Source organism: Pseudomonas sp. 43mfcvi1.1 (assembly GCF_900115935.1).
GTDB classification, from domain to species: domain Bacteria; phylum Pseudomonadota; class Gammaproteobacteria; order Pseudomonadales; family Pseudomonadaceae; genus Aquipseudomonas; species Aquipseudomonas bijieensis.
In genome coordinates, this window is record NZ_UETT01000012.1 from 1 (window position 1) to 56,569 (window position 56,569).

Consider the following 56,569-nt stretch of genomic DNA (forward strand, 5'->3'; position numbering starts at 1 on the left):
GCCAAGTCCGGTTTCACCCAGGGCGTGGTCGGTTTTGGCGTGGATGTGCTGGGCACGTACTCGCTCAAGCTCGACGGCGGCCGTGGCACGGCGGGCACCCAGTTGCTGCCGGTGCACGATGACGGCCGTCCTGCCGACGACTTCGGTCGCCTGGGCGTGGCTCTCAAGGCCAAGGTGTCGAAGACCGAACTGAAGGTCGGCGAATGGATGCCAGTGCTGCCAATCCTGCGCTCCGACGACGGCCGCTCCCTGCCGCAAACCTTCCGTGGCGGCCAGGTGACCTCCACCGAAATCAGCGGTTTGACCCTCTACGGCGGCCAGTTCCGCGCCAACAGCCCGCGCAACGACGCGAGCATGGAAGACATGTCGATGAACGGCCGCGGCGCCTTCACGTCCGACCGCTTCAACTTCGGCGGCGGCGAATACGCCTTCAACGAAAAACGCACCCAGGTCGGCGTCTGGTACGCGGAACTGTCCGACATCTACCAGCAGCAATATTTCAACCTGACCCACAGCCAGCCCATCGGCGACTGGACCCTGGGCGCCAACCTCGGCTACTTCACCGGCAAGGAAAACGGCAGCGCCCTGGCCGGCGACCTGGACAACAAGACCGCGTTCGCCATGCTCTCGGCCAAATACGGCGGCAACACCTTCTACGTCGGCCTGCAGAAAGTCGGCGGCGATGACGCCTGGATGCGCGTCAACGGCACCAGCGGCGGCACCCTGGCCAACGACAGCTACAACTCCAGTTACGACAACGCCAAGGAAAAATCCTGGCAGTTGCGCCATGACTTCAACTTCGCCGCCGTCGGCGTGCCGGGCCTGACCCTGATGAACCGCTACATCAGCGGCGACAACGTGCACACCGCTACGGTCGATGACGGTAAGGAATGGGGCCGCGAAACCGAACTGGCCTACACCGTGCAGAGCGGCGCGCTGAAAAGTCTCAACGTGAAATGGCGTAACGCCTCGATTCGTCGGGACTACAGCACCAACGAGTTCGACGAGAACCGGATCTTCATCAGTTACCCGCTTTCGCTTCTGTAATGCCAGGATCCATGCCATGAGCGCATCTCATGGCAACCTGCGGCAGGGACGCCGTTCCAGAGCGGTTCGTCGATCAATCGTTGACAAGGTAGCGGAAGGATAAGGATATTCCCTTCCAGTCGTACGACAACTTATAACAACTGTACCTCTCATTGTTTGCTCAGGTAATGCCATGACCACGACACAGATTCGCCCCCCCTTCAATCGCCTGCTATTGACCGGTGCCGCCGGCGGCCTTGGCAAGGTCTTGCGCGAACGCCTCAAGCCTTACGCCCGCCACATTCGCCTGTCGGACATCGCCAACATGGCCCCGTCCATCGACGAAAGCGAAGAAGTGGTGCCCTGCGACCTGTCGGACAAACAGGCCGTGCACCAGTTGGTGGAAGGCGTCGACGCCATCCTGCATTTCGGTGGTGTCTCGGTGGAGCGCCCGTTCGAAGAGATCCTCGGCGCCAACATCAGTGGCGTGTTCCACATCTATGAAGCCGCGCGTAAACACGGCGTCAAGCGGGTGATCTTCGCCAGCTCCAACCATGTCATCGGCTTCTACAAACAGGACGAGGCCCTGGACGCCCTCTCCCCTCGCCGCCCGGATGGCTACTACGGCCTGTCCAAGTCCTACGGCGAAGACGTCGCCAGTTTCTACTTCGACCGTTACGGCATCGAGACCGTGAGCATTCGCATCGGCTCGTCGTTCCCCGAACCGCAGAACCGCCGAATGATGAGCACCTGGCTGAGCTACGACGACCTCACGCAATTGATCGAGTGCTCGCTCTACACCCCGAACGTGGGACACACCGTGGTCTACGGCATGTCCGCCAACCGCGACGTCTGGTGGGACAACAGCCACGCCGCGCACCTGGGCTACCAGCCCAAGGACACTTCCGAGATTTTCCGCGCCAAGGTCGAAGCGCAGCCAATGCCGGCCGCCGATGACCCGGCCAGGATCTACCAGGGCGGAGCCTTTGTAGCGGCCGGCCCGTTCGACGACTGATTCGCCTGTTTTTCATGGGATACGAACGCACAAGGGAATCACCATGCAAGCCGAATTGATTGTCGATGCACGCAACGCCGTCGGGGAAAGCCCAGTGTGGGTGCCCGAGGAAAACGCCCTGTACTGGGTGGATATTCCCAGTGGCGGCCTGCAGTGCTGGAACGCCGGGACCGGCCAACTCAAGGGCTGGGAAGCCCCGGAAATGCTCGCCTGCCTGGCCCGTCACCAGGACGGTGGCTGGATCGCCGGCATGGAGAGCGGCTTCTTTCGCCTGTACCCCCATGACGACGGCAGCCTGGACAGTGAACTCTGTGCCAACGTCGAACACAGCCGCACCGACATGCGCCTCAACGATGGCCGTTGCGACCGCCAGGGCCGCTTCTGGGCCGGCAGCATGGTGCTGAACATGGGGGCCAACGCCGACGAAGGCCGGATGTACCGTTATGAGGCCGGGCAACGCAGCCCGGTCGAGGCGCAACTGAGCGGCTTCATCGTGCCCAATGGCCTGGGCTTCAGCCCGGATGGTCGGACGATGTACCTCTCCGACTCACACCCGCTGGTGCAACAGATCTGGGCCTTCGACTACGACATCGACAGCGGCACGCCGTCCAACCGGCGGCTGTTCGTCGACATGCTGCCGTTGGCCGGTCGCCCGGACGGCGCGGCAGTGGACGCCGAGGGTTGCTACTGGATCTGCGCCAACGATGCCGGCCTCATCCATCGTTTCACTCCGGATGGCCGGCTGGATCGCTCCCTGTCGGTGCCGGTGAAAAAACCGACGATGTGCGCCTTTGGCGGCAGTCGCCTGGACACCCTGTTCGTCACTTCGATCCGCCCCGGTGACGACACCGACCCGCAATCCCTGGCCGGCGGCGTGTTCGCCCTCAACCCCGGCGTCAAGGGCCTGGCTGAACCTGCGTTTGGAGGACTGAAACACTCCGCGAACTGACCTGCACTACCGCTTCACTGGATGAGCACATAAAAAAAACAACAAGACTGGAGATTGACCATGAACTTCAAACGCACGCTTCTGATCGCAGCCCTGCCCCTGGCCTTCCTGGCCCAGGCGGCGCACGCCCTTGAACTCAAGTTCGCCGACATCCACCCCGCCGGCTACCCCACCGTGGTTGCCGAGGAAAACATGGGCAAGACCCTGACCCAGGAGACCAATGGCGAGCTGAAGTTCAAATACTTCCCGGGCGGTGTCCTGGGTTCTGAAAAGGAAGTCATCGAGCAGATGCAGGTCGGCGCGGTACAGCTCTCGCGCGTAAGCCTGGGTATCGTCGGGCCCGTGGTACCGGACGTGAACGTCTTCAACATGCCGTTCATCTTCCGTGACCATCAGCACATGCGCAACGTCATCGACGGTCCGGTGGGCGATGAGATCCTCGACAAAATCACCAACTCCGAATTCGGCCTGGTGGCCCTGGCCTGGATGGACGGCGGCACGCGCAACATCTACACCAAGAAGCCGGTACGCAAGCTCGAAGACCTCAAGGGCATGAAAATCCGCGTCCAGGGCAACCCGATGTTCATCGACATGATGAACGCCATGGGCGGTAACGGCATCGCGATGGACACCGGCGAAATCTTCAGCGCCCTGCAGACCGGCGTGATCGACGGCGCTGAGAACAACCCGCCGACCCTGCTCGAACACAACCACTTCCAGAACGCCAAGTTCTACAGCCTGACCGGTCACCTGATCCTGCCAGAGCCGATCGTGATGTCGAAAATCACCTGGGAAAAACTGACCCCGGATCAACAGACGTTGGTCAAGAAAGCCGCGAAGGCCGCCCAGGCCGAAGAGCGTGTGTTGTGGGACAAGAAGTCCGCTGCCAGCGAAGAAAAGCTCAAGGCCGCCGGCGTCGAGTTCATCACGGTCGACAAGAAACCCTTCTACGACGCCACCGCACCGGTGCGCGAAAAGTACGGCGCGAAATATGCCGACCTGATCAAGAAAATCGAAGCCGTTCAGTAATCCTCCCGCTCTGTACCCATGAAAAGGCCCGGCGCGCCTGATGTTCGAGGCGCGCCCGGTTACGGTGGAACCCGATGAAGAATTTGCTGCTGCGTATCAACGATAAGATCTACATGACGTGCATCTGGGTCGCCGGCCTTTCCGTCCTGGCGATTTCCCTGATGATTCCCTGGGGCGTATTCGCCCGCTACGTGCTGGGCACCGGTTCGAGCTGGCCCGAGCCCACCGCGATCCTGCTGATGATGGTGTTCACCTTCATCGGTGCCGCCGCCAGTTACCGCGCCGGTGCGCACATGGCCGTGGCCATGCTCACCGACCGCATGCCGCCGCACCTGAGATCCGCGGCGTCGATTTTTTCCCAGTTGCTCATGGGCCTGATCTGCATCTTCATGACCATTTGGGGCTTCAAGCTGTGCATGTCCACCTGGAACCAGTTCATGGCCGCCCTGCCCGATCTGCGGGTTGGCGTGACCTATCTGCCCATTCCCGTGGGCGGCTTGCTGACGCTGATTTTTGTCTTGGAAAAACTCTTGCTCGGTGACCAGAGCAAACGTCGGGTCGTGCAGTTCGACCTGGTCGAAGAAAGTGAAGGTGCCGCTTAATGGACGCTCTGATACTGCTGGGCAGTTTTATCGCATTGATCCTGATCGGCATGCCGGTCGCCTACGCGTTGGGCGCCGCCGCCCTGATCGGTGCGTGGTGGATCGACATCCCGTTCCAGGCCGTGATGATCCAAGTGGCATCCGGGGTGAACAAGTTCTCCTTGCTGGCCATCCCGTTCTTCGTCCTGGCTGGCGCGATCATGGCCGAGGGCGGCATGTCCCGCCGGCTCGTGGCGTGCGCCGGGGTGCTGGTGGGTTTTGTGCGCGGTGGCCTGTCGCTGGTCAACATCGTCGCCTCGACCTTCTTCGGCGCGATCTCCGGTTCGTCGGTGGCCGACACCGCCTCGGTGGGTTCGGTGCTGATTCCGGAAATGGAACGCAAGGGCTATCCACGGGACTTCTCCACCGCCGTGACCGTCAGCGGTTCGGTGCAAGCCCTGCTGACCCCGCCTAGCCATAACTCGGTGCTCTACTCCCTGGCCGCTGGCGGCACGGTTTCGATTGCCTCGCTGTTCATGGCGGGCATCGTGCCGGGCTTGCTGATGAGCGCGTGCCTGATGGTGCTGTGCCTGATCTTCGCGAAAAAGCGCAACTACCCCAAGGGCGAAGTGATCCCGATGCGCCAGGCGCTGAAAATCGTCGGCGAAGCCCTCTGGGGCCTGATGGCGATGGTGATCATCCTCGGCGGCATCCTGTCGGGCATCTTCACCGCCACCGAATCGGCGGCCATCGCCGTGCTGTGGTCGTTCTTCGTGACCATGTTCATCTACCGCGACTACAAGTGGCGTGAACTGCCGAAGCTGATGCACCGCACGGTGCGCACCATCTCCATCGTGATGATCCTGATCGGCTTCGCCGCCAGCTTCGGCTACATCATGACGCTGATGCAGATCCCGGCGAAGATCACCACGATGTTCCTGACCCTGTCGGACAACCGCTACGTGATCCTGATGTGCATCAACGTGATGTTGCTGCTGTTGGGCACGGTGATGGACATGGCGCCGCTGATCCTGATCCTGACGCCGATCCTGATGCCGGTGATCCTGGGCATCGGTGTAGACCCGGTGCAGTTCGGCATGATCATGCTGGTGAACCTGGGCATCGGGCTGATAACGCCGCCTGTGGGCGCGGTGCTGTTCGTCGGTTCGGCGGTGGGCAAGGTCAGTATCGAAAGCACCGTCAAGGCTTTGCTGCCGTTCTATGCCGTGCTGTTCCTGGTGCTGATGCTGGTGACTTATGTGCCGGCTCTGTCGCTGTGGTTGCCGCACCTGGTGTTGTAACCCCAAGGACGAGCAAGCCCCTTGTGGCGAGGGAGCTTGCTCCCGCTGGACTGCGCAGCAGGCCCATCCGGTTTGGACTCGGGCGTCTGCTGCGCAGCCGAGCGGGAGCAAGCTCCCTCGCCACAAAAGCGATCTACCCCCCTCCCGAACAGAAGCGACTACCATGACGCAGCCTCTCCTGTACCTCGAAGACGAACTGACCCGCCTCACACTGGCTCCGCACCTGGGCGCCAGTCTCGTTGAATGGACCTTGCGCAGCACCGGTGCTCCCCTGCTACGCCCTCCCGCGCCGCAAGCGCTGGAAAATGGCTTGCCGGGTAAACTTGGCTGCTTCCCGTTGATCCCATGGTCAAACCGGATCGCCCAAGGCGGTTTCGACTGCCCCGGCGGCTGGCTGGCACTGGACGCCAACAGCCCCAACGACCCGTTCCCGATCCATGGCAGTGCCTGGCAACAACCGTGGAAAGTGACCGAGCAGAGTGCCCAGGAAGCCTTGCTGCAACTCGACAGCCAATACCCGTTCGCCTACTGCGCCAGCCTGCGGATCCGCTTGAGTGGCGGCCAACTGCAGATCGCAATGCTCGTCACCCACACGGCCAGACAACCCGCATGGCATGGGCTGGGCTTGCATCCGTATTTTCCACGTACCGCCCGCACGCGCCTGCAAACCCGCGCGACCGACGTCTGGAAATGCGATGCCAGTAAACTGCCGACAGAGCTGAGCGCCCTTCCTGCCGAATGGGATTTCCAGCAAGCGCGGGCGCTGCCCGACACGCTGGTGGACAATGGCTTCGGTGGCTGGGACGGCGATTGCCTGATCCAGCAACCGGACCTGGGGTATGAACTGCAATGCCGCGCCAGCGGTAGCAAATACTTCCTGCTGTACTGCCCCGTGGGCCTGGATTTCTTCTGCATCGAACCGGTCAGCCATCCGGTCAATGCCCATCACCTGCCTGGACGGCCAGGATTGCGCCTGCTGGAGCAAGGGCAATCGGTGGCGCTGGGGTTTTCGATGCAGTGTCGGGAACTGTAAGCGGCACGCTATACCGTGGCGAGGGAGCTTGCTCCCGCTGGCCTGCGCAGCAGGCCCATACGGTCTTGGCCCAGGGCGTCTGCTGCGCAGCCGAGCGGGAGCAAGCTCCCTCGCCACAAAGGCAAGTGTAATCCTGATTCGTCGTAGCTACGCCCGCAGCAGCATGAACACCGCCACCCCCAGGCACACCCCGGCGAACCCCACTTGCAACGCCCGGGCCGGGACCTTGGCCGACACTCGCCGCCCGAGCACCATCCCGACGATGCTCGCCGCAATGAACGCCGCCCCAACCCGGTCGATGCTCACCCCGGCATGAAACGCGCCCAACACGCCAATCAACGAAATCAGGCTGATGACCATCAAGGATGTCGCGACGATCCCGCGCATCTGCACGTCGGTCAGTTGCTTGAACGCCGGCACGATCAGGAAGCCGCCACCCACCCCAAGCAAGCCCGAGACCATGCCCGTCACCGCACCCAATGCCGACAGCGTGGCAGTGCAGCGAGCGGTCCAGGCCAGGCGCCCGGTCTCGCGGTCGAGCATGCAATTCTTCTGGCCCCAACTGGCGGCGCCGTGATCGCTGGGCCCCGCTTGCGGCGTTTCGCGGCGCAACATGCGCGCCGCCACCAGCACCATCAACAGGCTGAACAGCATCATCAGGATTTTTTCCGAGAGCTGGTGGGCGAGGTAGATGCCCAGCGGCGAAAACACCGCACCCAGCAGCGCAATCAGCAGGGCCGCACGGTAGCGCACCAGGCCATGGCGCAGCCCATCGATGGCACCCACCGCCGCCGCGCTGCCCACCGCGAACAACGCCACCGGCGCGGCCTGGGTCATGCTCCAGCCCAGGCCCAACACCAACGCCGGCACCGCCAGGATGCCACCGCCCGCCCCCGTCAGGCCAAGAACCAGGCCCATGACCACGCCAAACAAACTTGCCAGTAACATTCAGGATCTCTCAAGCCGCGCACACCTGTTGGCAGGTGCGATCGCATTTGCAGGACGCCTTGGCCCTCACTAAGCTGCGGACCATATGTTGTAAACCTCGAGCGTTGCAACCGCTTCTTCCCGTATAGGTTCGCTGTCATGCCCGCGCAGATCCAGAGCTTTCTCGACCCCGCCTCAAAGACTTACACCTACGTTGTTTTTGAACACGATGGCGGGCAATGCGCGGTGGTCGACCCGGTGCTCGACTACGACCCGGCCTCGGGACGCAGCGCCACCACCCAGGCTGACCGGGTGATCGCCTTCGTACGCGAACACCAGTTGACGGTGCAATGGCTGCTGGAAACCCACGCCCACGCCGATCACCTGTCCGCCGCGCCGTACCTGCGCCGGGAACTGGGCGGCAAGATCGCCATCGGCCAAGCCATCGGGCAGGTCCAGAGCGTCTTCAAGACCCTGTTCAACCTCGAAGCGCCATTTGCCGTGGATGGCTCGCAGTTCGATCACCTGTTCGCCGCCGACGAGTCCTTTCTGATCGGCAACCTCAAGGCCACGGCGCTGCACGTGCCCGGCCACACCCCGGCAGACATGGCGTACCTGATTGACGGCGACGTGATCCTGGTGGGCGATACGCTGTTCATGCCCGACGTGGGCACCGCCCGCTGCGACTTCCCCGGCGGCAACGCCCATCAGCTCTACGCCTCGATCCGCAAGCTGCTGGCCTTCCCCGCCGGGGTGCGGCTCTACGTGTGCCACGATTATCCACCGGATGCACGCGAGCCCCAATGCATGAGCACCGTGGGCGAGCAGCGCCAGCACAATATCCATGTCCACGACGGCATCGATGAAGCCACGTTCGTCGCCATGCGTACCCAGCGCGACAAGACACTGGGCATGCCGACGCTGCTGTTGCCGGCGATCCAGGTGAATGTACGGGCGGGCCACCTGCCGCCGGCGGAGGACAATGGCGTGACGTATCTGAAGATTCCGATCAACCAGCTCTAGATGCTTGGGGGCTGCTGCGCAGCCCAGCGGGAGCAAGCTCCCTCGCCACAGCGGAGGGTCTGCTTGCAGCGATATTGAATGTGCCGCCGCCATCGCGGGCAAGCCTTGCTCCCACAAGAATCGGCGGCGGTCGCAGTACCCGGCAACACCACAAATCCCTGTGGGAGCTGAGCTTGCTCGCGATGGCGGTGGGTCTGCTTGCATCATTGTTGAATGACAGCTAGCTCCCTCAGGGACTGGTCTTTTGATCAGGTACCCAAGGTCAGCCCATTGGCCGGCAACGGCAACGCTGTCTTGTAGCGCACCTGCTTGAGCGCAAAGCTGGAGCGGATATTCGCCACACCCGGGACCTTAGTCAAAAAGTCCATCATGAACCGCTCCAGCGACTGGATGGTTGGCACCAGCACGCGGATCAGGTAATCCGGATCGCCGGCCATCAGGTAGCACTCCATCACTTCCGGTCGATCGGAAATCGCCTCTTCGAAGTGCTGCAACGCCTCTTCCACCTGCTTCTCCAGGCTGACATGGATGAACACGTTGACGTGCAACCCCAGCAGGTCGGCATCCAGCAGCGTGACCTGCTCGCGGATCACCCCCAGTTCCTCCATGGCCCGAACGCGGTTGAAGCACGGGGTCGGAGAAAGGTTGACTGAACGGGCAAGCTCGGCGTTGGTGATGCGGGCATTTTCCTGAAGGCTGTTCAGAATCCCGATGTCGGTGCGATCCAACTTACGCATGAGATAAATAATCCTGTTTTTTATCGTTGTGCAGATTTTTTATCTGCAAATGATCTGAACAGCAAGCCAACAGAGAAAAATATTCTTCTGCGTCGAGCCTATGATTGTTGTAGGACAATTTCCCGTACCCGGGGAAATTCGTCAGCTAGCGCGCCCACTACAAGAAATTCACAAGATCGAGCGTAGAAAGCCATGAACCCAGCGTACGAACCGCTACGCCTGCACGTCCCCGAACCCTCGGGCCGTCCCGGCTGCAAGACCGACTTCTCCTACCTGCATCTGTCCGATGCCGGCACAGTGCGTAAACCTTCCATCGACGTCGAACCGTCCGACACCGCCGACCTGGCCCGCAGTCTGATCCGCGTGCTCGATGACCAGGGCAATGCCCACGGCCCATGGGCCGAAGACGTGCCACTCGAAATCCTGCGCAAAGGCATGCGTGCCATGCTCAAGACGCGCATCTACGACAACCGCATGGTGGTCGCCCAGCGCCAGAAAAAAATGTCGTTCTACATGCAGAGCCTCGGCGAGGAAGCCATCGGCAGCGGCCAGGCCCTGGCGCTGAACATCGATGACATGTGCTTCCCCACCTATCGCCAGCAAAGCATCCTGATGGCCCGCGAGGTGCCGTTGGTGGGCATGATCTGCCAGCTGCTGTCCAACGAGCGCGATCCGCTCAAGGGCCGGCAGTTGCCGATCATGTACTCGGTCAAGGACGCCGGTTTCTTCACCATCTCCGGTAACCTCGCCACGCAATTCATCCAGGGCGTGGGCTGGGGCATGGCCTCGGCGATCAAGGGCGATACCAAGATCGCCTCGGCCTGGATCGGTGACGGCGCCACCGCCGAATCGGATTTCCACACCGCCCTGACCTTCGCCCACGTCTACCGCGCGCCGGTGATCCTCAACGTGGTCAACAACCAGTGGGCGATCTCTACGTTCCAGGCCATCGCCGGCGGTGAAGCCACGACCTTCGCCGGACGCGGCGTCGGTTGCGGCATCGCCTCCCTGCGTGTGGATGGCAACGATTTCATGGCGGTCTACGCCGCCTCGCGCTGGGCCGCCGAACGCGCCCGCCGCAACCTCGGCCCGGCGCTGATCGAATGGGTCACTTATCGCGCTGGCCCACACTCCACGTCCGACGATCCCTCGAAGTACCGTCCCGCCGACGACTGGAGCCACTTCCCGCTGGGCGATCCGATTGCGCGCCTCAAGCAGCACATGGTGAAGATCGGCCAGTGGTCCGAAGAGGAACATGCCGCCGTCACTGCCGAACTCGAAGCCGAGGTAATCGCCGCGCAAAAAGAAGCCGAGCAGTACGGCACCCTCGCCGGCGGACAGATTCCAAGCGCCGCGACCATGTTCGAAGACGTCTACAAAGAGATGCCGGAGCACTTGAAGCGCCAGCGTCAGCAGTTGGGGATCTGACATGAACGATCACAACAACAATATTGCGCTGGACACCGCCATGACCACTACCACCATGACCATGATCCAGGCCCTGCGCTCGGCCATGGACGTCATGCTCGAGCGCGACGACAACGTCGTGGTGTTCGGCCAGGACGTGGGTTACTTCGGCGGCGTGTTCCGCTGCACCGAAGGCCTGCAGAACAAGTACGGCACCTCGCGGGTATTCGATGCACCGATCTCTGAGAGCGGCATCGTCGGCGTGGCCGTGGGCATGGGCGCCTACGGGCTGCGGCCGGTGGCCGAGATCCAGTTCGCCGACTACGTCTACCCGGCCTCGGACCAGATCATTTCCGAAGCCGCGCGCCTGCGCTATCGCTCGGCCGGCGAGTTCACCGCGCCGATGACCCTGCGCATGCCCTGCGGCGGCGGTATCTACGGCGGCCAGACCCACAGCCAGAGCATCGAGGCGATGTTCACCCAGGTCTGTGGCTTGCGCACCGTCATGCCTTCGAACCCTTACGATGCCAAGGGCCTGCTGATCGCCTCCATCGAAAACGATGACCCGGTGATCTTCCTCGAACCCAAGCGCCTGTATAACGGCCCGTTCGACGGCCACCACGATCGTCCCGTGACACCGTGGTCGAAACACCCCTCGGCACAGGTGCCAGACGGTTACTACACCGTGCCGCTGGACGTGGCCGCCATCACCCGCCCGGGCAAGGACGTGACGGTTCTCACCTACGGCACCACGGTCTACGTCTCCCAAGTGGCGGCCGAAGAAACCGGCATCGACGCCGAAGTCATCGACCTGCGCAGCCTCTGGCCGCTGGACCTTGAGACCATCGTCAAATCCGTGAAAAAAACCGGCCGCTGCGTGGTCGTCCACGAAGCCACCCGCACCTGCGGCTTCGGCGCCGAGCTGGTGTCGTTGGTACAAGAACATTGCTTCCACCACCTGGAAGCGCCCATCGAGCGTGTCACCGGTTGGGACACCCCCTACCCGCATGCGCAGGAGTGGGCGTATTTCCCAGGGCCGTCCCGTGTGGGCGCAGCGTTGAAACGGGTCATGGAGGTCTGAATGGGCACGCACGTTATCAAGATGCCGGACATTGGCGAAGGCATCGCCGAAGTTGAACTGTCGGTGTGGCACGTCAAGGTCGGCGACATGGTGGTCGAGGACCAGGTACTGGCTGATGTCATGACTGACAAGGCCATGGTCGACATTCCCTCGCCGGTGCATGGCCGGGTCATCGCCCTGGGTGGCGAGCCGGGCGAAGTCATGGCGGTGGGCAGTGAACTGATCCGCATCGAAGTCGAAGGTGCGGGTAACCTGAAAGAATCGGCACAACCGGCGCCAGCTGCGGCGACGCAGGCGGCTCCACAGACGCCAAAGCCGACGCCGGTGGCAACACCTGAACCCGTGGTGGAAAAGACCACTGCGCCACGCTGCGCCCCGCAAGCGCCAGTGGCCCGCGATCCCGAAGAACGCCCACTGGCCTCGCCGGCCGTGCGCAAGCACGCGCTGGACCTGGGCATTCAATTGCGCCTGGTCCAGGGCAGCGGTCCCGCCGGGCGTATCCTGCATGAAGACCTCGAGGCTTATCTGGCTCAGGGTCCATCGACCCAGGCCAAGGGCGGTTCGGGCTATGCCGAACGCCACGACGAGCAGCAGATCCCGGTGATCGGCATGCGTCGCAAGATCGCCCAGCGCATGCAGGAAGCGACCCAACGCGCCGCCCATTTCAGCTACGTCGAGGAAATCGACGTCACGGCCCTGGAGGAGCTGCGGGTGCACCTGAATGAAAAACACGGGGCCAGTCGCGGCAAGCTGACCTTGCTGCCGTTCCTGGTGCGCGCGTTGGTCGTGGCCCTGCGGGACTTCCCGCAGATGAACGCCCGCTATGACGACGAAGCCCAGGTCATCCACCGCTCCGGCGCCGTGCATGTCGGCGTCGCCACCCAGAGCGACGTCGGCCTGATGGTGCCGGTGGTGCGTCACGCCGAAGCCCGCAGCCTGTGGGACAGTGCAGCGGAGATCTCACGCCTGGCCACAGCGGCGCGTAATGGCAAGGCCAGTCGTGATGAGCTGTCCGGCTCGACCATCACCTTGACCAGCCTCGGTGCGTTGGGCGGCATCGTCAGCACCCCGGTGCTGAACCTGCCGGAAGTGGCGATTGTCGGCGTGAACAAAATCGTCGAACGGCCCATGGTGATCAAGGGCCAGATCGTGATCCGCAAGATGATGAACCTCTCCAGTTCCTTCGATCACCGAGTGGTCGACGGCATGGACGCGGCGCAATTCATCCAGGCCCTGCGTGGCCTGCTCGAACAACCCGCCACCCTGTTTGTGGAGTAAGCGATGCAGACTTTGAACACCACGCTGCTGATCATCGGCGGCGGCCCCGGCGGCTATGTGGCGGCGATCCGCGCCGGCCAGTTGGGCATCCCGACCATCCTGGTGGAAGGCCAGGCGCTGGGCGGGACCTGCCTGAACATCGGCTGTATTCCGTCCAAGGCGCTGATTCATGTGGCCGAGCAGTTCCACCAGACCCGGCACCACAGCCAGAGCTCGGCCCTGGGCATCACGGTCTCGGCGCCAACGCTGGATATCTGCAAGAGCGTGGAATGGAAGGACGGCATCGTCGATCGCCTGACCACCGGCGTCGCGGCATTGCTGAAAAAGCACAAGGTCCAGGTCATTCAAGGCTGGGCCAAGGTGATCGATGGCAAGACGGTCGAGGTCGGCGATACCCGCGTTCAATGCGAACACCTGCTGCTGGCCACCGGCTCGAAAAGCGTCGACCTGCCGATGCTGCCGATTGGCGGGCCGATCATTTCCTCCACCGAAGCCCTCGCCCCGACCTCGGTGCCCAAGCACCTGGTGGTGGTCGGCGGTGGCTACATCGGCCTGGAACTGGGCATCGCCTACCGCAAGCTCGGCGCCGAAGTCAGCGTGGTCGAGGCCCAGGAACGGATCCTGCCAGCCTACGACGGCGAACTGACCCAACCGGTGCACGAAGCGCTCAAGCAATTGGGCGTGAAGCTGTACCTCAAGCACAGCGTCGAAGGCTTCGATGCCCAGGCCAGCACCTTGCAAGTGCGTGTTCCCAATGGCGAGACGCTGAACCTGGACACCGACCGGGTGCTGGTGGCCGTTGGTCGCAAACCCAACACCCAGGGCTGGAATCTCGAAGCGTTGGACTTGGCGATGAACGGTTCGGCCGTGAAAATCGACAACCGTTGCCAGACCAGCATGCGCAATGTCTGGGCCATCGGCGACCTGAGCGGCGAACCGATGCTCGCTCACCGGGCCATGGCCCAGGGCGAAATGGTCGCCGAGCTGATCGCCGGCCAGCACCGGGAATTCAACCCGACCGCCATCGCGGCGGTGTGCTTCACCGACCCGGAACTGGTGGTGGTCGGCAAGACGCCGGACGACGCCAAGGCCGCCGGGCTGGATTGCATCGTGTCGAGCTTCCCGTTCGCCGCCAATGGCCGGGCCATGACCCTGGAATCGAAAAGCGGTTTCGTACGGGTCGTGGCGCGCCGGGACAATCACTTGATCGTCGGTTGGCAAGCCGTCGGCGTCGGCGTCTCGGAGCTGTCCACCGCGTTCGGCCAGTCCCTGGAAATGGGCGCACGCCTGGAAGACATCGCCGGCACCATCCACGCCCACCCGACGCTGGGCGAGGCGGTGCAGGAAGCGGCGTTGCGGGCGTTGGGGCATGCGTTGCATCTGTAACTGTTTTAGGTGATTGGCCTTGTGGCGAGGGGATTTATCCCCGCTGGGTTGCGCAGCAACCCCAAAACCAGTCACCGCCGGGCGTCAGATATCCGAGCTAATGGGGCTGCTTCGCAGCCCAGCGGGGATAAATCCCCTCGCCACAGGCTGCGAAACAGCCCCGGAATGAAGTATTGTTGTCCCCATCCAAAAAACGTCAGAAGCCTTGAACCGTTTCGACGGTTGTTAAGAAATAGAGGGTGTCATGGGTAACGAGAGCATCAATTGGGACAAACTGGGCTTTGACTACATCAAGACCGACAAGCGCTACCTGTCGCACTGGCGCGATGGCGCGTGGGACGCCGGCACCCTGACCGACGACAACGTGCTGCACATCAGCGAGGGCTCCACCGCCCTGCACTACGGTCAGCAGTGCTTCGAAGGCCTGAAGGCCTATCGCTGCAAGGACGGTTCGATCAACCTGTTCCGCCCGGACCAGAACGCCGCCCGCATGCAACGCAGCTGCGCGCGCCTGCTGATGCCGCACGTCGAAACCGAGCAGTTCGTCGAAGCCTGCAAGCAAGTGGTCCGCGCCAACGAGCGCTTCATCCCGCCTTATGGCACCGGCGGCGCGCTGTACCTGCGTCCGTTCGTGATCGGCGTGGGTGACAACATCGGCGTGCGCACCGCACCCGAGTTCATCTTCTCGATCTTCTGCATCCCGGTCGGCGCCTACTTCAAGGGTGGCCTGACCCCGCACAACTTCCTGATCTCCAGCTACGACCGTGCCGCCCCACAAGGCACTGGCGCGGCCAAGGTCGGTGGCAACTACGCCGCCAGCCTGATGCCCGGCTCCCAGGCCAAGAAGGCCAGTTTCGCCGACTGCATCTACCTGGACCCGATGACCCATTCGAAAATCGAGGAAGTCGGCTCGGCCAACTTCTTCGGCATCACCCACGACAACAAATTCGTCACCCCCAACTCCCCTTCGGTCCTGCCGGGCATCACCCGCCTGTCACTGATCGAACTGGCCAAATCGCGCCTGGGCCTGGAAGTGATCGAAGGCGACGTGTTCATCGACAAGCTGTCGGATTTCAAGGAAGCCGGCGCCTGCGGTACCGCCGCGGTCATCACCCCGATCGGCGGCATCAGCTACAAGGACAAGCTGCACGTGTTCCACAGCGAAACCGAAGTCGGCCCGATCACCCAGAAGCTCTACAAAGAGCTGACTGGCGTGCAGACCGGCGACATCGAAGCGCCAGCGGGTTGGATCGTCAAGGTTTGAGCCAGGCCCATCCGTAGCACTTAGGCGCTTCTTTGTAGCGAGGGGGTAATCCCCTCGCTACAAAGTGCTTCAGGATTCAAAAAAGGAGAGCGCCTCTGCCGTCACCTGTCGGCTCTGGGCCGATCCGCCCTGCGCTCGAAAATCGCCCCCTCGATACCCAGCACTTCACGCGTGTCGGCATAGATCCCGACGCCCTTTTCCCAGACATGCTTGATCGACTGATCGGCGCAACGAATCCGGTAATTGAGTTCGAACGGCTCCTGCCGCGACAAGGCATATTGCACCTCGCGCCAGACGTAATCGGCATCCTGCGCCAGGATCAGGCTGTTGTAGGTGAATTCATGGTTGTCCACCAGCCGCTCCGGTGGATACCCGGTCAGTTGCAGGCACCCGGCACTGACGAATTCCATGGTCCAGTCGCGGTTGTTGCGACCGCGATAGATCAGCCCCGGCATGCTGTCGAGCAGGCTCATGCTGCTGCGCTGGCTCGCCTGTAAGGCAATCTCGCGCCGCTTGTGCGCAGTGATGTCGCCGGCCACCAGATAGAAACCCTGGGGCCCGCGCTTCAGGCTGACCTCGAACCAACGCAGTTCCCCCGAAGGGTGAACAAAACGCAGCCGCTGGTTGAAGGAGGTTTCGGGGCGTCGACGCAGTTCATGCAGGGCCTGACGCCACAACGAACGGTCTTCGTGGTGCACATAGTCGATGAGGTTGCGTTCCGTGCCTGGCAGGTCCATCAGCTCGACCCAGGCCAGGTTGAAGTGGGCAATCTGACCGCTGTCGCCCAGTTCAAGCAACGCCGCCGGAAAGCGATCCATCAGGTGCAAGGGCAGTGTCTGCACAAATGCCTCTGGTCGTTCCATCATCTAATGACGCTCCTCGTGTCTCATCGACGCACCGTTGTGCACCCACGCCGCCAGCTCCAGGCGAGAGTGCAGGCTGAACTTCTGCAACAGATTCCTCACATAGATCTTGACCGTACCATCGCTGATCCCCAGTTCCCGGCCGATCTGTTTATTGCTCATGCCGGCGCCGATCAGGGCCAGGGTCTGCCCCTCGCGCTCGGTCAGGTTGCCTGTGTCTGGCAGGTCCAGATCGTGAGTGGTCCGGCTCACCGACCCGCCTTGATCGGCCAGCAGGGCCACCAGGGTTGAATCCAGGACGATCGCGCCCTTGTGGCAATTGCGCATGTAGCTCAACAACGCATCGGGCTCGGTTTCCTTGAGCACGTAGCCACTGGCCCCCAGGCGCAAGGCCGTCAGCAGCTCGGCGCGATCCATCGACGCGGTGAGCACCACCACCTGGCAGTCGAGGCGCAACTGACGCAGTTCGTCGAGTACCTGCAAACCGCTCAAACCGGGCATGTGCAGATCGAGCAAGACCTGCTGCGGCGCCAGGCTCACGGCCAGGTTGATGCCTTCGCGACCGCTGGCCGCCTGCCCCACCACTTCGAAGTCGTCACTGGCGTCGAACAGCTGCGCCAGGCCTTTGCGAAACAATGGGTGATCATCGATCAGTAATAAGGTCGTGCAGTCCATCGAAACTCCCCTCTGGCAGGTCTTGGTGGCGGCGAAGGCCAAGGTGTACGCGGACCCCATGCGGGCGGATCGCTTCAATTGTCAGCCGGGCGCCAATGCTCGCGGCGCGCTCGCGGATAATCGCCAGGCCAAAGTGGTTTTCCTCCCCTGACGCCGGGCTCAGGCCGATGCCGTCATCCTCCACCGAAATAGAGGCATCACCGTCCTGGTTTTGCCGCAACTCGATGCGTACATGCCGCGCATGGGAATGGCGCACCGCGTTGGCCAGTGCTTCGCGAATGATCTGCAAAACCTGTAGCTCGGTGCCGGGGCTCAAGGCATCGTCAGCCAGGCGATTGTCCAGTTCGAAAACAATGATGCAGCGTCGCGAAAACTCCGCGATGGAGTCGGCCAGGGCCTGGCGCAGCGAGCGCCCGTCCATGGTCAGGCGAGCGTTAGTGATCAGCTCGCGCACCTGGCGCTGCAACTGGCTCAAGCCGACGCACAGTTCCTGCAACCCGGCGCTGGCCTGCACCGGCTCGCCCGACTGCGATTGCAGTAAACGCGCCTGGAACGACAGGTAACCCAACTGCTGAGCCACCGAATCGTGCAGCTCACGAGCCAATGCGCCGTGCCGGGAGGTGGCCTGTTTGCGCTGTTGCTCACGGGTGTAGCAGCGCAAGCGCACGGTGACGCCGACCGCCTGCGCCGCCTCTTCCAGCAACGGGCGCCAGCTGGCGTGGGCCGGTTGTGGGGTATCGAGCAACAACAGCCCTTTGCACGAATCGTCACTTGGCGGCAAGGCACACAGCAGGCGATGTACACCCCGTTGCCGGCAAGCGCCACAGACCTGCGCCGCCTCAGCCAGCGTCGAGTCACGCCAAGGGCAACGCGCTACGCCCTGACAGCTTTCGAGCAATCCGCGCCGCGCCGGCCCCAGGTCTTCGCCGCCCAGGATCAGATTGAGTTTGCAGCTGGGCAGCAGTGCTTCGAAACGGTCCAGAAAACCCGCCAAGGCACCGTCAGCGTGCACCTGGCACAAGGGCAATCCTGCCAGTAGTTTTCGCACGCTGCGCGCTTGGTCGGGGCGGATACGCCCCAACCAGAGCGGCCACCACTGCGCTCGTATTCGCACTCTGGATAACTCCCCGTCCGGTTGCTCAGCCCTGAGCAACGACCAGCAACTTCCATGCCCCGAACAGAGGTCGCGCAAGGCTTATCTCCAAAGACATAGCCCTTTTTCCGGATTGAGAAGATTTTCCCCATAGGAAAGTATCTTCCCCAACAGGAAACATTTTTCCCGTCCAACGCCACCTTTCTCGCCCTTCCACAGGCGCGGATCAGCCAGGAAAGCCCACATGACGGATAGACACAGCGCCGCCCCGGACCGACTTCACAGCCTCCCGCGCTATCGCCAGCCGCTGCCGCGTGAAAGCGTCACCCGGCATATCGTGGTCATGCAATCCGCAGCCGCCGGCTCACCCTTTGTCGGGACACTGGAACAGCCCCTGGTGCTGAACGGCGAGAGCGCCGACTTTGCCCGGCGCTGGCATCAGGCGCTGGTCAACGCCACCGTCGGCAGCCACCTCTACATCATGGGCGACGAGGCTTTTATCTGGCGCATCCACGGCGAGGCCCGCAGCGCCGGTCTGGAAAATGACGAGATCGACATCACCCGCACGCTGGCCGGCCCGCGCCGGGTGTATTGCGTGCATTGTGGCCTGACCCAGTCTGCCGGGCCGCAACCGCTGCTGAACTGCATCGGTTGCGATGTCGGGCTGGAAGTGCGCGAACACTTTTCCCAACGCCTGGGGGCGTACCTCGGCGTCTGCAGCAACCCCGACCGGCCTTATAGCGGAGTAAGGCCATGAGCGTCGCGCTTGAGGTGCGGGTCAGCGCGGCACGAATGCTCACCCCGGCGGTGCGCGAATTCACCCTTCAATCCTGCACCGGGCCATTGCCAGGATTCTCCCCCGGCAGCCACGTGCAGGTTCACCTGCCGCTGACCGAAGGCAAGGTGCGCAATGCCTATTCGCTGACCAGCGACCCTGCGGACAACCGGCATTACCGCATCGCCGTACGCTTGCAGGAAGCCTCCCGCGGCGGCTCGCACTACCTGCATCGGCACGTTCAGGTTGGCGACACGCTGCAGATTTCGCCGCCGGCCAATCTGTTCGCGCTGCACTCGACCGCCGGCCTGCACATCCTGATCGCCGGAGGCATCGGCATCACGCCGTTCATGGCCTACATCGCGGCCCTGGAACAAAGCCAAGCCCCCTTCGAGTTGCATTACCTCTATCGCCCGGGCCTGAGCGATGCCTATGTCGAGGAGTTGCAACAGCGGCTGGGATCGCGACTGCACACCTACGCCTGCCGCCCGGACCTGAACCACATCCTGCGGGATCGGCCGATGGGCAGCCACGTTTACACCTGCGGTCCGCAACCGTTGCTTGATGCGGTTCGGCAGCAGGCCAGTGTCCTTGGCTGGCCGCCCGGCCGGGTGCACTGGGAAGCCTTCAGTGCCGCAAAGCCAGGCCAGCCCTTTGATCTGGAACTGCTGCGCAGTGGCCGACGCCTGCGGGTCGGCGGCGAACAAAGCCTGCTCGAAGCCCTGGAATCCGCCGGACTGCAAATCCCCAACCTGTGCCGCGGCGGCGTCTGTGGCCAATGCATGACCCGCCACGTGGGCGGAAAAATCGAACACCGCGACAGCTTTCTGAGCCCCGCCGAGCAGGCTGAATTTCTCATGCCCTGTGTTTCCCGCGGCTGCGACCCTTGCGTTTCGCTGGACCTTTAGGAGTCGACCATGACCATTCAATCAAGCCCCGTGCAGAGTTACCGAGACGACTTCAGCTTTCGCAACAGCCCCACGGCCATCCGCCGTTTTCCCTTCCCCTTCACCGAGGACAGCTACCTGTATTCGGTGAACATCGAACCGGCGACGTCCCGGGATCCCGGCTCGGTTTACCAGCACGGCTTCGACATCGACGAACACTACCGTTCGGAAATGGCCGAACGCGCCCTGGTGCTGGACAAGGATCCACGCCGCTATCTGGTGATGCCGCACATGCAAGTGGCCGCCTGGGATGCGCTGCAGATGCTCATGGAACACCTCACCACTGACTATCCGCAGTGGTTCCAGCTGGCGCGTGACGGTGATCACTGGCATTGGCACAACACGCTGCTCAATATCGATCAACACTTTGTCTTCGGTGACGCCACCAGCCTGCCCTGCGAGCCGCTGGAATTCATCGGCCGCCAGGTGCAGGGCGATTTTGCCCTGCTCGATCAGCGCGACGGCGATCTGTACATGGACGCCGGCCTGGTCACCAGCCCGGCCGACTGGTCCCTGGCCTTCGACGCCGGCATGAGCTTCAAGCAGTGGCATTCACCGGTGCCCATGGCCCATCAGATGGGCGTGTTCGACCGCGCGCTGAAGTACCTGCTCAACCTGCAAGTGGGCCAGCCGGTGCGGCGCCTGAACTGGACGCTGACCATCAACCCGCGCCTGGACTCCTCGCCCGAAACTTTCCATGAATGGGGCGCCGACCGCGGCCGCATCACCGCCGAAAACGTCGGGCAACAGGTGCATCTGCGCGTCGAACTGCAAGTGATGGCCCGTCTGCCGCGCAGTAACGCGGTGATGTTCAGCATCCGCACCTACCTGATCAGCATGGACGAACTGGTCACTCAACCCGGCTGGGGTTGTCGCCTGCACCGCGTGCTGCGCGACCTGCCCGAGCCGATCGCCGACTACAAAGGCATGAGCCGCTACCGACAGACCCTGGTCCAGTGGCTGAGCCGCTTCGACCAGGCCTGAACCCTGACCCACTTTCACCGACAAGGATCCTCACATGGCTCACTCATGGCGTATTTCTGCACTGGCCGAACGGCACCGCGCACTCGGCTCGAACCTGGAAGACTGGAACGGCATGGGCACTGCCTGGACCTATGCCAGCGACCTGGCCGATCACCATCAAGCGATCCGCACCCGCGCCGGGCTGATGGACGTTTCCGGGCTGAAGAAAGTCCACTACGTCGGCCCCCATGCCGAAAGCCTGCTGCAATGGGCGACCACCCGCGACATCGCCAAGCTCTACCCCGGCAAATCGGTGTATGCCTCGATGCTCGACGAGGAAGGCAAGTTCGTCGATGACTGCATCGTCTACCGTACCGGGCCCAACGCGTTCATGGTGGTCCACGGCGCCGGCAGCGGTCACGAAATGCTGGTGCGTTCATCCCAGGGCCGGCAAGTGGCGGTGCTGTTCGACGACGACCTGCACGACCTGTCGCTGCAAGGACCGCTGGCGGTGGACTTTCTCGCCGAGCACGTCCCCGGGATTCGCCAGCTGCCCTATTTCCATCACCTGCAAACCCGCCTGTTCGATCGCCCGGTGATGATCTCCCGCACCGGCTACACCGGCGAACGCGGCTACGAGATCTTCTGCAAGGCGGCCGACGCCCCGGCGTTGTGGGACAGCATCCTCGAACAGGGCGCGGGCCTGGGCATCATCCCCTGCGCCTTTACCGCCCTGGACTGGTTGCGGGTGGAAAGCTCGCTGATGTTTTTTCCCTACGACAACTCGCAGATGTACCCCTTCGCCGACCAGAAGGCCGGCGACACCCTCTGGGAAATGGGCCTGGACTTCACCGTTTCTCCAGACAAACGCGAATTCCGTGGCGCCGAAGAGCACTTCCGGTTGCGTGGCCAGGAGCGTTTCAAGATCACCGGCGTGTTGCTCGAAGGCGTGCGCGCCGCCGAGGCTGGCGACACCCTGTGGCAGGGCAACCAGCAAGTCGGGGTGATCACCTGCGGCATGTATTCGCGCCTGAGCAAACGCTCCATGGCCATCGCCCGCATGAACGTCGCCTGCTCGGTTCCCGGGATTGCCTTGCAGGTGCGTGGCAGCCAGGAAAGCGCCGCGGTGACCCACGCCCTTCCCTTCGACGACCCGGAAAAAACCAAGCGCACGGCCAAGGGCTGAGCCTCTACCACTTTGCATCGGGAGCCCTCGATGGACACCTCCAGCGAACACTACATTCTCAAGATCAACTGCCCGGCCGCGTCCGGCATCGTCGCCGCGATCAGTACCTGCCTGGCCCGGCAACAGTGCTACATCAGTGAGCTCGCGCAATTCGACGATGAGTTCACCGGGCAGTTTTTCATGCGCGCGGTCTTTCGTTTCAACACCGGCGTGACCGGCGATATCGGCGCCCTGCGCGAAGACCTGGGCGACCTGGCCGGCGGCTTCGACATGCAGTGGCAACTGTTCTGCTCGAGCCAGCCAACCCGAGTGCTGCTGATGGTCAGCAAATTCGACCATTGCCTGACCGACCTGCTGTACCGCCACCGCAAGGGCGAGATGGACATGCACATCACTGCCGTGGTCTCCAATCACCTGGACCTGCGGGCCATGGCCGAACGTGAAGGCATTCGCTTCATCTACCTGCCGGTCACCAAGGACAGCAAGGCCAGCCAGGAAGTCGAGCTGATGCGCATTGTCGAGGACACCCAGACCGACCTGGTAGTACTCGCCCGCTACATGCAGATTCTCTCCGACGGCCTGTGCCAGCAACTGTCCGGTCGGGCCATCAACATCCATCACTCGTTCCTGCCCGGTTTCAAGGGCGCCAAACCCTATCACCAGGCGTATGACCGGGGCGTGAAGCTGATCGGCGCGACCGCCCATTACGTCACCAGCGACCTCGACGAGGGGCCGATCATCGAGCAGGAAATCCAGCGCGTCGACCACACTCACCTGCCCGATTCGCTGGTTGCCATCGGCCGTGACACCGAAACCGTCGCCCTTTCCAAAGCCCTGAAATACCACCTGGAACACCGGGTGTTCATCAATCAGGACAAGACAGTGATCTTTCGCTGAAACCCTTCAGGAGGCACGCTCATGACACTACGCGTAGCAATCATCGGCGCCGGCCCGTGCGGCCTGGCTCAACTTCGCGCCTTCCAGTCAGCCCGCGACCAGGGCACCGCCATTCCCGAACTGGTGTGCTTTGAAAAACAGCAGGATTGGGGCGGCATGTGGAACTACACCTGGCGCACCGGTCTGGACGAGAACGGCGAACCGGTGCATGGCAGCATGTACCGCTACCTGTGGTCGAACGGCCCGAAGGAATGCCTGGAGTTCGCCGACTACACCTTCGAAGAGCATTTTGGCCGCCCCATCGGCTCTTACCCGCCGCGGGAAGTGCTCTGGGATTACATCAAGGGCCGTGTCGAAAAAGCCGGAGTACGGGATTACATCCGATTCAACAATGTGGTGCGCCAGGTCACCTTTGACCAAGAGACTCGCCGCTTCACGGTGGTTGCCCAGGACCACGGCAGCGGTACCCAGACCTCGGAGCAGTTCGATTATGTGATCAACGCCTGCGGGCACTTTTCGACACCGAAGATGCCGTACTTCCCCGGATTCGAGCAGTTCGGCGGGCGCATCCTCCACGCCCATGATTTCCGCGATGCACTGGAGTTCAAGGGCAAGGATCTGCTCATCGTCGGCAGCAGCTATTCTGCCGAAGACATCGGTTCCCAGTGCTACAAATACGGCGCCCGCAGCATCACCAGTTGCTACCGCACCGCGCCGATGGGCTATGACTGGCCCGCCAACTGGGAAGAAAAACCGTTGTTGCAGCGCCTGGAAAAAAACCGCGCGTACTTTATCGACGGCACCCACAAGCACGTCGATGCGGTGATCCTCTGCACCGGCTACAAACATCACTTCCCCTTCCTGCCGGACGAACTGTGCCTCAAGACCGATAACCGGCTATGGCCGATGAATCTGTACAAAGGCATTTTCTGGGAGCCCAACCCGCAACTGATCTACCTCGGCATGCAGGATCAGTGGTACTCGTTCAACATGTTCGACGCCCAAGCCTGGTACGCCCGCGATGTCATCCTGAGGCGCATTCAACTGCCCGGCCAGGCCGAAATGATCGCCGACAGCCGGCAATGGCACGAACAGGAACAGACACTGGAAACCAACCAGCAAATGTTCGAATACCAGGGCGCCTACATCCAGCACCTGGTGAACGCCACCGACTACCCGAACTTCGACATCGCCGCCGTCAATGAAACCTTCCTGCACTGGAAGCACGACAAAGCGGAGAACATCATGGGTTATCGCGACAAGTCCTATCGCTCGTTGATGACCGGAACCCAGTCACCGCCGCACCACACCCCTTGGTTGCATGCACTGGACGACTCGATGGCGGCGTACCTCGCTGAGCCGCCGATGTCCGTCAAGTCGATCGGTTGACCCGGGAGCCCCACCATGAACGCACCTCGTGTTTCCCATCCGCGCGAGCCCGGACTCTTTGCCCGGGCCCCGGCCCTGGAGCGCTATCGGGTGGCGGCCGGCGGCCTGACGCTGGTGGCCTTGCAGCCCGGCGACAGCCTGCAAGTGATCGACCTTGAAGGTCAGCAATCCTGTGAACTGCTGGCCGTGGACACCCACGGTCACAGCGCGCTGGCGGCCTGGGCGTTGAGCGGTTCGGCGGCCTGCGAATTCATCGGCGCACGGCTCGCCGAACCGACCTTGCAAGCTCGACGTATCCACCAGGCGTTGCGCCGACGCGGCGTTGATCCCTACCACCTGCCCAATGCCGCTTCACTCTGGGACGAGGACAGCCCTGCCGACTTCAGCCGCCAGTTTGTCGCCAGCGATGAACTGTTGGTGATTGTCGCCGCGCCCGCCGGTCCCACGTCCGTCGATCGGCAATACCGGCCCAGCGAGCTGCGGTTGTGGGTGACTCGGGCCAATCCCTCGTCGCTGCTGCTCCCGGCATTACCCGAACCGTTGGGCGAGTTGCTCGACGAATTCACTCTTCACGCCGGCACCGCCCACAGCTACACGGTCGGCAAAGGGCAATACGTGCAGGTGCTCGACGTCGCCGGCCGCCAATGCTCGGACTTCGTCGCCCTCGATCGGCGGGCGTTGGATCGCGGCCAGGAACTGGACCTGGACCAGACCGTTACCCGCACCTTGAACGGCAGCGCCTACCCGGCACCGGGACTGTTCTCGAAGTTTTTTGACCGGCAGATGCAACCGATGCTGGAAGTGGTGCGTGACACCGTCGGCCGCCACGACTCCTTCGCCCTGGCCTGTGCCGCGCGTTACTACGAGAGCCATGGCTACTTCGGGCACGACAACTGCAGCGACAACCTGAGCCGGGCCTTGGCGCCTCACGGGGTCAAGGCTCGCAGCGGTTGGCCGGCGATCAATCTGTTCTTCAACACCGGGATCGACGCCCACCAGCAGATGACATTGGACGAGCCCTGGTCGCGTCCCGGCGACTACGTGCTGCTGCGAGCCATGACCGATCTGCTGTGTGGCAGCACCTCATGCCCGGATGACATCGACCCGGCCAACGGCTGGAACCCGACCGATATCCATGTCCGCCTCTACAGCGAAAAGGAGCGTTTTTCCATCGCCATGAGTACTCGAACCACGGCCGATGCCGACCCGATCCTCACCCGTGAGTCCGCGTTCCACTCACGCACCAGCGCCTTGACTGGCAGCTTTACCGACTACCGAAACTGGTGGCTGCCGCTGCGCTACGACGGCTATGGCGCCATCGAGGAATACCTCGGTTGCCGCGAACGCGTCGCGGTGATGGACCTGACCGCCCTGCGCAAATTCGAAATACTCGGCCCCGACGCCGAAGCCTTGTTGCAGTACTGCCTGACTCGGGATGTGCGGCGCCTGGCGGTGGGTCAAGTGGTGTACTCGGCGATGTGCCACGAGCATGGCGGCATGCTCGACGATGGCACCCTGCTGCGCCTGGGCCCGGATAATTTCCGCTGGATCTGCGGTGAGGATTACGCCGGAGTCTGGCTGCGCGAACAGGCGCAAAGGCTCGGCATGAAGGTCTGGGTCAAATCCGCCAGCGAGCAGATTCACAACCTGGCCGTCCAGGGCCCGATGAGTCGTGAACTGCTAAAGCAGATGGTCTGGACCCCAGCGACCCAACCGAGCCTGGAAACCCTCGGCTGGTTCCGCTTCCTGGTGGGCCGCCTGGATGGTTACGACGGCTGCCCGCTGATGATCTCGCGCACCGGTTACACCGGCGAACTGGGCTACGAAGTCTGGTGCCAGCCCGAAGATGCCGAGCGGGTCTGGGACCGGATCTGGCAACTGGGCCAACCGCTGGGCCTGGTACCGCTGGGCCTGGAAGCACTGGACATGCTGCGCATCGAAGCCGGACTGATTTTCGCCGGCTACGAGTTCAGCGACCAGACCGATCCTTTCGAGGCAAGTATCGGTTTTTCTGTGCCGATGAACAGCAAAACCGACGACTTCATCGGCCGTGATGCGCTGTTGCGGCGCAGTGCCCACCCCGCTCAAAAGCTGGTGGGCCTGCAACTGAGTGGCAACGAAGCCGCCCACCACGGTGACCCGGTGTATCGCGGCCGGGCCCAGGTCGGGGTCATCACCAGTGCCTGCCGCTCGCCGCTGCTGGCCAGCAACATCGCGCTGTGCCGGGTCGACGTGGCCTGCGCCGACGTCGGCACGACGCTTGAGATCGGCAAAGTCGATGGCCTGCAGAAGCGCATCAGCGCCGAGGTCACCGCAGCGATTTTCTACGACCCGCAAAAGAGCCGGGTGCGCAGTTGATCGACCAGACGGACCTGGGCGCCACCCTGACTTTGACTGCCCCCACTACTCCGCTACTCAGACATGGGAATACGAAGATGGAAGCGACTACGTTCGAGACCGTACCGCAGGCCGCCAGCACCGTTGGCAGCCTGCACCGCAAGATCGATTGGCGCGGGGCTTTCTGGGTTGCCAGTGGCGTGCCCGCGCTGGTGCTGTTTTCAATCGGCGCGATTGCCGCCACAGTGGGCAAACCGGCCTGGATCGTCTGGATCGTGTCGATCCTGTTCGGGTTTATCCAAGCCTTCACCTATGCCGAAATCGCCGGACTGTTCCCGCACAAATCCGGCGGCGCCTCGGTCTATGGCGCGGTCGCCTGGGTACGCTACAGCAAGCTGATCGCACCGGTTTCGGTGTGGTGCAACTGGCTGGCCTGGTCGCCGGTGCTGTCGATCGGTTCAGGGCTGGCAGCCGGCTACATACTCACCGCACTGTTTCCCGCCGATGCGCTGATCAATACCTGGCAATTGACCCTGCTCGATCTGGGTTGGATCAAGAGCGGCCTGTCACTGCGGATCAATGCGACATTCGCCATCGGTCTGTTGATCCTGCTGACGGTGTTCGCCGTGCAGCATGGCGGTATTCTGCGCTCGGCGCGCCTGACCCTGGTGCTCGGCGTGACGTCGCTGATCCCCTTGCTGCTGGTGGGCGTGGTGCCGTTGCTCACCGGCGATGCGGCCCAGGCCAATTTCCTGCCGTTGTACCCCCTGGCCCATGATGCCGCCGGGCAAGTGATCGATGGGCCCTGGGATCTGTCCGGCTGGACACTGATGGCCGGCGGTCTGTTCATGGCCGCGTGGTCCACCTACGGCTTCGAAACGGCGGTGTGCTACACACGGGAATTCAAAGACCCCAAGCGCGACACGTTCAAGGCGATTTTCTATGCGGGTCTGCTGTGCATTCTGGTGTTCACCCTGGTGCCGCTGGCGTTTCAAGGCAGCCTGGGACTCGGCCAACTGGTGACACCGGCCGTGCTGGACGCCAGCGGTGCAGTGGTTTCGCCGGCAGTCTACAGCGGCCTGCTGTCGCCCGCGATCTACAGCGGCATGGGCGTCGGCCAGGTGATGGCGGACAGTATCGGCGGCGGTAAACTGGTCGCCAACATCGTGCTGATCATGCTGGTCCTGGCCACCCTGCTGGCGATCATGACGTCGATGTCCGGCTCATCGCGCACCTTGTACCAGGCGTCGGTGGATGGCTGGCTGCCGAAGTACCTGGGCCGCACCAATGAACACGGCGCGCCCACCGCCGCGATGTGGACCGACCTGTGTTTCAACCTGCTGCTGTTGCTGATGTCCGACTATGTCTTCGTGCTCGCGGCGTCCAACGTCAGCTACATCATCTTCAACTTCCTCAATCTCAACGCAGGCTGGATCCATCGTCTGGATCGTCCCGACTGGATACGCCCGTACAAAGCCCCTACCGTGCTCCTGGCGGCCGGTGGTGTGCTGAGCTTCGTCAACCTGGCCTGCATGGGGCTGGGCGCCGATATCTGGGGCGCGGGAACCCTGACGACCGGCCTGCTGCTGGCGCTGTTGATCCTGCCGGTGTTCTGCTACCGCCACTATGTGCAGGACAACGGGCACTTCCCCGAAGCCATGCTTAACGATCTCTACGTCCAGGCTGATACGGGTCAAAAACGCGCGGGCTGGTTGCCTTACCTCACGCTGGTCGCAGGTGTTCTAGTGGTGTACGGCAGCCATCAATTGGTAGTCTGAACACCCTTTGCTTGCAGATCCCTGATGAATCATCGAGGCGCAACGACGCCTCGGTGATTATTTCGCCCCTCTATCATCCAAGACAACGGTGACTCTTTTGATCGGCACCACCCCCGCACTTGCTCGCGATATCGACGGCAAGGCCATCTCCGCCCTGGTTCTCGACGAGGTTCGAGAAGAGGTTCTGGCCCTCGCGCACCGGCACATCTACCCCGCCCTGGCTGTATTGTTGGTGGGCGAAGATCCGGCCAGCGAGGTTTACGTGCGCAACAAATTGCTGCGGGCCAAGGAAGTCGGCATTCGCTCCCTGGAGTACCGTCTGCCAGCCAATGCCAGCCAGCACCAGGTACTGGAACTGATTGCCCACCTGAACGCCGATGTCACGGTGAACGGCATTCTGGTGCAGTTGCCGTTGCCGGGACATATCGACGAAGCGGCAGTCATCCAGGCCATCGACCCGGTCAAGGACGTGGACGGTTTTCATCGCGAGAACGTCGGCGGCCTGGTGCAAGGCATGGAAGTGCTGACACCCTGCACGCCCAGCGGCTGCATGCGTCTACTGCACGAAACCTGCGGCGATGTGAGCGGCTTGCACGCCGTGGTCGTCGGGCGCTCGAACATCGTCGGCAAGCCCATGGCGACCTTGTTGTTGCAGGCTCACTGTTCGGTCAGCGTGGTGCACTCACGCAGCGTCGATGCCCCGGCGTTGTGTCGACTGGCCGATATCGTCGTCGCGGCGGTAGGCCGTCCCGGGCTGATCGATGCCAGTTGGCTCAAGCCTGGCGCCGTGGTGATCGATGTCGGGATCAATCGTATTACGGACGAATCCGGCAGCCATCTGGTGGGTGATGTCGACTACGCCAGCGCGCGCACCGTCGCCAGCGCAATCACGCCAGTACCCGGTGGCGTCGGGCCGATGACCATTGCCTATCTGCTGAAGAACACCCTGATCGCCAGCCAGTTGCAGCATGCGGCCCAGGCCCGCGGGCAGACATCTGCCAGCCATCTGGTGGTGAGTTGAGCACAATGCGTACGACCCGTTCGAGGGTGTAATGCTGTTTACTTGATCGTTCCCGGAGATTCTGATCTTCCGTTCCTAGCGTGTTTTTTGGGTGGGATTGGTGTGTATATCCGTTACCGCAAAAACGGATATGCACGCCAAACCATATAAATATCGGGCCTTCTCAAATAAAGCCAAAAACAACCGTAACTATCAGTGGTTGTAAGCACGCTCGTTGTGTTCAGCCAGGTCCAGCCCCATCTCCTCCACCGACTCATCGGCGCGCAAACCGATCACCGCGTTGATCACCTTGAGAATGACCCAACTGATGACAAAACAGTAAACCGTCGTCAGCAGTACGCCTTTGATTTGCGCAACGACCTGAGCCCCCATGGTCACGCCTTCGACCAATCCCCCCACCGACGGCACACAGAACACCCCGGTCAACACCGCGCCGATCATCCCGCCAATGCCGTGCAAGCCGAACACGTCGAGGCTGTCGTCATAACCGAAGCGCCGCTTGAGCACGGTGACACTCAGGTAGCAGAACACTCCACACAACAAACCGATGGCCAACGCACCGCCGACGCCGACATACGCGCACGCCGGCGTGATGCCCACCAGACCCGCCAAGGCACCACTGGCCAAGCCCAAAGCACTCGGTTTGCCAACCTTGAACCACTCGGTGAACATCCAGCCGAGAATACCGGCGCACGCCCCCAATTGGGTGTTGAGCATGACGATGCCAGAAGTGCCGTTGAGGCCACCGCCGGAACCGATGTTGAAACCGAACCAGCCCACCCAGAGCATCGCCGCACCGGCCATGGTCAGGCTCAGGTTGTGGGCGGGCATCGGCGTGTTCTGGTAGCCCTTGCGCTTGCCGAGAATCAGGCACGCGGCCAAAGCGGCGACACCGGCATTGATGTGCACGGCGGTGCCACCGGCGAAATCGAGTACGCCCCAGTTGTGCATCAAAGCGCCCGCGCCTCCCCAGACCATATGCGCCACCGGGGCGTACACCAGGGTGAACCACAACGCCATGAACCACAGCGCCGCCGAAAACTTCATGCGTTCGGCGAATGCACCGGCAATCAGCGCCGGGGTGATGATCGCGAAGGTCATCTGGAAGGTCACGAATACACCTTCCGGAATATCCCCAACCAGGCTCTCCGGGGTCATGCCCGCCAGAAAGGTCCGGCTCAAACCACCGACGAAACTGTTGAACGTCACCTGCCCCTCGATCATGCCGGTGCTGTCGACCACCATGCTGTAGCCATAGATTACCCACAGCACGCCGACCAGGCCGGCGATGCCGAAGCATTGGGTGAACAGCGAAAGCATGTTCTTTGCCCGGACCAAGCCACCGTAAAACAATGCCAGTCCCGGTAGACACATGAACAGCACCAGCACCGCGGCAGTGACCATCCAGGCGGTGCTGCCGGTGTTCAAGGCGGGTGCATCGGCGGCCTGGGCCAAGGGCGCAAATGCACCGGCCGCCAATAAACCGAGAAGGGATTTGCCGAGAAGACGATTGACCATGTTCAAAGCTCCTGCAAAGAAAGGTGAGTGTCGGGCAGCGAGCAATAAAGAATGAGAGACGGGCCTTTTCGGCCTCTCGAATATAAATGCCAGGAACAGGACTTGTGGGAGCGGGCTTGCTCGCGAAAGCGGTGGGTCAGCTTGCAGCAGTTTTGACTGTGCCACCGTCATCGCGAGCAAGCTCGCTCCCACAGGTTTTTCCGGGGCGTTCACAGGCATCGCGCACGCCACAGATCCCTTGTGGGAGCGAGCCTGCTCGCGATAGCGGTGGGTCAGCTTGCAGCAGTTTTGACTGTGCCACCGTCATCGCGAGCAAGCTCGCTCCCACAGGTTTTTCCGGGGCGTTCACAGGCATCGCGCACGCCACAGATCCCTTGTGGGAGCGAGCCTGCTCGCGATAGCGGCGGGTCAGCTTGCAGCAGTTTTGACGGTGCCGCCGTCATCGCGAGCAGGCTCGCTCCCACAGGTTTTTGTCAATAACCGGTACCAGAGCCTGGAACCCAGTTGGTTCCCGCCAACGGCACTCGCGCCATGGCCGCCGATTCCACCGTCAACGCCACCAGATCCTCGGGGTCGAGGTTGTGCAGGTGTGACTTGCCGCAAGCCCGGGCCATGGTCTGAGCCTCCAGTACCAGGACGCGCAGGTAGTTGGCCAAGCGGCGGCCCCCCTCCACCGGATCCAGTCGCTTGGACAGCTCCGGGTCCTGCGTGGTGATCCCGGCCGGGTCGCGGCCGTTCTGCCAGTCATCATAAAAGCCGGCCGCCGAGCCGATCTTCTTCAGCTCTTCATCCAGGCGCGGGTGGTTGTCGCCCAGCGCGATCAGTGCTGCGGTGCCGATGGCCACCGCATCCGCGCCCAGTGCCATGGCCTTGGCCACATCGGCACCGTTGCGAATTCCGCCAGAAACGATCAGCTGGACCTTGCGATGCATGCCCATCTCCTGCAAAGCCTGTACCGCTTGCGGGATGGCCGACAAAATCGGAATCCCCACGTGCTCGATAAAGACCTCCTGGGTCGCCGCTGTCCCGCCTTGCATGCCATCGAGCACGATCACATCCGCTCCGGCCTTCACGGCCAGCTTGACGTCGTAGTACGGCCGGCTGGCACCGATTTTCACGTAGATCGGTTTTTCCCAATCAGTGATTTCGCGGATCTCGGCAATCTTGATCGCCAGGTCATCCGGGCCGGTCCAATCGGGGTGACGACAGGCACTGCGCTGATCAACACCAATCGGCAAGGTGCGCATGCCGGCGACGCGCTCGGTGACTTTCATCCCCAGCAACATACCGCCGCCACCGGGTTTGGCGCCTTGCCCCAGGACGATTTCGATCGCGTCAGCCTTGCGCAGATCGTCCGGGTTCATGCCGTAGCGCGACGGCAAGTACTGATAGACCAAATGCTGCGACTGGCCGCGCTCCTCCGGGGTCATGCCGCCGTCACCGGTGGTGGTGCTGGTGCCCGCGATGGTCGCGCCACGGCCCAGGGCTTCCTTGGCATTGGCCGACAACGCACCAAAACTCATGCCGGCGATGGTCACCGGAATCTTCAAGTGGATCGGCTTCTTGGCAAAGCGGTTGCCGAGGATCACATCGGTGCCGCATTTCTCCCGATAGCCTTCCAACGGGTAACGCGAAACACTGGCGCCAAGCAGCAGCAAGTCATCGAAGTGCGGCAGCTTGCGCTTGGTGCCGCCGCCGCGAATATCGTAGATGCCGGTCTCGGCGGCACGCTGGATTTCCTGGATGGTCAGACGATCGAAGGTGGCTGACTCGCGCAGTACGGGTGCCGCTTTTTGGCTGGTGAGGTCGCTCATATCTGTTCTCCTCGCGCGGATCAGTACGCGGACGCATTATCGACTTTGAAGTTGTACAGCTGACGGGCCGAACCGTAGCGCTTGAAGTCAGCCGCCTTGTGCGCGAAACCGGCACGGTTCAACAGGTCCTGGAGTTCTTGGAGGTGCTCGGCACGCATCTCTTTCTCGATGCAATCGGAGCCCAGGGACTCCACATTGCCCTTCACGTAGATGTGGGTCTCGTACAAGGAATCACCCAGCGCATCGCCGGCATCACCGCAGACCACCAATCGCCCGGCCTGGCCCATGAAGCAGCTCATGTGGCCGATGCTGCCGCCTACGACAATGTCGATGCCCTTCATGGAAATTCCGCAACGCGCGCCGGCATCCCCTTCAATCACCAGCAGCCCGCCATGGGCCGTGGCACCGGCCGCCTGGGAGGCGCTGCCTTTGACGCGGACGTAGCCGGACATCATGTTCTCGGCGCAACCGACACCGACGTTGCCGTGGACGGTGATCGAGGCTTTCTGATTCATACCCGCGCAGTAGTAGCCGGCGTGACCCTGGATATCGATGGACAGCACTTCGTTCACCCCGACCGCGAGGTTGTGCTTGCCGTCCGAATGCGTCACCACCCATTCGCGGTCTTCAACGTTGCTGACCTGGTCGTGCAACGCCTGATTGAGTTCACGCACAGTGGCAGTGGAAAGATCGATGGTTTTCATGTGTGCGCCCCTTAAGCTGACTCGCGTTCCCAGATGTACATAGTGGCCGGTACCGGCTCCCAGACCTTGGCATGCTCGATACCCGGCAGGCTCGACAGGGCCTGATACTCGGAGGCCATGGCGACGTAATCGTCGGTCTCGGCGAGGATCGCCGGCTTGCAGGCAATCGGGTCGCGGATTACGGCAAAACCGTTGCGGGTGCCGATGGCGAAGGTGAAGAAACCGTCCAGATCCTCCAGCGAATGATCCAGCGCTTCTTTCAATGAGTCGCCCTGCTGCAGGCGCCAGGTCAGGTAGCCGGCGGCCACTTCGGTGTCGTTGTCGGTCTCGAAGTGAATGCCTTCGCGCTTGAGTTCCTGACGCAGGCGGAAGTGATTGGACAGCGAGCCGTTGTGCACCAGGCACAGGTCAGCGCCAGTAGAGAACGGGTGACTGCCTTCCATGGTCACCGCGCTTTCAGTGGCCATGCGGGTGTGGCCGATGATGTGGCTGCCCTTCATGCCGGCCAGGCCGAAGCGTTGGGAAATTTCCTGGGGCAAGCCCATTCCCTTGAGGATTTCGATGCTCTGGCCAGCGCTCATGATGCGCACGTTTGGCGCCAGTTCGGCGAGGGCCAGACGTACCGCCGTCTCTTCGGCATTGACCTTGAGCACGGCAGCGCTGGCGTTCTGGAACCAGTCCAGCGAGCAGCCAAGGCGCCCTTCCAGCTCACCCATCAGGGTTTTCCAGTCGAAACCGTCGGTGGTCGCCTGCAGGGTCAGCTTGATCCAGCCGTCGGCCACCTCATCGCCATAAATGGCGAAGCCGGCACTGTCCGGACCACGATCGGTCATGGCCTGCAACATTGGTTCGAAGAGCTTGCCGAGCTGGGACTCCAGCTGCGGATTTTTCAGGTAAAGACCTACGATCCCACACATATCAAGTCTCCTTCGGAGGCAGTGAACACTCGACGCCGTGCCGGGTGCCCGAATGGTTGTCAAAACACTGGGTCAGAAAAATTCGGTGTAGCGCTGGATCTCCCAGTCGGAGACATGGCGGCTGTATTCCACCCATTCCATGCGCTTGAGCTTGATGAACTCACCTACGATCTGCGGGCCCAGCACCTCAGCGAACAGCGGGTCGGCTTCCAGGGCGTCACAGGCTTCCTTGAGCGATTGCGGCAGGGTCTTGATGCCTCGCGCGGCGATCTGTTCCAGGCTCAGGCTGTAGAGGTTCTCATTGCAGACGTGGTCGATTTCCAACTGGCGATCGATGCCATCCAGGCCGGCGGCGATGATCGCGGCGCTGACCAGGTAGGGATTGCAGCCGGCGTCCGGCAGGCGGAACTCCAGGCGGCCGTAAGGCACCCGTACCATGGCCGAACGGTTGTTGGCGCCGAAGGCGATAAAGGCCGGCGCCCAGGTCGCGCCGGACAACGAATTACCGACCACCAGACGCTTGTAGGAGTTGACCGTCGGCGCGGCGAAGGCACACAGCGCCGGGCCATGGGCCAGCAGGCCGGCGGCAAAGTGATAAGCCATTTTCGACAGGCCCATGCCGCTGGGGTCGCTGGCATCATGGAACAGGTTCTTGTTCTCGGCGCTGCTGATCGACAGGTGAAAATGCATGCCATTGCCGGCGCGTTTCGGGTCAGGCTTGGGCATGAACGAGCAGATCATGCCCAGGTCATTGGCGATTTCGCCGGCAGCCATGCGAAAAAACGTGAAGCGATCCGCCGAGGTCATGGCGTCGCTGTAGGTGTAGTTGATCTCGAACTGGCCGTTGGCGTCTTCGTGGTCAATTTGATAGACCTCGAAATCCACTGCCTGCAAAGCTTCGGTCAGCCGCTCCAGGAAAACACGGGAGCGCGACAGGCCTTTGTAGTCATAACAAGGCTTGTCCAGGTTGTCGCTGGGGTCCACCAGTTGCAGTTTGCCCTGTGCGTCGCGGCGCATCAGGTTGAACTCGGGCTCCAGGCCGGTGTTGAGCGTCCAACCCTTTTCTGCCAGGCGCTGCACTTGTTGCTGCAACACATAACGGCTGTCATACGGATGCGGCTTACCGTCGACATGACCGATGCACACCACTCGCCCGTAACCCGGCTGCCAGGGCACCGGGGTCAGGGTGGACAAATCACCGCGGGCCATGAAGTCCGGCCCGTGGGGCTCCATGCCCATGCCGCTGATCGCGAATCCGGCAAAACCCGCCCCCTCTTCAGCCACGGCCTTGAGCCCACAGATAGGCACCGACTTGGTTTTGGCCGCCCCGTGGATATCCACAAATTGCGCAAGCACGTACTTGATTGCGTGCTTGTCGATGATGCGCTGGGTTTCTGCTGGCAACATTGCTCGTCACTCCTCGCGAAAGGCAAAACAGTGTGGATGGCCTTGACTGACTTTTTATTCCTAAAAAGAAAGTTAGTTTCCCAATAGGAATGCAAGGCCCTTGCCAAATTCGCGAGTGAAGCGCCGTCGCTCCCAGAAAAGCGCTTTTGTGCTGTATATATGGGAAAATTCTTTTCCCAGTGGGAATATCGCTCGACAGACGCGAGCCGAACGCCGCCATTTGCACTTTCTCAGTGCGAAACTAATATTACTGAACGGAAAGTGTGCAGGATTTGATGACTATGCCGACCGAAACCGCCCCGCGCCTCAAGCTTGAGCAATACCTGGGCTTGCAGATCAAGCGCCAGCGCCAGGCCCAGGATCTGAAATTGTCTGACGTGGCCAAGATTGCCGATATCAGCCAAGGCATGTTGAGCAAGATCGAAAACGCCCAGGTGTCCACCAGCCTCGACACCCTGAGCCGTCTGTGCGACGTGCTCGGCCTGCCTCTGTCCAAGTTGTTCAGCGAATACGACCAGCAAGATGGCAGTGCGCTTCTGGTCAAGGCTGACCAGGGCATGGAAGTGGTGCGCCGTGGCACCGAGAAAGGCCATACGTACCATCTGCTCAACCATACCCGCGGGCCGAAGAAAAGCTTCGAGGCCTATATGGTCAGCATGGATGACGCGAGTGAGGAGTTTCCGACCTTCTCTCACCCCGGCACCGAATTCCTTCACTTGCTCGAAGGCGAACTGATCTATCGTCACGGCAATCAGCTTTACCGCATGGAAGCCGGCGACAGCCTGACGTTCGAAGGCGAAATCCCCCACGGCCCCGAGCAACTGGTGCAGGTGCCTATCCGCCTTTTGTCGATCATGAACTACGGCAACGACAAAGAGTAACGCCTCCCTCCCGATGCATGAAGATCAACCTGTGGGAGCGGGCTTGCTCGCGAATGCGATGTGTCAGTTGTCATCTATATCAACTGACAGAGCGCATTCGCGAGCAGCCCGCTCCCACATTTTTGACCGCGTTCGACCGACGGAAACGAGTCGCCTTCCCTCGCAAAAAAAATTCCCCTCAGTTAAAAAACTTTCCCAAACCTCTAGACGTTCAGCCTCCACTCCCCTATAAAGCCATTTCAGGAATATTTTATTCCCAACAAGAAAATAAGCTCATGGATGAGCCTGCCGCCCGTTGATGATTTTTTTCGCTATGCGATGAGCTGCCGCCATCATCCCGAGGACGTGTCATGCAACACGAAAAAAACCATTTCATCATCAAGATCACCTGTCCTGCGGTGTCCGGCATCGTCGCTGCCGTCACCACCTATCTGGCGGACAACCGTTGCTACATCGGGGAGATGGCGCAATTCGACGACGACTTCAGCGGTCGTTTTTTCATGCGTGCGGTGTTTCGCTTCAACGACGGCCACTCAGGCGACCTGCAACAGATCAAGGACGGTTTCGCCCATGTCGCCCAAGCCTTCGACATGACCTGGGAATTGTATGACACCCGCGAGCCGATGCGCGTGTTGCTGATGGTCAGCAAGTTCGACCACTGCCTGACTGACCTGCTCTACCGCTACCACAAGGGCGAGATGGACATGACCATCACCGCCATCGTCTCCAACCACCTCGACCTGCGCCCGATGGCCGAACGCGAAGGTATTCGCTTCATTTACCTGCCAGTGACCAAGGAGACCAAGGCCCGGCAGGAAGCCGAGCTGATGAAGATCGTCGACGACACCGGCACCGAGCTCGTGGTGTTGGCGCGCTACATGCAGATTCTCTCCGATGACCTGTGCAAGCAACTCTCGGGCCGGGCGATCAACATTCACCATTCGTTCCTGCCCGGCTTCAAAGGCGCCAAGCCCTATCACCAGGCCTACCAGCGTGGGGTGAAACTCATTGGCGCCACCGCTCATTACGTCACCAGCGACCTCGATGAGGGACCGATCATTGAGCAGGAAGTGCAGCGCGTCGACCACGTCTACCTGCCCGACGACCTGGTGGCCACCGGCCGTGACACCGAAACCGTGGCCCTGTCCAAGGCAGTCAAATACCACCTGGAGCACCGGGTTTTCCTCAATCAGGACAGAACGGTGATCTTCCGGTGAACACGCACAAACTGATCGACGGCAAAGCCACCGCCGCCCGCGTGCTGGTACAGGTCCGCAAGGACGTGGAGCGCCTGCGCGAGCAAGACATTCAACCGGCACTGGCGGTGATTCTGGTGGGCAGCGACCCAGCCAGCCAGGTCTATGTGCGCAACAAGATCCTGCGCGCCGAAGAGGTGGGTATCCGCTCGCTGGAACATCGGCTGCCCATGGATACCAGCACTGAACAGTTACTCATTCTGATCGCCCGATTGAATGCCGATCACTCGATCCACGGCATTCTTCTGCAACTGCCACTGCCCGCTCATATCGATGAATTACGGGCACTGGAGGCAATCGCACCGGACAAGGACGTCGACGGATTCCACAGTCAGAACGTCGGCGGCCTCAGCCAGGGTCGTACGGTACTCGCACCTTGCACCCCCAGTGGTTGTTTGTATTTGCTGGAGCAAACCTGTGGTGATCTGCGCGGTAAGCACGCAGTAGTGATCGGCCGCTCGAACATCGTCGGCAAACCCATGGCCGCGCTGTTGCTGCAGGCCGATTGCTCGGTGACCGTCCTGCATTCGCGCAGCCCGGATCCCCAGGCGCTGTGCCGGCAGGCCGACATCGTCATCGCCGCCGTGGGTCGTCCCCGGCTGATCGACGCCAGTTGGCTCAAGCCTGGCGCCGTGGTGATCGACGTCGGCATCAACCGCATCGACGACGATGGCCACAGCCGTCTGGTGGGCGACGTCGACTTCGACAGCGCCCTGGCCCATGTCGCGGCGATCACCCCGGTGCCCGGTGGTGTCGGCCCGATGACCATTGCCTTCCTGATGAAAAACACTGTCACCGCAGCCCTTGCACAACACCAGGCCCAACGCAGCCAATCGGAGGCCCTATGCCATTCAATCTATTGAAATACGGGCTGAGTTCGGAGTACCCGGTGGAAGTGGATTTGCCGCCACCCCGCGAACTCAAGTCGAGCTATGACGTGGTGATCATTGGTGCCGGTGGCCACGGCCTGGCCATCGCGTACTACCTGGCCAAGTACCACGGCATCACCAACGTCGCGGTGTTGGAGAAGTCCTACCTGGGCGGCGGCAATACCGCGCGCAACACGGCGGTGATCCGCTCCAACTACCTGACCAGCGAAGGCGTGCGCTTTTATGCCGAGTCAGTGCGGATGTTCCAATCGCTGTCCAACGAATTCGATTTCAACATCATGTACTCCGAGCGCGGCCAACTGACCCTGGCCCACACCGACGCCACGGTGCGGTCGTTCCGCCAGCGCGCCGAAGTCAACAAGCACTTCGGCGGCCGCAGCGAGATGATCGACCGCCAGCAGATCCGTGAACTGGTGCCCAGTCTCAACCTCGATCCCGGCCACTTGCCGGTACTCGCCGGCCTGTGGCACATCGACGGCGCCACCGCCCGCCACGACGCTGTGGCCTGGGGTTACGCCAAACAAGCCGCCAAGCGTGGTGTGGAAATCCACCAGCTCACCGAAGTCCAGGACCTGATCATCGAAAACGGCACCCTCACCGCGGTCAAGACCAACCGCGGCACCATCAAGTGCGGTTGCGCGGTGCAGGCGATTGCCGGGCACAGTTCGCTGCTGATGGCCAAGGCCGGGATTCGTTCGCCGATCCAGACCTTTCCGCTGCAAGCGATGGTCACGCAGCCGTTCAAGCCGTTTCTCGATCCACTGGTGAGTTCCTCTGCCTTGCACTGCTATGTGCAGCAAACGAGTCGTGGCGAGGTGGTGTTCGGCGGCGGCTCCGACCCCTATCCGCTGTTCAATACCCGTTCCACGCTCGATTTGAAGGAAAGCCTGCTGGCCCATGCCATCGAGATGTTCCCGTTCCTGGCCAACGCCAAGCTGATGCGCCAATGGGCCGGGATCACCGACATGACCCCGGACTACAGCCCGATCATGGGCCTGTCACCGGTGAACAATTACTACCTCGACGCGGGCTGGGGCACCTGGGGCTTCAAGGCCACGCCGATCTGCGGCAAGACCATGGCCGAGTTGGTCGCCAGCGGCGGCAAGGTGCCAGAGCTGATCAAACCGTTCGGCCTCGAACGTTTCTCGACCTTCCAGCAAGTCAACGAAATGGGCGCCACGGCGGCCAGTCACTGACGCAGAGCAGACTATGAAAATCATGAATTGCCCGCTCAACGGGCCGCGCAATATCAGCGAGTTCACCTATGGCGGCGAATTCAAACCCATGCCCGACCCGGTCACGTGCAGCGACGGCGAATGGGCGGACTACGTGTTCAACACCGACAACCTCGCCGGCGTGGTGCGTGAATGGTGGATGCACACCCCCTCCAGCTACTGGTTTCTCGCCGAGCGGCATACCGTCACCGACGAAATCCTGCGGACCTTCGATCCCAAGGAACTCTTCAGCACCCGTGTCGAATTCAACGCCGCTGCCAAGGAGATCGCAGGATGAAGCGCCTACCCGCCCCCATGGGCTTGTTGATCGACCGTAATCAGCCGCTGGATTTCAGTTTCGACGGGCAGCGCTACCAAGGCTTGCAAGGCGACAGCATCGCCAGTGCCCTGTTGTCCAACGGGCGTTTCCTGATCTCCCGCTCGTTCAAATACCATCGCCCACGCGGCCCGCTGACCATGGCCGGCCAGGATGCCAACAGCCTGGTGCAATTGCCCCAGGAGCCCAATGTGCTGGCCGATGCCTATGCGCTGTCCGCGGGTTTGCAGGTGACGGCGCAGAACGTCAATGGTTCGCTGGATAACGACCGCGACGCCTACCTGGGCAAGTTCTCCAAATTCATGCCGGTGGGCTTCTATTACCGTTCGTTCTTCAAGCCCAAGGGCATGTGGAAAGTCTGGGAACCGATCATTCGCAAAAAGGCCGGCCTCGGTATACTCGACCTGAAGTTCCAGCCTGAGTACTACGACAAGGCCTACCTGTTTACCGACGTCGCCGTCATCGGTGCCGGTCCCGCCGGCCTGCACGCCGCCCTGACCGCGGCCAACGCCGGAGCCAAGGTGTTGCTCATCGAGCAACAGCCGGTTCTCGGCGGGTCGCTGACCTATGCCCGCTTCGACATCGACGGCAACAAGGCTGAAAACCTGCGCCGCGAACTGCTCGCGACGGTCGAGCAGCACGCCAATATCCAGATCCTCACCGAAGCCACGTGCAACGCCTGGTTCACCGATAACTACCTGCCGGTGATCCAGGGCAAACGCCTGTACAAGGTCCGCGCTCGCCAGTGCCTGGTGTGCAGCGGCGCGTTCGATCAGCCGGTGATCTTTCGCAACAACGACCTGCCGGGCGTGATGCTGACCAGCGCTGTGCAACGGTTGATGAAGCTGTACGCGGTCAAACCGGGTAACCGCGCCGTGGTGCTGACGGGCAACGACGATGGCTACCTCGCCGCGCTTGATCTGCATGACCAGGGCGTGGAGGTCGTCGCTGTAGTGGACCTGCGCCAAGGGCCTTCGGACGAAGCCCTGCTGCGCGCACTGGCGCAACGCAAGATCAACCATCAGGGCAACAGCACCGTCTATGAAGCCCAGCACGAGAAAGGCATGCGCCATATCAACGGCGTCGACGTGCGCCAGATCACCGCACAGGGCCAGGTCGCCGAGAGTGGGCAACATCTGGCGTGCGATTTACTGTGCATGTCCGCCGGTTACATGCCGGTCTATCAACTGCTGTGCCAGGCCGGTGGCAAACTGGCCTACGACGATCAACGGGCCGAGTTCACGCTCAGCGGCCTGCCAAGGAATCTGAATGTCGCCGGCTCGGTCAACGGCCGGCACCATCTGGATAACGTGATTGCCGATGGTGTGAATGCCGGTGCCGAAGCCGCCTCCGCGCTAGGCCTGACCGTCAGCACGCAACGCGTGCCATTGACTGGTGAGGCTCGGGTCAATTTCAATTGGCCCATCTTCCCGCACCCCAAAGGCAAGGACTTCGTCGACTTCGACGAGGATCTGCAAGTGGCCGACATCGTCAACGCCACCCGCATCGGCTATCGCGATGTGCAACTGGTCAAGCGCTACTCCACCGTCGGCATGGGACCGTCTCAGGGGCGTCACTCGGCGCTGCCGACCGCCCGGCTGGTGGCGTGGGCCACGCAACGCAACATCAGCGAAACCGGTGTGACCACGGCGCGACCGCCGTTTGTGGCCGAGAAGCTGGCGCATGTCGCCGGTCGCGCATTCGATCCCTACCGACAAACACCGATGCATGCCCGTCACCTGCAAGCCGGGGCGAAGATGATGCCCGCCGGCATCTGGCAACGTCCGGCCTACTACGGTGATGCCAAGGATCGCGAGGCCTGCATGCAGGCCGAAGCCCTGCATGTGCGCAACAAGGTCGGCCTCATCGACGTCTCGACATTGGGCGGCCTCGATGTACGTGGCCCGGACGCCGCCGAGCTGCTCAACCGCCTGTACACCTTTGCCTTCCTCAAACAGCCGGTCGGCCGCTCCCGCTATGCGCTGATGACCAACGAGCACGGCGTGGTCATCGATGACGGTGTCTGCGCGCGGTTTGCCGAGAACCATTTCTACGTCACCGCCACCACCAGTGGCGTCGACCGGATCTATCAGCAAATGCTCAAGTGGAACGCGCAATGGCGCCTCGACGTGGATGTCGCCAACGTCACCGCGGCCATTTGCGCGGTCAACCTCGCCGGGCCCGATTCACGCAAGGTACTGGAACAAGTCTGTACCGACCTGGATCTGAGCGCTGAAGCGTTTCCTTATCTGGGCGTGCGCCAGGGCACCGTGGCCGGCATCAAGGCCCGTTTGCTGCGAGTGGGTTTTGTCGGCGAGCTGGGCTATGAAATCCATGTACCGGCGCGCCACGGGCTCATGCTCTGGGACGCGCTGATGGAGGCTGGCAAGGCCCATGACATCCGCCCCTTCGGCGTCGAAACCCAGCGCCTGCTGCGCCTGGAAAAAGGCCACGTGATCATCAGCCAGGACACCGACGGCATGACCCATCCGGCGGAAATCGACATGGGCTGGGCGGTCAGCCGCAGCAAGCCGTTCTTCGTCGGCCGGCGCTCGGTGGACATCCTCGAAGCCCAGCCGCTGAAACGCAAACTGGTGGGCTTCAGCCTACCGAAGAACAGCCCGCAACCACTTGAAGGACATCTGGTGCTCAACGGGCCGGACATCAGTGGGAATGTCACGTCCTGCGAATATTCCGCCACCCTCGGCAAGATCATTGGCCTGGCCTACGCCGGCATCGACCAAAGCATCCCGGGGCAACGCATCCCGATCCGGGTCGAAGGCGGCATCGTCGTCCAGGCCGAGGTGGTGCAGTTGCCCTTCTTTGATCCCGACAACCAACGCCAGGAGCTTTGAGCCATGACCAGTCTGAAAGAACAACACACCGGCGGGCAACAGGCTCTCGTGCCGTTGCCCACGTGCACGCTGGCGGACTTAACTGACCTGCCTCGGGTGGGTTTTCGTGGTGCTCACAGTGCCGCGTACTTGCAAGGTCGCCATTTCATTCTGCCGCACGCCCCTAATCGCGCCGAGGTCCAGACCGATGGTAGCCAAGTGGCGCGCCTGTCGCAGACCGAATATCTGTTGCTGGGCAGCCTCGAAGACCAAGGCCAGCGCATTGCCGACGAAGAAGCCCGTTGGGAACTCGATCACCAAGCCAACTATCTGCTGCCTCGTCAGGACAGTCATGCCTGTTTCCAACTGACCGGAGAGCACCTGAGCGAAGTGATGGCCAAGCTCTGTGGGGTCGATCTGAGCCCGCAGGCGTTCGATCCGGGGGCGGTGGCACAGACTTCGGCGGCCCGCATCAATGTGATCGTGATCAACTCCAGTACCGCGCAGCAGGCGAGTTTGCACATTCTGTGTGATCGGGCGTCGAAAGCGTATTTCCGGGAGGCTTTGCTGGACGCGATGGAGGAGTTTTCCGGGCAGGCAACGGATGGAACGACAGTCTGACGCCAGGCAGAAACAAGACGAACTGGAAGCTTACTGCCCCCTCCAGGACAGAGGGGGTTTCCAGAATGACGCGACAAAAGGACCGCGGCCCTCTCACCCAACCACCTAAATCACCGCCCGCAATTCCCGTGGCGACAGGCCGTAGTGTGAGCGAAAGCGCACTGCAAAACGCGAGGCCGAAGCGTAGCCGCTGGCGCCGGCAATTTCACCGATGGAACGAGACGTGGTTTGCAACCATTGCAACGCCATTGCCAGTCGAACGCTTTCCAGAATATTCCTGAAACTGTCCCCCTCATTAGCCAGTTGGCGGCGCAACGTCGACTCCCCCAGGTTCAGGTGTTGGGCGACGCCAGCCACCGTCCAGTCGCTCTCCGGGCTGCTCATTACCAACTGCTGCACGCGCTCGCACAGTGGATCGTTGCGATCCATCAGCAGAGGTCCGGCCAAACCGCCGAGACCCAGGCTCAGAAGAACCGCCTCCCCGTAGTGTGTGCGCAATGCATCCGGGGCGCCCGCATTGATGGCGGCCAATAACTGATCCCATGCCTGTGTGGTGTGCCTGTCCAGCGGGACACACAGATCTGTGTTCAGCGTTCTGTGGCGGCTGACGATCTGCTGTCGATAGCGGAGGTTGAAATTACGCAGTATCGAACTGGGAAAGGTCACTGCATCGGCGATGTAGTCACCTTGAGGACCAGGAAAATTTGAGATACCCAGTTCGTGTCCGGCCGGCATCAGTATCAGATGTCGCGGCCCGACACGCATCTCCCGGTCATCCCATTGCAGCAGTTTTTCCCCTTGGCGTACCCGACACAAGGTGGTCGCGAATATCGACACCCGCTGCAATGTATGGGGCTGTCGCGCCCGTATGACACACGCATCGACGACGCTCTCCCGGTGCTGCGTGCCAATACTTGGGTGCATCGTTTAACGTCCGTAAGTTGAAGTGATGGTCGCTTTGGCCAAGGCGTTGGCATTGAGCATGTAGCCCACCAATGCACCACTGGCCTGGTTATCGAGGGGCAGCTTATCGACTTTCAACGCCCATACGGTGAATTGATAGCGATGTGGCTTATCCCCTACAGGTGGGCAAGCCCCACCAAATCCCGGTTGACCATAATCGGTTCGCCCTTGTACCGCACCGGCAGGCAGGTTCGAACCGACCCCTCTTGGCAAACTCTTGGTTGAAGCCGGCAGGTTGACCACCGTCCAATGCCACCAGCCACTGCCGGTCGGAGCATCGGGATCGTAGACGGTGACAGCATAACTTTTAGTACCCGCCGGGGCATTGCTCCAGGAAAGCTCGGGCGAAGTATTCCCCCCTTCACAACCGAACCCCTGGAACACCTCGCGACTGGTCAACGGGCGGTTTTCAGCAATGTCTTGGCTCGTCAGCGAGAAGTCGGCAGCGTGTCCAGCGAGGACAACGCCCATGGACAATACGGATAGAATTATTCTGGTGTTCATCGTGACCTCATTGAATCGGTGTGAAGCACGAGTCTAGAGAGCGCGCAGAATGATTACTGTGCCGAAATGCTCGATCATTGTGCCGAAACGCTCGCACCGCTATAGAGCAGCAACGAATGGCCGGCACAGGTAGGCTTTTGCGCGCTCGTTGGGCTAACCTTGGCGCATTACGACCCATCGCCCCCAGCGCTGGCGAAACCACCCGTAGCCACTGACCAAGGCGATACCGCCCAGCACCAGCGTCGCACCCACGATGAAGTTCGGCTCCAGCGGTTCGTCCAGCAGCCAGACGCCAAAGCCAATGCCGAACAACGGCGTCATGAACGACAGCACTCCCAGTTGCGAAGCGAGGTAGCGGCGCAGCAGGGAGAACCAGATCAGGAAGCTGGCGAAGGACACCAGCAACACCTGGAATGCCATGCTGGCGATGAGTTGTGGCGTAGGGTTGATCGTCGTTTGCCCCAGAGCTGCCGACATGCCGATCAGCAGCAGCCCGGCGCCGATCAATTGATACAGCAGCGTCTGACTGGCGGGCAGATTCGTCAACCGCGAACAACGCACCGTCACCGTGGTTGCGCCCCACAGCGCGCCAGCCAACAAGCCCATGCCGTCACCGAGCAATGAGCTGCTGCTCGCCGCACCCGCCCCTCCACTGAAGGCAACCACGATCCCCGCGAATGCAACGGCAATGCCTAGCCATTGCGCCGGCTTGAGGCGTTCGCTCGGCAGTTTCCAGTGCAAGCCGAGGGCGGCGAACATCGGTGCGGTGTACAGGAAAATCACCATGTGTGAAGCCGTCGTATGACGCAGGCCTTCGCCTACCATCACGAACTCCAGGGCGAACAACAACCCAACCAGCATGCCTGGGCGCCAACTGCCATCGGTCAGAGACAGGCGCTCACCCCGGGCCAACACCAAGAGCCAGACCAGTACCGCCGCGATGGCCGAGCGCACACCCAGTTGCAGCATCGGCGCCATGTCGGCGGCGCCGGCCTTGATTGCGACTTGCTGGAAACCCCAGATGGCACAGAGGCCAGTCATCAGGGCGCAGACCTGGCCATCCAGGGCGCGGCGGGTGGTCATGGGAAGATCCTTGGGCAGAAATAGATGAAAGGATTGTCTGCCTGACACCTTTGCTGGATATAGTGATTACCCGACAAGCCATCCCGGTAATCCGCCATTGCGGTCGATATGCAGCCTCCAGCCCAACATCTGAAGATTCCTCCGTTCGACGCAGCCCTGCCCTCGCCGATTTTCTTTCGCAGCGCCTGCATGCCGGCCCATGCGACTTACCCCCGGCACAGGCATGCCTGGGGTGAGTTCGTCTACTCCTACAGCGGGGTGATGGAAATCGAGATCGCCCAGCATCATTACCTGGCGCCACCGCAGTACGGCATCTGGCTGCCACCGGACATGGAACACGTGGGGTTCAATCGGCATGAGGCCTGCCATTGTTCGTTGTACCTGGCCGCCGAACTGTGCGACGCACTGCCTGCCGTGCCCTGTGCGCTGACCTTGAGCCCGCTGATTCGCGCGTTGCTGGAAGAACTGCGCAGCGACCCGCCAAGCCAGCCACAGACGCCCGAACAGCAGCGTTTGTTGCAGGTGCTGGTGGACAAGCTGGCGCGGGCGCCCCATGCCGGCAGCTACCTGCCGTCCTCGGATGATCCACTGCTGGGCCCCGTGCTGCGGGCCTTGGAGGCGAACCCCAGCGATCCGCGTTCCTTGCCGCAACTGGCCCGCGCCGCCAACACCACCGAACGCACGTTGATGCGCCGGGCGCAACGGGACCTGGGCATGTCACTGGTGGAATGGCGCCAGCGCCTGAGAGTCATTGAAGCCCTGGCCCTGCTCGAACGTGGTCAGAGCGTGGAAACCATCGGCCTGGACCTGGGCTACAGCAGCGCCTCGGCATTCATCAGCATGTTTCGCAAGATGATGGGCACCACACCGGATGAGTATCGGCGCAGGCACATGCCTGGATGACGAGGGTGGTGCTGGGATTGCTATCGCGAGCAGGCTCGCTCCCACAGGGGGTCTTGGGTGTCCATGAGTTTTGCGCTCACCGCAGGCTCATTGTGGGAGCGAGCCTGCTCGCGATGGCGGTGGGTCAGCTTGCATGGATGTTGGATGTGAGAGCCCTTTCGCGAGCAGGCTCGCTCCCACAGGGATTCTGGGATGTTCATGGATATTGAATTCACCGCAGATCCACTGTGGGAGCGAGCCTGCTCGCGATGGCGCCAGTGGGTTTGGCCTCGATTTCGGCACTGATCCCAAACCGCCCCGCCATCTCCCTGCGGCCACTGGCCGTCAACCCCAGCGCCCGGCTGTCCAGGTCCTGGATCACCCATTTGCGCTTGATCGCCACTTGCAGCAACGCTGCGCCCAAGGCTCCGCCCAGGTGCGGGCGGCGCATGCTCCAGTCCAGGCAGGGACAGGCGAATCGGCGGCGTTGCGTGGCGAGGTGCTGGACATCGACGCCCAATCCCTCGAATAGCGCCTCGCCGGATTCACTCAATCGATAGCCCTCGCCCTCCAACGCCACCAGCCACCCGGCCTCGATCATCCGGTCATGCAGGCGCACCGCCAAGGTGCCGGCCATGTGGTCGTAGCAGGTGCGGGCGAATTGCAGGCGATCCGGTGTACGCGGCGTGAAGGTCGGCGTGGCGCCCTGGCCGATCACCATCAACGCCTCCAGTGCCTGGGCGACGCGCGGGTCCGCGAGGCTGTAGTAACGATGACGGCCCTGGACGTGCAGGCGCACCAAGACCATTTGCTTGAGTTTCGCCAGATGGGCACTGGCAGTCGAGGCGCTGACCTCGGCGATGCTCGCCAACTCGGTACTGGTGCGGGCATGGCCGTCCATCAGTGCACACAGCATTCGGGTGCGGGCCGGCTCGGCAATGGCCGCGGCCACCTGGGACACGCCCAGATCATGCTGCTCTGCGTTCATATTTCGCTCCTCGACGAATCAAGCCATGCATCGACTGGAGATAGTAGCAACAGAGCCTTTCAATCGTCTCGGGTCAGGACTTCCAGCAACTCGATTTCAAAGATGAGGTTGGCATTGGGCTTGATGTGAGCGCCCATGGATCGTTCACCGTAGGCCAGGTGCGCCGGTACCAGCAGCTTGCGCTTGCCACCGACTTTCATACCCATCAGGCCCAGGTCCCAGCCCTTGATGACGCGACCGGTGCCGATCACACACTGGAAAGGTTTGCCGCGGCTGTAGGACGAGTCGAATTCGGTGCCGTCTTCAAGGGTGCCGCGATATTGGGTGGTAATCAGCGCACCTTTGACTACGCTTTTGCCGTCGCCCTGTTCCAGGTCAATAATTTGCAGTTCTTCGTTCATGGCGTATCGCTCTTGTGATCCAGGCGCGGGTTTTTCGCAGAAATCAGGACGCATGGCAAACGTTGTCTGCCATGCAGCAGGGAACCGCGAAGGACTCTTCGGTTCACATGGGTATCGACCCTGCATTTCAGATAAGGATTTTCTGATGATCGACTCTCGCCCGCTCCACGGTTTCATTCCTCCCTACATTCTCAATCGCATCATCGCCCACGGCTCCGAACAGCAACGCTCCAGCGCCCTCGGCACCTTGACCCACGTGCGCAGCCTGCGGCACAACCCCGGTCCGCCCAGCACCCCGCCCGTCGCCGCGGCGCTGCCCAAGCCCGGCAAGGCCGGACACCCACAGCGCAGCGTGCATGACGCTCAAAACACCATGGAGCTGCCCGGCCAGCCGGTACGCCTGGAAGGCCAACAGGCCAGTGGTGACCCGGCCGTGGACGAAGCCTACGATGCCCTCGGTGCCACCTATGATTTTTTCTGGAAAATCCTGGGGCGCGACTCCATCGACAACAAGGGCTTTGCCCTAGTAGGCAGCGTGCATTATGGCCAAGGCTATGAAAACGCCTTCTGGAACGGCGCGCAGATGGTATTCGGCGACGGCGATGGCGAAATTTTCCAGCGTTTCACCCGCTCCCTGGACGTGGTCGCCCACGAGTTGGCCCATGGCGTCACCGAAAGCGAGGCCGGGTTGATCTACGCCAACCAGTCCGGGGCGCTGAACGAATCCATCTCCGATGTGTTCGGTGTGCTGGTCAAGCAGTTCGTGCTCGAACAGACCGCCGACCAGGCCGACTGGCTGATCGGCGCCGACCTGCTCACCGACAAGATCAACGGCGACGGCCTGCGCAGCATGTCCAACCCCGGTAGCGCCTACGACGATCCGTTGCTGGGCAAAGACCCGCAACCGTCACACATGCGCGAATTCGTCATTACCCGTGAAGACAACGGCGGCGTGCACATCAACTCCGGCATCCCCAACCGGGCCTTTTATCTGGTGGCGACCACGCTGGGCGGATTTGCCTGGGAAAAGGCCGGCCGGATCTGGTATGAAACCTTGTGCGACAGAAGACTGCCCAACGACGCGTCCTTCAGTACCTTCGCCCGCTTGACCGTCGAGCATGCCCGCCAGCGCTTCGGCACGCGGGAAGTACAAGCGGTGCAGAACGGCTGGGCCCAGGTTGGCGTCGACCTGACACAGGAGAGCTGATGAAAACCCTTCCAGACCTCGACGACAAGGCCGTGGTACGGCTGTCCCGCCAGGGCGGCGTGGCCGCCATCCACGCGCTGACCCGACCACGGGAAATCGAGTTCGCCCAGTGCGACCTCGACCAGCGCATACGTATCTGCTCGGTGCTGGAGGGCTGCCTGCCGCTGACCTCCTCCACGCCTGGGCGCGGCGACCAGCGGTTTTTCCAGATCGAGGTGCGCTATCGCGCCAACGACCAGGACGACGAAATGGTGCTGCAGGTGCCCGAGGACCAGGCACCCGGCGAACTGGTTCACCTTTGGGACAAAGGCGAAGTGCTCTGAGATTTAACGTGTGGCCGGAACGATCTTGACGATGGCGCCGGACACGGTTTCGATCAGCAGGTACTTGTCGTCGATCTGCACCCATTGCTGCTCTTTTGTCGGCTGCTCGAGTTTTTTCTGTTTCCAGTCTTTCATGGCTCTGTCCGCGCGCTGGTAGTCCGCCGGTACCCGGTCATTCTCCACCAGCCGACGGCCATTGCTCGGCGAATGCTCCAGGGCGTCTCCGGTTTTCTCGACCGCCTGCGCAACAGGCCCAAGGGCTCCGAGGCCGGCGATCAGGACCAGGCTGGCGATCAGGGTGGGTTTGCGCATAGAAAAAACTCCAGTTATTCAAGGGACTGAAGCTGGGACTTCGCGGGCGGCGAATCATTCCCTTTACTGCAACGACTGAAGCTGGGAGCCCGCCATCCCCCGTGGCGAGGGAGCTTGCTCCCGCTGGGCTGCGCAGCAGCCCCAATCCAGGCGACGCGGTCATCCAGTGATATGGCTCTCACCGGGTTTACGACTGCTGCGCAGCCGAGCGGGAGCAAGCTCCCTCGCCACGGGTCGCGCATGGCATAGTGACGAGCCTGGAACTAAAACACTCGCCGGACGCCCTCTCTATGAGCACCACCACCTCCTCCCCTGCCCTCAAGGAAATCTTCAACAGCGCCCGCCTGGAGCACATCGCCGGCGAAATGCGAGCGGTGTATCCGGCATTCGACGCCAAGGCGTTCTTGCACATGGCCAACGACGGGCTGGCCCAATTGTCGGTGATGCAGCGCATGGCCCGAGTCAGTGAATGCCTGCATGCGGTGCTGCCCCTCGATTATGAAGCGTCGCTGGAGGTGTTGCGCGCCGTGGCCCCGCGCCTGAACAGCATGTTCGTCAGTATGTTCCTGCCTCACTACGTAGCGTCTTACGGCCGGCATCGCTTCGACGTGTCGTTGGACGCACTCAAGTATTTCACCCGGTTCGGCTCCTCGGAGTTCGCCGTGCGGCACTTCCTGCGCGACGACCTGGAACGCACCCTCAAGGTCATGCACGGCTGGGCGCTGGACGCCAACGAGCACGTACGTCGCCTGGCCAGCGAAGGCAGCCGGCCACGCTTGCCATGGTCGTTTCACCTGGAGCCGATCCAGGCCAACCCAGACCTCACCGCCGCGATCCTCGACACGCTCAAGGCCGACGACAGCCTTTATGTACGCAAATCGGTGGCCAACCACCTCAACGACGTCACCAAGCAGCATCCGGAATGGGTGCTGGACCGGATCGAAGGCTGGCCTCTGCAAGACCGCCATACGGCGTGGATCGCCCGACATGCCCTGCGTAGCCTGATCAAACAAGGCAACCCCAGGGCCCTGGGCATCATCGGGGTGGGCGGCAAGGCGCAGGTCCAGGTACTGGATTTGCAGGTGACGCCTGCGGTGATTCGCTTGGGGGAACAGGTCACGCTGTCCTTCAAGGTGCAATCAACCCTTGAACAGAGCCAACGCCTGGTGATCGACTACGCCGTCGACTACGTGAAAGCCTCGGGCGGCACCTCGGCCAAAGTCTTCAAGCTCAAGACCTTCGACCTGCCCGCCCGGGGCTGCGTCAACCTCAGTCGCTCCCAACACATTCGCGAGCTGACCACCCGCAAGCATTACGCGGGCCGGCATGCCGTGCACCTGCTGGTCAACGGCGAGCGAATGGGTAGCACGGCGTTCGATATCGTCCCCTGAGGGTGCCTCAGACCACCGCTACGCGTTTGGCCTGGCGTATCTCCTTCAGGAAACGCTCGGCCGGCAGCGGATGACCGAGCAGATAGCCCTGTAGCGAATCGCAGCCCAACTGGGTCAGGAAGTCTTGCTGCACATTGGTCTCCACGCCTTCGGCGACGATCCGCAAGCCCAGGGCCTGGCCGAGGGCGACGATGGCCGAGACGATGGCTGCATCATCGCTGTCATGTTCCAGGTCACGCACGAAACCGCGATCGATCTTCAACTCGTTGGCCGGCAGGCGCTTGAGGTACATCAGGCTCGAATAGCCGGTACCGAAATCGTCGATGGACAGGTCCACCCCCATGTCCGAGAGCTGTTGCAGCACCGTCATGCTCGCGTCCGCATCGCTCATGGCGGTGGTTTCGGTGATTTCCAGGGTCAGGCTGTTGGCCGGCAGCTGATGCGTCTCCAGCGCCTTGGCCACGCTCTGCACCAGGCCGGTGTGGCAGAACTGCAAGGCCGACAGGTTCACCGCAATGCGCCAGTCGGTATAACCGAGCACATACCATTCGCGCATCTGCCGGCAGGCTTCGTTCAGTACCCACTCGCCGATCGGGATGATCAAGCCGGTCTTTTCCGCCAGGTCGATGAACGTGTCGGGCATCAACAGGCCCTGGGTCGGGTGGGTCCAGCGCAACAGGGCCTCGGCCCCCACCGGACGGCCGTTGGCCGCGTCGAACTTGGGCTGGTAATGCAGGCTGAACTGCCGCTGTTCGACGGCCGTGCGCAGGTCTTGCAACAGTTGCAATTGCTTGCGGGCATTGCTGTTCATCGAGGCGTCGAAAAAGCTGTAGCCGTTTTTGCCGGCGCCCTTGGCGTGATACATCGCCGCGTCGGCATTCATCAGCAGTTCCTCGGCGCTCCGGCCGTTGCCCGGGTAAAGGGCGATGCCGACGCTGGCGGATATCTGCAAGTCATGGTCAGCCACCCGGAACGTGCGTCCGATCAAGCCGACCTGACGTGCCGCCAACCGCAGGGCATCGTCGGGCTCGACCAGTTGCACCAGCAGCACGAACTCATCACCGCCGATCCGCGCCAGGGTATCCTGGCTGCGCAGGTCTTCGCGCAGGCGCAGGGCTACGTCCCGCAGCAATAAATCGCCCATGTGATGGCCGAAAGCATCGTTGACCGGCTTGAAACCATCGAGGTCGATGAACATCAGGGCGAAGCAACCGCCCTGCTCTTGCACAAGGTGCATGGCCTGGTCGATACGATCGGCCAGCAATACACGGTTGGGCAGTCCGGTGAGAGGGTCGTGCAGGGCCAACTGGGTCAGTTCCCGGTTGGCCTGGGTCAGGGACTGGGCCAGCTCGGCGGTCCGGGCTTCCAGGCGCGCGTCGAGAATCGAGGTCAGCAAGGCAATGGCCAGCACCGCCAGGGTGGTGATCAACACCAGATTATCCAGGCCCTTGCCGCTCAAGCCGTCCAAAGAGCCACAAAAGCTGCCCTCGCTGAACCGTGCCCCGGCCATGCCGGTGTAGTGCATGCCGACGATGGCAATGCCCATGACCACCGCGGCCCCCGCGCGAGCCAACCGCACGTGGGGAGTGTTCTGGCGCAGGCGAAAGGCAATCCACAGCGCCGCAGCAGACGCGCCGACGGCAATCACCAGCGAAGCCCCGAACAGCGTCGGGTCATAATCGATGCCTGGCTGCATCCGCAGTGCAGCCATGCCGGTGTAATGCATGGCGCTGATCCCGGCGCCCATGATCAGCGCGCCAAAAGCCAGTTGCCACGCCGGCAATCGCGGCTGGCTGACCAGCCACAGGGCAAAACCGCTGGAGAGAATGGCGGTCAGCAGCGACAACGCGGTGATCGATACGTCGTAGCCAAGCTCGATCGGCAAAGTGAACGCCAGCATGCCGATGAAATGCATGGACCAGATGCCCACCCCCATCGCCAATGCGCCCCCCACCATCCACAAATGCGCCGCGCGCCCTTGGGCGGTCGCGATACGCCCGGCCAGGTCCAACGCGGTGTAGGAAGCCAGCACGGCAACAAACAAGGAAATTGAAACCAGGGCGGGGGAATAACTGCCGATGAGCATGGTTTTTTCTCGTAATTGGAGAACCGGACTGCTTCCATGCCCGGTTGGAGGCCGGCGATTGTACTTAATCGTGACAGGGACGCACGAGCCAAATGTCAAAAAGCCATCAACTCGGGAGTATTTTCGACGAAAGACACTACTCCCAACAGGGTGAAAAATTTTGAAGCCATCAATCATTCGTTCACCGCAAATCCTGTGCCCGCCCAGATATCCCTGTGAGAGCGAGCCTGCTCGCGATAGCGGTGGGTCAGCTTGCATCAGTGTTGAATGTGTCGCCGCCATCGCGAGCAGGCTCGCTCCCACAATGGATCTTCAGTGAACACAAATCCTGTGCCCGGCCCAAATCCCCCTGTTGGAGCTTGCTCGCGATGGCGGTGGGTCAGTCTGTACGCGGGGCCCGGGCCGTTCAGCTACTCTCGAAGAACCACTTCAAGGAGGATCCAATCATGAACGTTTCAGCCAACCGGGCCTTGACCACCGCACTCGTGGTGATCGATGTACAGAACGACTTCATCCCCGGCGGCCAACTGGCTGTGCCAGGGGGTGATGAGATCGTGCCGTTGATCAACCGGCTCGGCCAATCCTTCAGGCACGTTGTTCTCGCGCAGGACTGGCACCCGGCCGGGCATGCTTCGTTTGCCTCTAGCCACCCGGGCAAGCAACCTTTCGGCACTGTCCAATTGCCCTACGGCGAGCAGACACTCTGGCCCGACCACTGCCTGCAGGGTAGCCACGGTGCCGCGTTGCACCCGGCGCTCAAGCTTGACCATGCCAAGCTGATCATCCGCAAAGGCTGCAACCCGGACATCGACAGCTACTCAGCCTTCATGGAAGCGGACCATCAGACCCCGACCGGTTTGACCGGATACCTCAAGGAGCGTGGCATCGACACCGTGTACCTGGTGGGGCTGGCCCTGGATTTTTGCGTGATGTTCTCGGCGCTGGATGCCCGGCTGGCCGGGTTCAACGCATTTGTGGTGCTGGATGCCTGCCGGGGCATTGATCGGGAGGGCTCGATGGCGGCGGCGATCCGGCGGATGCAGGAAGCGGGCGTGCAATTGATCGAGTCCAGCGCGATAGACGGTCGGCCCTTCGCTTGATGGCTCATACTAGGCATCTCCTTTCCGGACAGTGAGTCTCCATGCCCTTCCTCGCCCGTACCCACCCACGTCTTTCCAGCGCCACGGTCCTTGGCCTGGCGGTGGGTATCCTGGTGCCCGTGGATTCGGTCATCAGCAAAATCCTGATCGGCTGGAATGTCGGTGTCTGGACCTACCTGGTGCTGATGTTCTGGCTGACCGTGCGGGCCAAGGCGCCCGATGTGAAGCGCATCGCCGAAATCGAAGATGAAAATGCCGGGCTGGTGCTATTGATGGTTTGCGTCGCAGCGTTGGCCAGCCTGGCGACCATCACCTTCGAGCTGGCAGGCAGCCGCGACCTGCAAGCCGCCGGCAAGCTGTTGCATTACGGGTTCACGGCAATCACCGTAATCGGCTCTTGGTTGCTGATCGGGGTGATCTTCAGCGTTCACTACGCGCGGTTGTATTACACCTGGGAGGGCAAGGAGCCGGCGCTGCGGTTTGCCGAGGGGCTGACCACGCCCAATTATTGGGACTTCCTGTATTTCTCGTTCACCATCGGGGTCGCGGTGCAGACCTCCGACGTGGGGGTCGCCACGCGGCAGTTGCGCAAGATCGTGCTGGCGCAATCGTTGATCGGGTTTGTGTTCAATACGGCGATCCTGGGGTTTTCGATCAATATTGCGGCGGGTTTGTTTGGGTGAAGAGCATTGGGGCCGCTTCGCGGCCCAGCGGGAGCAAGCTCCCTCGCCACAGGGTCAGCGTCGAGCAATAGAGAGTAGGCAACCTCAGGACAGTGTGGGCAGCCACAACCGGAAGCGCGCGCCGCCCAGTGGCGAGGCCTCGACGGTCAGTGTGCCGCCCTGGGCTTCCAGGGCCCGGCGGCTGATGGCCAGGCCGAGGCCGAAACCGCCCGTGGCACGGTCGCGGCTGCGGTCCAAGCGGTAGAACGGTTCGAACACGCGCTCGCGTTCGCTGTCGGGAATACCGATGCCG

Annotated in this window: 53 protein-coding genes (1 of these 53 cut by a window edge); 35 read left to right on the forward strand and 18 right to left on the reverse strand. The window is 62.0% G+C overall.

The window, feature by feature from the left end; translation table 11 throughout:
- The 7 genes from DTP52_RS21430 to DTP52_RS21460 all read left to right on the forward strand — a co-directional run.
- A partial coding sequence (locus DTP52_RS21430; RefSeq protein ID WP_109755124.1) for an OprD family porin occupies positions 1 to 1,047 on the forward strand: 1,047 nt, incomplete at its 5' end.
- Positions 1,048 to 1,219: 172 nt separating this feature from the next.
- Entirely contained in the window at positions 1,220 to 2,041 is an 822-nt protein-coding gene (locus DTP52_RS21435; RefSeq protein WP_109755125.1) for an NAD(P)-dependent oxidoreductase, read from the forward strand.
- A gap of 43 nt (positions 2,042 to 2,084) precedes the next feature.
- A complete protein-coding gene (locus DTP52_RS21440; protein WP_109755126.1) occupies positions 2,085 to 2,990 on the forward strand; it encodes an SMP-30/gluconolactonase/LRE family protein in 906 nt (301 codons plus the stop codon).
- 60 nt (positions 2,991 to 3,050) lie between these two features.
- Positions 3,051 to 4,019 carry a TRAP transporter substrate-binding protein gene (locus tag DTP52_RS21445; protein ID WP_109755127.1) on the forward strand — a complete coding sequence of 323 codons (969 nt, stop codon included), beginning with the start codon at positions 3,051 to 3,053 and terminating at the stop codon, positions 4,017 to 4,019.
- A gap of 74 nt (positions 4,020 to 4,093) precedes the next feature.
- Positions 4,094 to 4,621 (forward strand): TRAP transporter small permease, encoded by a 528-nt coding sequence (locus DTP52_RS21450; protein WP_109755128.1) that lies wholly within the window; start codon positions 4,094 to 4,096, stop codon positions 4,619 to 4,621.
- Positions 4,621 to 5,901, forward strand: coding sequence for a TRAP transporter large permease (locus DTP52_RS21455; protein ID WP_039763167.1), 1,281 nt, complete (start codon positions 4,621 to 4,623; stop codon positions 5,899 to 5,901). Before DTP52_RS21450 ends, DTP52_RS21455 begins: the two co-directional genes overlap by 1 nt.
- A 163-nt stretch (positions 5,902 to 6,064) precedes the next feature.
- Positions 6,065 to 6,934: an aldose 1-epimerase gene (locus DTP52_RS21460; RefSeq protein WP_109755129.1), complete on the forward strand. Its 870-nt coding sequence runs from the start codon at positions 6,065 to 6,067 to the stop codon at positions 6,932 to 6,934.
- Positions 6,935 to 7,081: 147 nt separating this feature from the next.
- Here the strand turns inward: DTP52_RS21460 and DTP52_RS21465 are convergent, their stop codons facing one another.
- Positions 7,082 to 7,882, reverse strand: coding sequence for a sulfite exporter TauE/SafE family protein (locus DTP52_RS21465; protein WP_109755130.1), 801 nt, complete (start codon positions 7,880 to 7,882; stop codon positions 7,082 to 7,084).
- A gap of 138 nt (positions 7,883 to 8,020) precedes the next feature.
- On the opposite strand from DTP52_RS21465, the gene DTP52_RS21470 reads away from it, so the two are divergent.
- Entirely contained in the window at positions 8,021 to 8,884 is an 864-nt protein-coding gene (locus DTP52_RS21470; RefSeq protein ID WP_109755131.1) for an MBL fold metallo-hydrolase, read from the forward strand.
- Positions 8,885 to 9,132: 248 nt separating this feature from the next.
- Here DTP52_RS21470 and bkdR read toward each other — a convergent pair whose 3' ends face one another.
- The gene (gene bkdR, locus DTP52_RS21475; protein WP_109755132.1) at positions 9,133 to 9,621 is read right to left on the reverse strand and encodes a Bkd operon transcriptional regulator BkdR; all 489 of its coding nucleotides are present in this window, start codon (positions 9,619 to 9,621) and stop codon (positions 9,133 to 9,135) included.
- A 192-nt stretch (positions 9,622 to 9,813) separates the two neighbouring features.
- Here bkdR and DTP52_RS21480 point away from each other — a divergent pair, with 192 nt between their 5' ends.
- The 5 genes from DTP52_RS21480 (at position 9,814) to DTP52_RS21500 (ending at position 16,037) form a co-directional block, all read left to right on the forward strand.
- Complete coding sequence (locus DTP52_RS21480; RefSeq protein WP_109755133.1) at positions 9,814 to 11,049, forward strand: 3-methyl-2-oxobutanoate dehydrogenase (2-methylpropanoyl-transferring) subunit alpha; 1,236 nt, start codon at positions 9,814 to 9,816, stop codon at positions 11,047 to 11,049.
- Position 11,050: 1 nt separating this feature from the next.
- Positions 11,051 to 12,109, forward strand: a complete 1,059-nt coding sequence (locus DTP52_RS21485) for an alpha-ketoacid dehydrogenase subunit beta (RefSeq protein WP_018605866.1) — start codon at positions 11,051 to 11,053, stop codon at positions 12,107 to 12,109.
- Complete coding sequence (locus DTP52_RS21490) at positions 12,110 to 13,387, forward strand: dihydrolipoamide acetyltransferase family protein (RefSeq protein WP_109755134.1); 1,278 nt, start codon at positions 12,110 to 12,112, stop codon at positions 13,385 to 13,387. It abuts the gene before it with no gap.
- Positions 13,388 to 13,390: 3 nt separating this feature from the next.
- The gene (lpdA, locus tag DTP52_RS21495) at positions 13,391 to 14,773 is read left to right on the forward strand and encodes a dihydrolipoyl dehydrogenase (RefSeq protein WP_109755135.1); all 1,383 of its coding nucleotides are present in this window, start codon (positions 13,391 to 13,393) and stop codon (positions 14,771 to 14,773) included.
- 244 nt (positions 14,774 to 15,017) lie between these two features.
- Positions 15,018 to 16,037 (forward strand): branched-chain amino acid aminotransferase, encoded by a 1,020-nt coding sequence (locus DTP52_RS21500; RefSeq protein WP_109755136.1) that lies wholly within the window; start codon positions 15,018 to 15,020, stop codon positions 16,035 to 16,037.
- Positions 16,038 to 16,138: 101 nt separating this feature from the next.
- Here DTP52_RS21500 and DTP52_RS21505 read toward each other — a convergent pair whose 3' ends face one another.
- The 3 genes from DTP52_RS21505 to DTP52_RS21515 are packed head-to-tail and all read right to left on the reverse strand — an operon-like array spanning position 16,139 to position 18,623.
- Positions 16,139 to 16,903 carry a PAS domain-containing protein gene (locus tag DTP52_RS21505; RefSeq protein ID WP_109755137.1) on the reverse strand — a complete coding sequence of 255 codons (765 nt, stop codon included), beginning with the start codon at positions 16,901 to 16,903 and terminating at the stop codon, positions 16,139 to 16,141.
- Positions 16,904 to 17,575, reverse strand: a complete 672-nt coding sequence (locus DTP52_RS21510; protein WP_109755138.1) for a response regulator — start codon at positions 17,573 to 17,575, stop codon at positions 16,904 to 16,906.
- Entirely contained in the window at positions 17,544 to 18,623 is a 1,080-nt protein-coding gene (locus tag DTP52_RS21515; RefSeq protein WP_109755139.1) for an ATP-binding protein, read from the reverse strand. The genes DTP52_RS21510 and DTP52_RS21515 overlap by 32 nt, the downstream gene beginning before the upstream one ends.
- Positions 18,624 to 18,912: 289 nt before the next feature.
- Here DTP52_RS21515 and DTP52_RS21520 point away from each other — a divergent pair, with 289 nt between their 5' ends.
- The 9 genes from DTP52_RS21520 to DTP52_RS21560 all read left to right on the forward strand — a co-directional run bounded on the left by DTP52_RS21520 (position 18,913) and on the right by DTP52_RS21560 (position 29,961).
- Entirely contained in the window at positions 18,913 to 19,425 is a 513-nt protein-coding gene (locus DTP52_RS21520) for a dimethylamine monooxygenase subunit DmmA family protein (RefSeq protein ID WP_109755140.1), read from the forward strand.
- Complete coding sequence (locus DTP52_RS21525) at positions 19,422 to 20,351, forward strand: PDR/VanB family oxidoreductase (protein WP_109755141.1); 930 nt, start codon at positions 19,422 to 19,424, stop codon at positions 20,349 to 20,351. The genes DTP52_RS21520 and DTP52_RS21525 overlap by 4 nt, the downstream gene beginning before the upstream one ends.
- Positions 20,352 to 20,360: 9 nt before the next feature.
- Entirely contained in the window at positions 20,361 to 21,374 is a 1,014-nt protein-coding gene (locus DTP52_RS21530; protein WP_109755142.1) for a DUF3445 domain-containing protein, read from the forward strand.
- A gap of 34 nt (positions 21,375 to 21,408) precedes the next feature.
- Complete coding sequence (locus DTP52_RS21535) at positions 21,409 to 22,539, forward strand: aminomethyltransferase family protein (RefSeq protein ID WP_109755143.1); 1,131 nt, start codon at positions 21,409 to 21,411, stop codon at positions 22,537 to 22,539.
- 30 nt (positions 22,540 to 22,569) lie between these two features.
- Positions 22,570 to 23,436, forward strand: coding sequence for a formyltetrahydrofolate deformylase (gene purU / locus DTP52_RS21540; protein ID WP_109755144.1), 867 nt, complete (start codon positions 22,570 to 22,572; stop codon positions 23,434 to 23,436).
- 21 nt (positions 23,437 to 23,457) lie between these two features.
- Positions 23,458 to 24,825 carry an NAD(P)-binding domain-containing protein gene (locus DTP52_RS21545; protein WP_109755145.1) on the forward strand — a complete coding sequence of 456 codons (1,368 nt, stop codon included), beginning with the start codon at positions 23,458 to 23,460 and terminating at the stop codon, positions 24,823 to 24,825.
- A gap of 15 nt (positions 24,826 to 24,840) precedes the next feature.
- Positions 24,841 to 27,183 (forward strand): DUF1989 domain-containing protein, encoded by a 2,343-nt coding sequence (locus DTP52_RS21550; protein WP_109755146.1) that lies wholly within the window; start codon positions 24,841 to 24,843, stop codon positions 27,181 to 27,183.
- Positions 27,184 to 27,260: 77 nt separating this feature from the next.
- On the forward strand, positions 27,261 to 28,940 hold the full coding sequence (locus tag DTP52_RS21555; protein ID WP_109755147.1) for an APC family permease: 1,680 nt from the start codon (positions 27,261 to 27,263) through the stop codon (positions 28,938 to 28,940).
- A gap of 97 nt (positions 28,941 to 29,037) precedes the next feature.
- Positions 29,038 to 29,961 (forward strand): bifunctional 5,10-methylenetetrahydrofolate dehydrogenase/5,10-methenyltetrahydrofolate cyclohydrolase, encoded by a 924-nt coding sequence (locus tag DTP52_RS21560; protein ID WP_178082497.1) that lies wholly within the window; start codon positions 29,038 to 29,040, stop codon positions 29,959 to 29,961.
- A 192-nt stretch (positions 29,962 to 30,153) separates the two neighbouring features.
- On the opposite strand, the gene DTP52_RS21565 is transcribed toward DTP52_RS21560, so the two are convergent.
- The 5 genes from DTP52_RS21565 to glnT all read right to left on the reverse strand — a co-directional run bounded on the left by DTP52_RS21565 (position 30,154) and on the right by glnT (position 36,321).
- Entirely contained in the window at positions 30,154 to 31,479 is a 1,326-nt protein-coding gene (locus DTP52_RS21565) for an ammonium transporter (protein WP_109755149.1), read from the reverse strand.
- A 473-nt stretch (positions 31,480 to 31,952) separates the two neighbouring features.
- The gene (locus tag DTP52_RS21575; protein WP_109755151.1) at positions 31,953 to 33,293 is read right to left on the reverse strand and encodes an FMN-binding glutamate synthase family protein; all 1,341 of its coding nucleotides are present in this window, start codon (positions 33,291 to 33,293) and stop codon (positions 31,953 to 31,955) included.
- A gap of 20 nt (positions 33,294 to 33,313) precedes the next feature.
- On the reverse strand, positions 33,314 to 33,997 hold the full coding sequence (locus tag DTP52_RS21580) for a protein glxC (protein WP_109755152.1): 684 nt from the start codon (positions 33,995 to 33,997) through the stop codon (positions 33,314 to 33,316).
- Between the two features lie 11 nt (positions 33,998 to 34,008).
- Complete coding sequence (locus DTP52_RS21585; RefSeq protein WP_109755153.1) at positions 34,009 to 34,914, reverse strand: glutamine amidotransferase family protein; 906 nt, start codon at positions 34,912 to 34,914, stop codon at positions 34,009 to 34,011.
- Between the two features lie 72 nt (positions 34,915 to 34,986).
- Positions 34,987 to 36,321 (reverse strand): type III glutamate--ammonia ligase, encoded by a 1,335-nt coding sequence (gene glnT, locus DTP52_RS21590; RefSeq protein ID WP_109755154.1) that lies wholly within the window; start codon positions 36,319 to 36,321, stop codon positions 34,987 to 34,989.
- A gap of 281 nt (positions 36,322 to 36,602) precedes the next feature.
- Between glnT and DTP52_RS21595 the strand changes: the two genes are divergently transcribed.
- The 7 genes from DTP52_RS21595 (at position 36,603) to DTP52_RS21625 (ending at position 44,354) form a co-directional block, all read left to right on the forward strand.
- Positions 36,603 to 37,202 carry a helix-turn-helix domain-containing protein gene (locus DTP52_RS21595; RefSeq protein WP_162893819.1) on the forward strand — a complete coding sequence of 200 codons (600 nt, stop codon included), beginning with the start codon at positions 36,603 to 36,605 and terminating at the stop codon, positions 37,200 to 37,202.
- A gap of 350 nt (positions 37,203 to 37,552) precedes the next feature.
- On the forward strand, positions 37,553 to 38,419 hold the full coding sequence (gene purU, locus DTP52_RS21600; protein ID WP_109755156.1) for a formyltetrahydrofolate deformylase: 867 nt from the start codon (positions 37,553 to 37,555) through the stop codon (positions 38,417 to 38,419).
- On the forward strand, positions 38,416 to 39,321 hold the full coding sequence (gene folD, locus DTP52_RS21605) for a bifunctional methylenetetrahydrofolate dehydrogenase/methenyltetrahydrofolate cyclohydrolase FolD (protein ID WP_109755157.1): 906 nt from the start codon (positions 38,416 to 38,418) through the stop codon (positions 39,319 to 39,321). Before purU (DTP52_RS21600) ends, folD begins: the two co-directional genes overlap by 4 nt.
- Positions 39,303 to 40,544 carry an FAD-dependent oxidoreductase gene (locus tag DTP52_RS21610; RefSeq protein WP_109755158.1) on the forward strand — a complete coding sequence of 414 codons (1,242 nt, stop codon included), beginning with the start codon at positions 39,303 to 39,305 and terminating at the stop codon, positions 40,542 to 40,544. Before folD ends, DTP52_RS21610 begins: the two co-directional genes overlap by 19 nt.
- Positions 40,545 to 40,557: 13 nt before the next feature.
- Positions 40,558 to 40,860, forward strand: coding sequence for a sarcosine oxidase subunit delta (locus DTP52_RS21615; RefSeq protein WP_109755159.1), 303 nt, complete (start codon positions 40,558 to 40,560; stop codon positions 40,858 to 40,860).
- Positions 40,857 to 43,754 (forward strand): 2Fe-2S iron-sulfur cluster-binding protein, encoded by a 2,898-nt coding sequence (locus DTP52_RS21620; protein ID WP_109755160.1) that lies wholly within the window; start codon positions 40,857 to 40,859, stop codon positions 43,752 to 43,754. The genes DTP52_RS21615 and DTP52_RS21620 overlap by 4 nt, the downstream gene beginning before the upstream one ends.
- Positions 43,755 to 43,757: 3 nt before the next feature.
- Positions 43,758 to 44,354 (forward strand): sarcosine oxidase subunit gamma, encoded by a 597-nt coding sequence (locus DTP52_RS21625; protein WP_109755161.1) that lies wholly within the window; start codon positions 43,758 to 43,760, stop codon positions 44,352 to 44,354.
- Between the two features lie 105 nt (positions 44,355 to 44,459).
- On the opposite strand, the gene DTP52_RS21630 is transcribed toward DTP52_RS21625, so the two are convergent.
- The 3 genes from DTP52_RS21630 to DTP52_RS21640 all read right to left on the reverse strand — a co-directional run bounded on the left by DTP52_RS21630 (position 44,460) and on the right by DTP52_RS21640 (position 46,904).
- A complete protein-coding gene (locus DTP52_RS21630; protein WP_109755162.1) occupies positions 44,460 to 45,278 on the reverse strand; it encodes a helix-turn-helix transcriptional regulator in 819 nt (272 codons plus the stop codon).
- Between the two features lie 3 nt (positions 45,279 to 45,281).
- Positions 45,282 to 45,821, reverse strand: coding sequence for a kinase inhibitor (locus tag DTP52_RS21635; protein ID WP_109755163.1), 540 nt, complete (start codon positions 45,819 to 45,821; stop codon positions 45,282 to 45,284).
- 153 nt (positions 45,822 to 45,974) lie between these two features.
- A complete protein-coding gene (locus DTP52_RS21640; RefSeq protein WP_109755164.1) occupies positions 45,975 to 46,904 on the reverse strand; it encodes a DMT family transporter in 930 nt (309 codons plus the stop codon).
- Positions 46,905 to 47,012: 108 nt separating this feature from the next.
- On the opposite strand from DTP52_RS21640, the gene DTP52_RS21645 reads away from it, so the two are divergent.
- On the forward strand, positions 47,013 to 47,807 hold the full coding sequence (locus DTP52_RS21645) for a helix-turn-helix domain-containing protein (RefSeq protein WP_109755165.1): 795 nt from the start codon (positions 47,013 to 47,015) through the stop codon (positions 47,805 to 47,807).
- Between the two features lie 211 nt (positions 47,808 to 48,018).
- On the opposite strand, the gene DTP52_RS21650 is transcribed toward DTP52_RS21645, so the two are convergent.
- Positions 48,019 to 48,774, reverse strand: a complete 756-nt coding sequence (locus DTP52_RS21650) for a helix-turn-helix transcriptional regulator (RefSeq protein WP_109755166.1) — start codon at positions 48,772 to 48,774, stop codon at positions 48,019 to 48,021.
- Positions 48,775 to 48,833: 59 nt separating this feature from the next.
- A complete protein-coding gene (locus tag DTP52_RS21655) occupies positions 48,834 to 49,175 on the reverse strand; it encodes an FKBP-type peptidyl-prolyl cis-trans isomerase (RefSeq protein ID WP_003182897.1) in 342 nt (113 codons plus the stop codon).
- 145 nt (positions 49,176 to 49,320) lie between these two features.
- On the opposite strand from DTP52_RS21655, the gene DTP52_RS21660 reads away from it, so the two are divergent.
- Both DTP52_RS21660 and DTP52_RS21665 read left to right on the forward strand, forming a co-directional pair.
- Positions 49,321 to 50,382, forward strand: coding sequence for a M4 family metallopeptidase (locus DTP52_RS21660; protein WP_109755167.1), 1,062 nt, complete (start codon positions 49,321 to 49,323; stop codon positions 50,380 to 50,382).
- Positions 50,382 to 50,705, forward strand: a complete 324-nt coding sequence (locus tag DTP52_RS21665) for a protealysin inhibitor emfourin (protein WP_109755168.1) — start codon at positions 50,382 to 50,384, stop codon at positions 50,703 to 50,705. Before DTP52_RS21660 ends, DTP52_RS21665 begins: the two co-directional genes overlap by 1 nt.
- A 3-nt stretch (positions 50,706 to 50,708) precedes the next feature.
- On the opposite strand, the gene DTP52_RS21670 is transcribed toward DTP52_RS21665, so the two are convergent.
- Positions 50,709 to 51,017 (reverse strand): RcnB family protein, encoded by a 309-nt coding sequence (locus tag DTP52_RS21670; RefSeq protein ID WP_109755169.1) that lies wholly within the window; start codon positions 51,015 to 51,017, stop codon positions 50,709 to 50,711.
- Positions 51,018 to 51,307: 290 nt separating this feature from the next.
- Between DTP52_RS21670 and DTP52_RS21680 the strand changes: the two genes are divergently transcribed.
- A complete protein-coding gene (locus DTP52_RS21680) occupies positions 51,308 to 52,408 on the forward strand; it encodes a DNA alkylation repair protein (RefSeq protein ID WP_109755171.1) in 1,101 nt (366 codons plus the stop codon).
- Between the two features lie 7 nt (positions 52,409 to 52,415).
- On the opposite strand, the gene DTP52_RS21685 is transcribed toward DTP52_RS21680, so the two are convergent.
- The gene (locus DTP52_RS21685; RefSeq protein ID WP_109755172.1) at positions 52,416 to 54,494 is read right to left on the reverse strand and encodes a bifunctional diguanylate cyclase/phosphodiesterase; all 2,079 of its coding nucleotides are present in this window, start codon (positions 54,492 to 54,494) and stop codon (positions 52,416 to 52,418) included.
- A 446-nt stretch (positions 54,495 to 54,940) separates the two neighbouring features.
- Here DTP52_RS21685 and pncA point away from each other — a divergent pair, with 446 nt between their 5' ends.
- Positions 54,941 to 55,594: a bifunctional nicotinamidase/pyrazinamidase gene (pncA, locus tag DTP52_RS21695; RefSeq protein WP_109755173.1), complete on the forward strand. Its 654-nt coding sequence runs from the start codon at positions 54,941 to 54,943 to the stop codon at positions 55,592 to 55,594.
- A 41-nt stretch (positions 55,595 to 55,635) separates the two neighbouring features.
- Positions 55,636 to 56,277: a DUF1345 domain-containing protein gene (locus DTP52_RS21700; protein ID WP_109755174.1), complete on the forward strand. Its 642-nt coding sequence runs from the start codon at positions 55,636 to 55,638 to the stop codon at positions 56,275 to 56,277.
- Between the two features lie 84 nt (positions 56,278 to 56,361).
- Here the strand turns inward: DTP52_RS21700 and DTP52_RS21705 are convergent, their stop codons facing one another.
- Positions 56,362 to 56,569, reverse strand: the 3' end of a protein-coding gene (locus tag DTP52_RS21705) for an ATP-binding protein (protein WP_109755175.1). Its footprint extends 1,094 nt past the window's final position; only the last 208 of its 1,302 coding nucleotides appear in the window; its start codon lies beyond the right edge, outside the window; it ends in the stop codon at positions 56,362 to 56,364.

What these genes read in the sequence shown, in the direction of transcription:
- DTP52_RS21655 (WP_003182897.1), bottom strand. Translation starts at nt 49,175, where the DNA reads ATGAACGAAGAACTGCAAATTATTGACCTGGAACAGGGCGACGGCAAA.
- DTP52_RS21500 (WP_109755136.1), top strand. Translation starts at nt 15,018, where the DNA reads ATGGGTAACGAGAGCATCAATTGGGACAAACTGGGCTTTGACTACATC.
- DTP52_RS21640 (WP_109755164.1), bottom strand. Translation starts at nt 46,904, where the DNA reads ATGACCACCCGCCGCGCCCTGGATGGCCAGGTCTGCGCCCTGATGACT.
- DTP52_RS21620 (WP_109755160.1), top strand. Translation starts at nt 40,857, where the DNA reads ATGAAGCGCCTACCCGCCCCCATGGGCTTGTTGATCGACCGTAATCAG.
- DTP52_RS21685 (WP_109755172.1), bottom strand. Translation starts at nt 54,494, where the DNA reads ATGCTCATCGGCAGTTATTCCCCCGCCCTGGTTTCAATTTCCTTGTTT.
- DTP52_RS21670 (WP_109755169.1), bottom strand. Translation starts at nt 51,017, where the DNA reads ATGCGCAAACCCACCCTGATCGCCAGCCTGGTCCTGATCGCCGGCCTC.
- DTP52_RS21580 (WP_109755152.1), bottom strand. Translation starts at nt 33,997, where the DNA reads ATGAAAACCATCGATCTTTCCACTGCCACTGTGCGTGAACTCAATCAG.
- DTP52_RS21585 (WP_109755153.1), bottom strand. Translation starts at nt 34,914, where the DNA reads ATGTGTGGGATCGTAGGTCTTTACCTGAAAAATCCGCAGCTGGAGTCC.
- DTP52_RS21520 (WP_109755140.1), top strand. Translation starts at nt 18,913, where the DNA reads ATGACGGATAGACACAGCGCCGCCCCGGACCGACTTCACAGCCTCCCG.
- DTP52_RS21555 (WP_109755147.1), top strand. Translation starts at nt 27,261, where the DNA reads ATGGAAGCGACTACGTTCGAGACCGTACCGCAGGCCGCCAGCACCGTT.
- DTP52_RS21650 (WP_109755166.1), bottom strand. Translation starts at nt 48,774, where the DNA reads ATGAACGCAGAGCAGCATGATCTGGGCGTGTCCCAGGTGGCCGCGGCC.
- DTP52_RS21490 (WP_109755134.1), top strand. Translation starts at nt 12,110, where the DNA reads ATGGGCACGCACGTTATCAAGATGCCGGACATTGGCGAAGGCATCGCC.
- DTP52_RS21700 (WP_109755174.1), top strand. Translation starts at nt 55,636, where the DNA reads ATGCCCTTCCTCGCCCGTACCCACCCACGTCTTTCCAGCGCCACGGTC.
- DTP52_RS21565 (WP_109755149.1), bottom strand. Translation starts at nt 31,479, where the DNA reads ATGGTCAATCGTCTTCTCGGCAAATCCCTTCTCGGTTTATTGGCGGCC.
- DTP52_RS21435 (WP_109755125.1), top strand. Translation starts at nt 1,220, where the DNA reads ATGACCACGACACAGATTCGCCCCCCCTTCAATCGCCTGCTATTGACC.
- DTP52_RS21460 (WP_109755129.1), top strand. Translation starts at nt 6,065, where the DNA reads ATGACGCAGCCTCTCCTGTACCTCGAAGACGAACTGACCCGCCTCACA.
- DTP52_RS21575 (WP_109755151.1), bottom strand. Translation starts at nt 33,293, where the DNA reads ATGAGCGACCTCACCAGCCAAAAAGCGGCACCCGTACTGCGCGAGTCA.
- DTP52_RS21545 (WP_109755145.1), top strand. Translation starts at nt 23,458, where the DNA reads ATGACACTACGCGTAGCAATCATCGGCGCCGGCCCGTGCGGCCTGGCT.
- DTP52_RS21680 (WP_109755171.1), top strand. Translation starts at nt 51,308, where the DNA reads ATGAGCACCACCACCTCCTCCCCTGCCCTCAAGGAAATCTTCAACAGC.
- DTP52_RS21530 (WP_109755142.1), top strand. Translation starts at nt 20,361, where the DNA reads ATGACCATTCAATCAAGCCCCGTGCAGAGTTACCGAGACGACTTCAGC.
- DTP52_RS21660 (WP_109755167.1), top strand. Translation starts at nt 49,321, where the DNA reads ATGATCGACTCTCGCCCGCTCCACGGTTTCATTCCTCCCTACATTCTC.
- DTP52_RS21470 (WP_109755131.1), top strand. Translation starts at nt 8,021, where the DNA reads ATGCCCGCGCAGATCCAGAGCTTTCTCGACCCCGCCTCAAAGACTTAC.
- DTP52_RS21525 (WP_109755141.1), top strand. Translation starts at nt 19,422, where the DNA reads ATGAGCGTCGCGCTTGAGGTGCGGGTCAGCGCGGCACGAATGCTCACC.
- DTP52_RS21610 (WP_109755158.1), top strand. Translation starts at nt 39,303, where the DNA reads ATGCCATTCAATCTATTGAAATACGGGCTGAGTTCGGAGTACCCGGTG.
- DTP52_RS21535 (WP_109755143.1), top strand. Translation starts at nt 21,409, where the DNA reads ATGGCTCACTCATGGCGTATTTCTGCACTGGCCGAACGGCACCGCGCA.
- DTP52_RS21440 (WP_109755126.1), top strand. Translation starts at nt 2,085, where the DNA reads ATGCAAGCCGAATTGATTGTCGATGCACGCAACGCCGTCGGGGAAAGC.
- DTP52_RS21615 (WP_109755159.1), top strand. Translation starts at nt 40,558, where the DNA reads ATGAAAATCATGAATTGCCCGCTCAACGGGCCGCGCAATATCAGCGAG.
- DTP52_RS21630 (WP_109755162.1), bottom strand. Translation starts at nt 45,278, where the DNA reads ATGCACCCAAGTATTGGCACGCAGCACCGGGAGAGCGTCGTCGATGCG.
- glnT (WP_109755154.1), bottom strand. Translation starts at nt 36,321, where the DNA reads ATGTTGCCAGCAGAAACCCAGCGCATCATCGACAAGCACGCAATCAAG.
- bkdR (WP_109755132.1), bottom strand. Translation starts at nt 9,621, where the DNA reads ATGCGTAAGTTGGATCGCACCGACATCGGGATTCTGAACAGCCTTCAG.
- DTP52_RS21485 (WP_018605866.1), top strand. Translation starts at nt 11,051, where the DNA reads ATGAACGATCACAACAACAATATTGCGCTGGACACCGCCATGACCACT.
- DTP52_RS21505 (WP_109755137.1), bottom strand. Translation starts at nt 16,903, where the DNA reads ATGATGGAACGACCAGAGGCATTTGTGCAGACACTGCCCTTGCACCTG.
- DTP52_RS21480 (WP_109755133.1), top strand. Translation starts at nt 9,814, where the DNA reads ATGAACCCAGCGTACGAACCGCTACGCCTGCACGTCCCCGAACCCTCG.
- DTP52_RS21445 (WP_109755127.1), top strand. Translation starts at nt 3,051, where the DNA reads ATGAACTTCAAACGCACGCTTCTGATCGCAGCCCTGCCCCTGGCCTTC.
- DTP52_RS21595 (WP_162893819.1), top strand. Translation starts at nt 36,603, where the DNA reads ATGCCGACCGAAACCGCCCCGCGCCTCAAGCTTGAGCAATACCTGGGC.
- DTP52_RS21645 (WP_109755165.1), top strand. Translation starts at nt 47,013, where the DNA reads ATGCAGCCTCCAGCCCAACATCTGAAGATTCCTCCGTTCGACGCAGCC.
- DTP52_RS21465 (WP_109755130.1), bottom strand. Translation starts at nt 7,882, where the DNA reads ATGTTACTGGCAAGTTTGTTTGGCGTGGTCATGGGCCTGGTTCTTGGC.
- pncA (WP_109755173.1), top strand. Translation starts at nt 54,941, where the DNA reads ATGAACGTTTCAGCCAACCGGGCCTTGACCACCGCACTCGTGGTGATC.
- DTP52_RS21665 (WP_109755168.1), top strand. Translation starts at nt 50,382, where the DNA reads ATGAAAACCCTTCCAGACCTCGACGACAAGGCCGTGGTACGGCTGTCC.
- lpdA (WP_109755135.1), top strand. Translation starts at nt 13,391, where the DNA reads ATGCAGACTTTGAACACCACGCTGCTGATCATCGGCGGCGGCCCCGGC.
- purU (WP_109755144.1), top strand. Translation starts at nt 22,570, where the DNA reads ATGGACACCTCCAGCGAACACTACATTCTCAAGATCAACTGCCCGGCC.
- DTP52_RS21625 (WP_109755161.1), top strand. Translation starts at nt 43,758, where the DNA reads ATGACCAGTCTGAAAGAACAACACACCGGCGGGCAACAGGCTCTCGTG.
- DTP52_RS21550 (WP_109755146.1), top strand. Translation starts at nt 24,841, where the DNA reads ATGAACGCACCTCGTGTTTCCCATCCGCGCGAGCCCGGACTCTTTGCC.
- DTP52_RS21450 (WP_109755128.1), top strand. Translation starts at nt 4,094, where the DNA reads ATGAAGAATTTGCTGCTGCGTATCAACGATAAGATCTACATGACGTGC.
- DTP52_RS21635 (WP_109755163.1), bottom strand. Translation starts at nt 45,821, where the DNA reads ATGAACACCAGAATAATTCTATCCGTATTGTCCATGGGCGTTGTCCTC.
- DTP52_RS21455 (WP_039763167.1), top strand. Translation starts at nt 4,621, where the DNA reads ATGGACGCTCTGATACTGCTGGGCAGTTTTATCGCATTGATCCTGATC.
- DTP52_RS21510 (WP_109755138.1), bottom strand. Translation starts at nt 17,575, where the DNA reads ATGGACTGCACGACCTTATTACTGATCGATGATCACCCATTGTTTCGC.
- purU (WP_109755156.1), top strand. Translation starts at nt 37,553, where the DNA reads ATGCAACACGAAAAAAACCATTTCATCATCAAGATCACCTGTCCTGCG.